We start from the raw sequence: 57,671 nt of genomic DNA, 5'->3' as shown, positions 1-57,671 counted from the left end.
CCAGTACAACAGACAAGAGTGCAAAACAGAGCATAAACATGCAATCAAATTACGTGTCCGATGTGGTGTCGTATGTCGATCCTTTGATAGGAACTAAGGGCCCATTCAATCACAGACAGGCTGGCAATGTTTCTCCAGGCGCTTTGGTCCCATTCGGTATGTTTAACTTTGGTCCTGAGCATGCCTACACCGAAGACTTGCTGGCGGAGTCGGAAGGGATCGCAAAGAAGATTCTGGAAGAAAAGAAGCGTGTACCCGTTTCTCCCGGTGGCTATAACTATCAGGCAAGTCGTGTAAAAGGGTTCTCCTTTACCCGTTTATCTGGTACCGGGTGTCTGGGTGCATCCGGCGATATTCCCGTCATGCCTTTCACCAAAGAGATGACTTTTTCTCCCGCGACTGACCCGATTAACGCATACTATAGTGCCGGCTTTAGTCATGACAATGAAACAGCGACGCCTGGTTACTATCAGGTTGGGCTTGATAATGGGGTGAACGTCGAGCTTTCCGCGACAACCCGCACTGGTATCGCGAATTTTACGTTTGAACAGGCCGACAACGCTAAATTGCTATTCAGAACAGCTTACTCTCAGCTTGGTAGTGGCGACGCTTATGTAAAGGTCAACGCCAGTAAGGGCGAAATTACCGGGTACGTAACTTCCGGAAACTTCTGTGGTTATCTGGGGGAGTATAATCGCAGAGATTATTACACCCTGCATTTTGTTGCCAAGCTGGATAAGCCTATCTCTGGCTCAGGCGCGTGGAAAGACGAGGAGGTTTTTGCTGGGCAGAATTCCTCACAAGGGGGAATGGGGTATGGTGACAATGGCTGGCCAGATATAGGTAAAGGGTCGGGTGTCTGGGTCGATCTCGATATGAACTCGGGAGAAACGGTACAGATGCGTGTCGGCATTTCATACGTGAGCCTGGATAATGCACGAGAAAATCTGCAAAAAGAGCAGTCAGAACAAAGTTTTGCTCAAGTGCGTCAAAATGCGCAAAACGCTTGGGAAGAAGAGCTTTCCAAAGTGAGTGTTGAGTCTGATGATGCCAGTAAGCTGAGCGTCTTCTACACGGCCTTATACCACAGCTTATATCATCCCAATGTTTTTTCAGACGCAAACGGCCAGTACATGGGATTTGATCAGCAGGTTCATTCGGTCCAAGGGAGCCAAACTCAGCAATACGCCAATTTTTCCGGGTGGGACGTCTATCGCTCTCAATTACAGCTGGTGACTTTGTTAGACAAAAAGCGTGGCAGTGATATTGCTCAGTCGTTATTTAATCAGGCAAATCAGTTTAACGGTATATGGGATCGCTGGACCCACAATGCCGGACCAACGGGCGTGATGAGTGGCGATCCATCGACTATTGCGATTGCCAATTTTGTGGCATTTGGAGCGAATGACTTTGATGTCGCCGGAGCATATGACTCTTTATACAAAGCCGCGACCGAGCCGACAGAGTTTGACTTATCTGATGTTGGTTGCCCGGTATTTTGTCGTGGTCAAAAACCCTCTTTAGATCAGTGGCAACAATTAGGCTTTATATCAGATCAATCAAACAGCTGGGAAGGTGCTTCGGAAACGCTTGAACAAGCATCCAGCTACTTTTCTTTGTCTCAACTGGCAGCGCGTCTGGGTAAGCACAAGGATGCATCTCGTTTTGTAAACGAAGCCGGCTTTTGGCGCAATATTTACAACCCGGCCGCAACAGAATCATTGGGCTATATTCAGGGGCGCAATAAAGACGGCAGCTGGAAGGGTGACTTTGATCCTTTCTCGGGTCACTTGTTTGTCGAGGGCAGTCCGGCTCAATACCTGTGGATGATCCCGCACGATGGTGCCGGGCTTGCGAAAGTGTTGGGTGGTGAACAGGCGATGAGCCAGCGGCTTGATAGTCATTTCCGCAAGCCTGACGGTACCTGGGTGCTGTATCGAGATTCTGCTGAGTTTTCCGATGTTTCAAACCAGCCATCTATATTGTCTCCCTGGATGTATCTGCATACTGGTGAGGCATACAAAACACAGCAGACGGTACGTCAAACAATGCAGGATCTCTGGCTGGATACACCTGATGGCATTCCCGGACAGGACGATCTTGGCCAGATGTCATCCTGGTACGTATTCAGCAGCCTTGGGTTATACCCTAAGTATCCGGGCCGTGCAGACTTGGTATTGTCCAGCCCTCAGTTTAAAAAGGCCAGAATAGGCAATTTAACACTGAACGCGCCGCAGGCTTCGGGTGAGCATATTTACATTGAGGCTTTGAAAATAAACGGAAAAGCGACGTTGAATAGCTGGATTGATGAGTCTTATATCAACACGCCTGTGACACTGGACTTTACTTTGAGTGATACGCCAAACGAAGCATTTGGCCAGGCACCAGAAAACAGGCCACCAAGTTATGGGCCATCTATTCGATAAGGAATTCATAAATTGAATGGCAGGGAAGAGCGACACAAGGCTAATACTTTTCAGAATGTTTAATATAGCTTCAAAAAAGCCCCACAGTTAGCTGTGGGGCTTTTTTCTTAAAACCTATATCTTATAACAGTGTTGTTATTCAGAGTGTTAGTTGATTAATTGTTCGGATGAAAAAGCCGCTTCAGGTACATCGACGTTAAAAGACTTCAAGATTGGCCCAGAACCATGCCAGTAAATTAGAACAAAGCTCAAAAAATAATGGTGCTCACCTAATGGACTTAACGTCGGGGTTGGGCAGTATCAACCTCAAATAACAAAATCTGACTTAGCTGTTTACCATGCACGTTAAAATTATCATCGGATACCATCACTAAGCTTCGCTTGCCATTGTTTAGTACAGGGCCAAAGGTCATTCCTTCAAGGTTATCAATGTGTTTGGAGTTTAGCTGATGTTTGATGGTGGCCATATCCAGCAATAAAGTCTTGCTGGCAGGGCGCAAAGCCTGGTTTTTTAATGTTGTCATCCGGCTGGTGTCAGTTGTACCTGTTGTATCTATAAGGTAAATGCTGACATCATTGCCGCCGTCCGCTATGCCTGACGTGTATGAACGTTCCATAGTTAAAAACTGGTGCTCATTAACCTGTAATATCTCAACCAAACCCGTGGTGCGAAATGCATCGGGTTTTGCCTCTGGGCGATTGACCATAGGCTCAAGATAATAAGCAAACTGCTTTTGCATTTTTTTCGAGGCAAAATCAAAATAGGAGATACGGACCATACTGCCGTGCTCGATGGTAGACTCTTCACCGTCTTGTTTCAATGCGCCTTCTGCAGACACCCAAATGCCTTGGCCCGAATGCGCAACAGTTAAGCCTTCAAACACCGCGTTGTGCCTTGGCCCTGAACTTTTGGCTATGTCGAACATATTGGGCAATTCGAAACTCACGCGGCCTTGCGTTGTTTGCATAAAAATCGCGGGTGCATGTTTGTATTTTATACTTCCCTCGCTGGTCCAGATAATATCGCCGCTGCCCGGGGCTACGCGCAGGCTTTCAGGATCAACAACGTCTGAGTGCGTTTTGTTATCCAGCAGAGGTAAAGACTTTTCGAATTGAACCTGCTTAATCTTCTTGCCGCTTATACTGATACTTGCCTGAAAATAGCGTGGGTTTTTAGAGTCATCTGCTATCAGCAAATATTTGCCGTTGGTGTATTCAATGCTGGATAAGCCACCGACCTTGTCGCCATTGAGCTGTAAGTCAGCAGGAACAATAAATTCGTCCAGGTAATTAAGCTGTATATCAGCTGAGTGAGCAAAAGCAGGGGCCAGCATGGCCAGAAATACATAACTGCGCATAACATCATTACTACAAAAAAACAGAACCAAACAATATACGCGGCTAATATGAACTTTGCATCACAAAAGTGGAAAAAGTTGTCTGCTAAAACGGTAAATCAAACCTGGGATTATGTGTGGTCCCAGTGTTTATCGCGCCCAGTCAAACTGAATGCTGTGATTGTGCACCCAGCTCAAGAATGGATGTTTGCGCAGGGCCATTAGCGTAATCATTAGTTTCACTGTATTGTTTCAATGAAACTGGGCTCATATATTCTCTATTTGTAGTCAACTTTTTTAAATGCGTCATATACCGCCAGGTGTAGGGTATCTCCGTGATCCAGGTCTTCAAAATAACGAAAATGCAACTGGCTTTTGCCCTTAAGCTGAGTGGCTATTTTATCGTGTAGCTGTTTCGCAACACGCTCCATTACGTTACCTTCTTTACCTACCGCAATGTAAACAGACTTTGGCAGACTGGTGGGGGTGAATTTACTGGCGAGTAATGACTCGTTGTCCCACCACAAACTGGGACTGACAATGACATAGTGATCAAACAATGGCGTGTGATGAAACAGAATTTCACTGGCAAGTAAGCCTCCCAACGATTGACCGATCAGGGTATCTGATTGGTTGGTACGGTAACGCTTCTCTATCATCGGGCGCAGTTCATCTTGTAGAAATGCGATAAATGATTTTGCGCCACCGTGGGTCGGCAGGTCACGTTTATCCAGTGCATTGTTACTTTGGGTGGTGAAATCCCGTTTTCTGTCCTGATTACTGATACCCACAACAATGCTGGGTGGAAGAAAGTTTAGCCAGGGAAAGTTGGCAAATTGCACCAATCCGGCAATGTGAATAAAGTCTTCATCTTTTGAACCGTCCAGCAGGTAAATAACCGGGTAGGTTTGTTGTGTATTTTTTTGGTATTCTGCTGGTAAATAGACGTTTACTGAGCGATTCTGTTTCAGTATTTGAGAGTTGAATGTCAGAGTGTGGGCAAACTCTAATGGTGCAGAGTGAACCTCACTTTTTGCATAGGCGAGCGAGCAGCTCAGTACGCAAATTAAAAACAAGAGTACGCTGTTCATCAGGCTTCATTCCTTTGGTCGAATAGAAGCTAGATGTTAACGCTAATTTATACTTAATCATAGTAACACGGTAAACCGGTACAGACCGCTTGTGCCTCACAATAATAAGAAAGGGAGTCATGTTGACCATGTTAAAAGCATTGTTGATAACGCCAATTCTTGCTGCGAGTTTTGTAACACTTGCTGCTAATATTCAGGTACAGCCCGTATCGCAACACCTGCACATTCTCACTGAGCAAGACTACGGCACAAATATTGGGTTGTTTAAAACCGCCAAAGGCCTGGTACTGGTCGATCCTATGCCAGGTAAAACTAACTTAGCCCGGTTATTTAAAACTGTAAGTGAAATTCACCACAAACCCGTTACCCATATTTTAAATACGCATAATCATGAAGACCACTCGGGAGGCAATGCTTATTTTATGGCGCGTGGGGCCCAGCTTGTTGAAGGTGATGCTAAGCTGGCCGGGGTCACCCGTGTTATGGTTAAGTCTCACACCTCGACAGACAACGTTTTCTATCACAAGCCGAGTAACACGATTTTTGTCGGAGATGTGTTTGATACCAGCTGGCATCCCACCTTTTATGCGGGTGGGGTGCAGGGCTTTAAAGATGCCATCGAGATCATTTTACAGGTTGGGGATGAGCAGAGTTTGATTGTTCCCGGGCATGGCGCTTTGTCAGATAAAACGTCACTGCGTGAATTCCGAACAAATACGCTCCAGTGGGTGGAAACCGTACGTGTGTTCAGACAAAAAGGCTACAGTGTTGAGAAAATTATGGCAGAGAATGAGAGCAAGAAAATTGTCGCCAGATTTAATGTACAAGGCAAGGTGCCGTTTTTACCAGACACAGCCTACAAACGGTTTGTAGAAAGAACCATCCAGGTGATTGAGAGGGAAAGGAGCGAGGGGACTGAGTAAACTACGCTAGGTGCATCACTTTAGTGGGCCCTCAGGCCCTATCACCCTTGGCTCAGCCAGATTGATATGCGATAGTTCAGAGGTCTGTAATTAAAACAATATCGTAATGGAATTTTCGCGCTACTTTCTGTTTTTCTTCGCCTCACTTGGGGCATTTAATGGCGTTTTACTGGCTACCTGGGTTTATCATAAACGCAGGGAAATAGCCGCTGCCCCCTGGCTGTCTTTGCTGTTGATTATGCTCAGTATTCGGATTGGCAAGTCGGTTGCGTTTTACTTTAGCCCGGGGCTGAGCAGAGACTTTTTGCAGCTGGGGCTGAGTGCCTGCTGTTTAATTGGACCGAGCCTTTTTTCGTTTTGTTTTCGTAGCCTTTATCCAAACAAAGCCCGCTGGCAACTGCGCGGACACTTTGCATTGTGGCTTGTTTTGGTTGCTGTAGTTGGCGTGATGTACCCTTATCATAATTACCCTGAATTGTGGCAAACCTGGGTGTATCGCGGCTCAAGCTATGTCTGGCTTGGTTACCTTTTGGCATCGGCTTGGGTGTACCGGCACAAACTGGCTGAGTTAAAATCCTATCCGGACCGCTTAGTATGGCGAGACTTGCCTTTTATCGCGCTTAGTGGTGGAGCGCTTATCTGGTTTGCCTATTTTACCTCAGCCTATACGTCTTACATTGTTGGGGCTTTGTCATTTTCCATGGTGTTGTATCTCAGCATTGTGGTTTTTTCTGGCCAGAGCAGAGGCAAAGAAAAATACGCGACACAACTTATTTCACCGCAACAGAATGCGGAAATTTCTGCGACGCTGGAGAACTTGATGAATGAGCAGCAGCTATTCACAGATCCCTCTATGTCCTTACCCAGGTTAGCCAAACGTTTAGGTGTTAGTCATACAAAATTGTCTCAGCATTTGAACCAGCAACACGGTTGTAATTTTAATCAATATCTTAATGGCTATCGAGTAAAGTACGCTCAGAAGCTGTTAATACAGAACCAGAACATGACAATTGAGGAAGTTGCTGAACTGTGTGGCTTCAATGCCAGCTCGACATTTTATACGGCGTTTAAAAAACAATGTGGTCAAACTCCCAATCAGTTTCGTGCAAAGTCTGCCAAATTATCATTCTGAACACTTAGATTATAATCCAGGAGCTTGTTTTTAAAGGTTATGTTTTATGGTGAGGTGACATTAAGTTAACCGGAGAAACACCATGAATATTCTTTTGAGACACCTGCTAATCTTGCTATGCCTGCTATTTAGTGGCAGCAGTCTGGCTGATGACGAGGCCGGTGTTTTGCGTGCTCTAAATGATTATATACAGGGGACTGAAACGGGGCAGCCTGGCCAAATCAAAAATGCCTTTCATCCGCAAGCTCAGCTACTGTTGTCTCACGATACTAAACCGTTCTGGACGGTATCGATGGAGCAATACAGTAGCTGGTTTAAGCCGCTGAACAATCGTAACCGTCGGGGCAAAGTACTCTCTGTGAAAATAGACGGAGATATCGCCATGGCTCGGTTGAAAATTACGGTAGCGCCTCCTTACCAGGCATATATAGATCATGTCTTGCTCAAACAGATTGCAGGGAAATGGCAGATAGTGAGTAAGACAGCAACGGACCAAAGTACCCAGTATAAGGGTAAAAAAATTCTCTTCATTGCATCCAGTGCCAGTTTTCATGGTGACAGTGACTTACCAGCAGGGACCAGTTTTTCTGAGCTTGTCTATGCCTACGATACATTTATCAAAGCCGGGTATGAGGTAGACTTTATGAGTACCCGAGGTGGGGCGTTAAGCCTGGCTTATGTTAATACGTCAATTCCAATTCATAAGCAGTATCTTTACGACCCGAATTTATGTATGCCATAGGCAACAGCTTTGCACCTGAGGAAGTGGACGCCTCTGAATATCAAGCGGTGCATTACCTGGGCGGCAGCAATGCCATGTATGAGGTTGCAGAACATCACGGAGTTCAGGCAATTGCGATGGCGGTCTTCGAGCAGAATAATGGCATTGTATCTTCGGTCTGTCATGGTACAGCCGGTATTGTTAATCTGAAATTGAGCAACGGAGAATATCTGGTCGCTAACAGGCGTGTCAGTGGCTACCCCGAATCTTTTGAACGTGCCGGGGCTGAGTACCTGAAAGAGTTTCCATTTATGATTGGCGAGCGCATCAAGGCGCGGGGCGGTGATTTTCGCCATGGAGAGCGTAATAAACCTTTTGTAGAAATAGATGGGCGACTGATCACCGGGCAGAACTATCTATCCTCGGTGGCAGTGGCTGAAGCCATGATACAGGTGTTAGAAAAGCGGTGAGTTGGCGATACAAGAGTAGGATGAATCTGAAAGTTCGAAAAATGCTCGTAAAAAGAGGCAATTAATTGCCTCTCATAGGGAAGAAGAGCGGGTTTAGTTGCCTTGCTCTTGCCACTTCAATAAAAGTGCAAGGGTCAGTGCACCGACCTGACCCGCCTCATTCAGGCCGTAATGGGTCATGGCCGCGTGTCGAAATGCATATGAGACTGCATTCAGGTGTTCTTTTACTCCCTCCTGACATGCCTCGCGATAATCCTCATCTTTTGAGCATTGGCTGTAATATTGCTCAATTCTAGGAATATAGTGTGCAGAAAAGTGATCAGATAAATCGCCAACATAGGCATCTATCAGAGGTTTAGACGTCAACTCTACAGCATCAAGTGTGGCCGTATCATCCCAGCAACGAGACCACACCTGAGGATATGTCGCTTCTTTTTGCTCCAGCACAGAGATGATATCGGTAACACGATGTTGAAGCCTCAGTAGTGAGCGAGCATCGTCAAAAGCCGCACAGTTTTGTGGCGAGTTAACGGCGTCTTCGACACTGGACTCAAGTAGCTGATTAAAACTGATGCGAGCTGGCTCAAAGTCTTGCGCCAGGTTACGCCAAAGTGGAAAAACGATACCCAGCCGGTAGCCATAAAAATCGTGATCCAACGCCACGCCTTTTTCGACCAACCAGTGAACATTGTCCAGTGCTTCCTGGTAGTGCCCGGAATCATAAAGATAGTAAGCTTCGTCCAGCTTAGCCTGAAGCTGAGAGTCTAAATTACTTGCTTGAGAAGAAAAGCAGAAAGTGCCGCAAACCGAAAGGGCGGTGGAAATTAAAAGTTGTTTCATTTTACTCTACTCCTTAGGAAAAAATGAATTGTCTGAGACTGTGTTAAAGGCCACAGGCTCGGTTTAAAACTGCCAGATTGAGCAGCCGTCAATTGCTAGCAGTATGCGTGCCAATGTGGTTCTTTTTTATGTGTCTATTTTATTTTTATCATTGAATAGTTGTAGTTGTAGTTGTAGTTGTAGTTGTAGTTGTAGTTGTAGTTGTAGTTGTAGTTGTAGTTGTAGTTGTAGTTGTGGTTGTGGTTGAGAGTTGGCAAGTGTCAGAACAGCCAAGGACTTTTCCCCTGCTCAACTCGATGAGTTGATAGACATGAAAATAAAAGACCTTGTTTATAAATGTGTAAGCCGTTTAAATACCCCGTATCCGATAGATGTGCGCCCGATTAGGGGCATAGTGAGGCGTTATGCATAACTACCTTTTGCCTGTGTTGCTGTTATACAGTGGGATGTGCCTTGCTACACACCAAGTCAGGGAAGTCTTTGTTGTCGAAGGGCAGGCGCATGGCATAGAGCTGTTTCCCCTCGAGTCACTTTACAACTACGATGACATTCAGGCTAAGCTGGTTGACAGAGGGTGGTGTACAGCGAACTGGCGAGGTTATAAAGGGAGCTGGGAATTAAAGGAAGGTAAGCTTTGGTTAACCTCGCTGGTGCAGGATTCATGTTCTCAGACCCCACCTTTAATTGACCCCGTGCCATTTTTTGGTCAAAGCGCTTATCCAGTCAAAGCAAGCTGGTTTAGTGAAAAGATAGAGGTGCGACTGGGTGAAATAGTGCCGACATATTGCAAGACCAAAGACGATGAACCACTTCAAACGGGGTATACGTACGATGCGATGGTGTATGTTTTCTCTGGCGGAGAGCTTGTTGAACGCTCCAGGCAAACAATTAATCAAGACTGGGAGGAAAGGCAACAGCTATGCGCTGATAACACTCCTTGGGATTTTTTCAACTGGATCGGCATCAGCAAATAAGTGACTAAAAACACAGCGCCGGTGGCTTATTACCCGCTTTTATCGCAGGTTATGCTGCCTGAACTATATAATAGAAACGCCAAAAATGACCATGATTCCTAAGTGCAACTGCTGCAAGTATTTGCTGACAGGAGTTGCACTTAGTCTGGTTACCTTACTTCGCTTTATGGTTCATGCAATGTACCCGGGCTTCGGGTTTGGTAACGGGTTCATCTTCTTCAGGTAGCTTGATAGCGTCATATTGATCTTCTTCAGGGATATCTTCCAGACGTCGTAATGTGTTGACCTGAATATGTGGCCACTGAGTGGTTTCACCACTGGCACCAAACATAAATTCAAAATCCACGATTTGCTCGTACTGCAACTGATCTATCTCTTTTCCATTTTCCAGTTCGATGCGCTCCAGCCACATGCGATGGCGCATGCGGACCACACGACAGTAGCGCTCAATCATAACATTATTGACGGTTGCACCCTGCACCCCAGTGTCATGCTTGCTGTCTAACTCGATCAGATCATAGCTTTTGAAGTTTAATCCTTCATTAAACTCTGAAAGCAACAGATTTGGCTGAACTGTGTAGGGGAACTTGGCACCATACTTATTGTAGTTAAAGATATTCAGGAAATAAGCGCGGGCACTGTTAACCCCCTGATGCGCCTCGGGTTGGTCTGGGTAGTCTATTTGCTGGTCCCGTGGTTTGGTCGTCCAGTCTGGCTTTTTCAGGCTGCCCGGGATCAGGTCGCGTTCGGGATCTATACCCATAGTCGGAGAAATAGACAGGTAGGGTTGCTCCCAAAGCTTTGCAATTTCAGGTCTTTCAGGTGGCTTGGGTTTCTGGTTCTGATCAAAATGGGTAACGTTGCCAGTCAGGTGAATGGTGGTGCCATGGGGGATCACTCCTGAGCGAGAAATAGAGTGAGGTGGAACAAATTGAGGACCTTGTTCGCCTGGGCCAATGACCGGAACGCCGCCGTCTTCATCAACGGTTGCAGCGGTTGAAGGGCGAGAGAACATAGTACGCGGGTTTTGATACTGACCATTTTCTTCCCATGGCATAGTGTTATCGCCCAACCATAAGTACATGCCGTTCTCAAAATGTTGCAGATCATCGTTGTTATCAATGATGGCTGTTTCGTACTTGACCGGGCCATTAAACTGTTCATTGGAGCCTGCACGGTTGCGAACCGGCGCGTTTACTTTAGAAAAGGTTAACTGCTCTCGGTATTGTTGCGATTTGAAATGAAAAACCCCAAATACGGTTTCTGAGGAAGTACCGGGAGAGGGCATTGGCGTAGTGTGCAAGCCTTTAGGGCCGCCTTTCCAGTTAACCCAGGTGCCATGAAGTTTATCGAGTATCCCGAATTGCGGTACCGTGGGTTCGTTGCCTTTGAGTTCCGGGTAGGGGCGAACGGATGATTTTTGGGTCTTGCTAGTCATTGCATAGTCCTTATTTTTACGCCGAACATTAACAACAGGCTCTGATGAGCGTGATATGTCGATGTCAGTTCGACGGGTTAATTCAAAGGTTACGCGCATACTCCCTGCGGTATGAGTACAGAGAGTGCGAGTGATAACGGTATGCAAAAATAATGGACCAAATATTCCCCCTAAACCATTACAGGCTATTACAGGAATTTCCGCTTCACGCCAGATATTTGCCAATAAAATTAATTGGATCAGCGCCTTTTTAGCTGAGCAAATGCTTGTATTGTCTAAGGTGTTGTTTGACGCGCGACAGAGATGATTTCCTGTCTGAACCAGCGGCTAGCCTGATCGTCTTTGTTGCGAATATCCCAGTACATTTTCATCGAAAACGGCGGGACTGATAGAGGTGGTTCAAACACTGCAATATTGAACTTGGCACTCACTGCCTCAATGAATTTGCGTGGTGCTGTGAATATGGCATCACTGGTTTCGACAATGTATGGGGCACTTGAGAAGTTAGCCACTTTATATTGAACTTTACGGGTATGTCCCAGTTTGTCCAGCGCGTCGTCCACGGTTCCCCGAATATCTTTACCAGTGCCCGCCAGAATATGCGGATAGCGGCAGTAACCGGCCAGGTCGAGTACAGAACTCAGACAAGGGTGATCTTGCCTTACTACTGACACATAGTCGTCTTTATACAAGGTCGTAACCATCAGAGCGGGATGGCTAGACTCGATAACGCTGATTGAAAAATCAACCTCACCACTTTCAATTTGGCTTGCAAAACCCCGTTTATCGAGCTTGGCAAATACCACCTGAATATTAGGGGCCACTTTGCTTAGATGTGGGATTAAAACCGGGGCCAGTGATTGCTCTACCAGATCGCTGGTGGCGATAAAAAAAGTACGGCTGGAGTGAGCAGGATCAAACTGCTCCTGAGTAAGAATATGGCGTTCAAAGTCATTTAACCAGCGATTGAGCTGGGATTGCAGGTATTCTGCACGTGGTGTCAGGATCAATTTATTGCCCTGTCGAATAACCAACGAATCATTAAAGCTGTGGCGTAGCTTTTTCAGCGTATGGCTGACTGCTGATTGCGTCAGACCGGCACGCTCGCCGGCTCGTGTCAGGTTTTTAGTCTCAAATATTAACTGTAACAGACGCAGCTGATTGAGCTCGATATCCGAAATATTACTCATGCCTACCTCTCCAAGAGTTATTACTCACATTCATGTCTATATTAAAGCAATTAATTTCATTAATGAAGTTGGGCGGCTTATTCTAGACCCAAGTTAAGAACACACATCATCAAACTTCAGGAGATGAACATGAAATTAAAAACACTCGCAGCACTGACAGCATTGATTGCAAGCCCACTGACCCTGGCCGATGAGATCCTGGTGGTTATGTCGGACACTGCGCAAATGACATTGAAAAATGGTTACGACTACAAAACAGGTGTTTATCTGAACGAATTAATGGAACCGGTTAAGTTGTTTCTGGATGCAGGTCACACACTGACCTTCGCTTCACCTAAAGGTATGGCACCAAGACTCGATCCTGTATCAGATACACCAGATCATTTTCTGGACGTCAGCAAGTCGAATTATCAGGCTCATAAGGCCTTATTCAACCAACTCAAAATTGATGATAAGACCGACAGTCCTGTTGTCAGTTTTGCCCGCATAGAACAAATTGGTATTGATAAATTTGATGCGGTCTTTGTGCCGGGTGGCCACGCACCACTGGGTGACCTGGTTGCTAACCCACAGCTGGGGGAGTTTCTGCGCCACTTTAATGCGCAGAAAAAACCCACAGGTTTGGTCTGTCATGGCCCGGTTGCCTTGCTCTCAGCTTTGCCAAATGCCGCTGAATTCGAAGTAGCAATGAAGTCAGATAAAAATGCCAAACCCGCAGAGGGCTGGGTTTATGAGGGATATCGCATGACTACATTCAGTAACTCTGAGGAAGCCGTTGCAACTCAATATTATCTGGGGGGTGACGAATTGTATTACTGGCCTCAAGACGCGCTGACCAAAGCCGGCGGAGATTATTCACGGAGTGAAAAAGACTGGCAGCCGCATATTGTTATCGACCGTGAGCTGATCACCGGTCAAAACAACAAGTCGTCAGTTGGAGTAGCGCAGGCGTTACTTAAGCAGTTGGACTAATAATAAAGCTACATTCAGGTGTAGCCCAAAATGCGTACAGCTGCCTTGTCTCGAGCTGTACGCCAGACAGACAAAATTTAAAAATTCTGGAGAATACCATGACACAATCAGTTTTAGTGACCGGATCAAACAGCGGGTTTGGCTATCTTATTGCAAATACACTGTCAGACCACGGCTTTACGGTAACAGGCACTATGCGTGACCCACAAGGACGCAATGCATCGGTTGCCAATGAGCTCAGAAGTAAAGGGGTTTATGTAATTGATATTGATGTTACCGACGATGATAGCGTTGCAATGGGCGTGAATGCTGCACTTGAGCAGGCAGGACATATCGATGTTTTGATTAACAATGCAGGCGTTGGTACGCTTGGCTGGCAAGAGAGTTTTAACATTGAAGACTTCAAGCGTGTGTTTGATATCAATGTTTTTGGTGTACAGCGCATGACGCGGGCTTTATTACCGCATATGAAACAGCGTGGGCAGGGCACTTTAATCCAGATTTCCAGTATTTTGGGCCAGTTCGTGCTGCCATTCCTGGGCTCGTACAACGCGACCAAACATGCGGTAGAAGGTCTGGCGGAAAACTATCGGGTTGAGTTGTCTCAGTTTGGTATTCAGTCACTCATCGTACAGCCAGGTGGTTTTGGCACAGACTTTGGTGCGAATTTGCTGAGATCCAGTGATAAAGCTGTAACTGAAAGTTATGGCGAACATGCTGATGCACCAGAACAAATGTGGGCGGGTACAGAACAGGGTCACGATGCTGAAAATGCACCCAGCCCGCAAATGGTTGCTGACGCTGTATTACAGTTATTGCAGACGCAAGTTTCAGCACGCCCGTTCAGAACAACGGTAGACGGCACCGGTCTGAATCCGGTTATTGAAGCTGTCAATGAAGCCAGAGAAAAGGCGATGCAACATATCTACGGCGCTTATGGTATGGACGCAATGTTAGAGGTCAAGCAAGGTTAATACTGCATCTATTGCGTGCCTCTCCCTCGCAAGGACGCCAGTGGAGTACAATACCTGTCGCATGGATGTCGGGGACTGTCGATTTTATCTTAACAGGCTAATCCAGTCCCCGGGGTTGTATCTATCTTGATTCCTTGCCATTACCACTCAAGTGGAGGCACAGCGCGACCCAGGCATTCTCTTACCTTCATAAGGGTTGGTTCATTCGGTCCGCGCACAGGCTGATCGCCTACTTTAAATTGATAGTTCCTGCCTGGCTCAAAAGCCAGCACGATAGAAGAACCGCCATAGCCAAAGTGGCCCATAAACTGGCCTTTTTCAATGTCTGCACCGGTTTCAATGGCGTTGACTATGCTGCCCACACCCCAAAAGCCAATCGCAACCATGGCGACTAACCCCAGATCAGGTGTTTTAATCACCCAGACATAACGCTGATGCTTACCCAGTTTTTGGTACCAACCAACTTTATCGCTGTTTTTTGGTGGTAGCGGATCATAGGGGTGTCGCGGGTTAAAATTGTCAAAGTCATAATTATAAGAGCCCTCATACAAACCCTGCTCTATGACAGTGCCGGATACGGGGGCGTGGAAATGGTGGTAATCGGTAAACCAGAGCAGAATGTCAAGTAGAGGACCACCGACAAAGCACCGCCCATAGCCTGGGATAGCTTCAATCAGATTAAAATGATCACCCGATTTACCTGGTAGCAAGTAGCGGTTGCTTGCCAGGCTTTCGTTGCGCTCATTGCTGCCTCTATCTAAAAAAAACACGCCACCGTCACAGGGAGAGATCACGACACCACTGTCACTTGCACAGTTGCACAAAGGCCGCTGTCCGGGCTTGAGATTACGTAAGAAGAACTGATTAAAGGACTGGAACCCCCCTTGTGGACTATGTGGATCCGGGCGCTCATAATGATCAATATTAAATGGGTGCTCTTCTGTACCGGTGTACTTCATCCAGGCACTTAAAGTATCCGTTGACGATGTGCTGTTTATCCAGTCACCATGAAAGTTCAGAAACTGCCGAAACCAGCCTCTGAAATAGCCGTCATTGGCCAGCTTTAAACCGGATTCGGTATTGACCAGATAGTCCCAGTATTCGATGTATAAACCCGGATTGTCCGGTGTTGGGGTATAAGTTAACCATTGAGAAAAGAAGTTTTGCAGCGTAAATCCGGGCTCTCTGTATAAGTAGGGCTGCCAGAAAGTCGCTATGTCTTTACGTCTGGCAAGGCTTATCTCAGAACATACCTCTGCCAGTGCCTCGAGATACCACAGCAAATTGAGCTGATTTTCTAAAAATACGCCATCCAGCCCCAGTATATGTAGTTCTGCTTCCGAACTTTTTTCGTCCCAATTTATAGGCGCAGGTAAAGGCATGGTCGAAATTTCAGTCATGATATTGGTCCTTTTGGTTCGCAAGTAGTGATCAGGGATTGAGCCGTTGTGATTGTCTGAATCGGTATTATCTGGAACTTTATAGGTCATGCTATGTACCAGGGCAATTACAGCAGATTACAGTCTGCAAAAGTGGTCCATTAGCGGTGCTTGTCAGTACTTTGAACAGGCATAGTTTCGACTATGCGATGATCCTCAGAGGTTTGAGGCTCGTTTAACAGGTAAAATTTGCCATCAGGAAAATATTGTAATGTTTCAGTTCTTAAAACGTGATCCGGCCAAAAAGCTACGTAAGGCCTATGATGCTAAGCTAGAGCAAGCCATGCATGCACAGCGTAATGGTGATATTCGTGGTTATGCGATGCTCACAGCAGAGGCAGAGTCAATTTGGCAGGAGATTGAAAGTTTGCAAGGAAAGTAATGTGGTAATAAGTGAGGCACTCTTCACAGGTGAGGACAAAACATCTGTACCTCACTTGTGGCGAATATGGGCGCATAAGCAATGATTTGAGCCTCGCGCCCGGAACGTTAGCTGGTTACAACCTCATCGTCGCCTGTTCGCACCCGTTCAACCAAAGATGTTTCATTTCTCAACCAGCGGTTCATCACCACACAGGCAGTCAGATCACCACTGACGTTAATAACCGTGCGGCACATATCCAGAATACGGTCGACACCGAGAATAAGCGCAATGCCGGTTGCTGGTATACCAAAACTAGCAAGCACAGAAGCGAGGATCACGATGCCGACCCCGGGTGTACTGGGTGAGCCGATGGATGCGCCCACAGTGGTGAGAATGAGCAATACCACCTGATTCACAGATAAATCCACACCGAAGACCTGGGTGAGGAAAATAGCTGCAACCACCTGGTAAAGTGCCGTACCATCCATGTTGATGGTGGCGCCAAGTGGTATAATAAATTGTACTATTGGTTTTTTTACCCCCAGTTGTTCCTGGGCTGTGCGCATTGATAATGGCATTACGGCTGCGGAACTAGAGGTTGAAAACGCAAGCAATTGTGCGCTTCGGATGGCTTTTAAAAAAGCCATGGGGTGTACTTTGGCAACAAATGAAGCGACCAGAGTATATATGAGTAATAGCCCGGCGAGTCCCAATAATACTGTGGCAACGTAAGCAGATACGCCAATCAGGGCATCTACGCCAATACGGATTGTGATATCACAAAGCAGACCAAACACTGCAAGGGGAGCCAGTAGCATGGCCCAGTTCACAATTTGTAATGAGACAGACTGGATCCCGTCCATAAAATCTATCATCAGTGCCTTACGTTGTGCGGCCAATGTGGTCAACGCCATACCAATAAAACTGGCATAAATGACGATGGCGAACATGTCTTTATCCAATGTGGACTGAGTTGGATTCGCAGGGATAATGGCCGCTACTTTATCTGGCAGCGAGCTCTGCGTTACTTGGGTCGACACGACTTGCGCAGGCTGATCGGCAATTGCGTTGAACAGGGCGCTGTCGACATAGTTACCCGGTTCAATGAGGTAGACCACAGCTAGACCCAGAATGACCGCGACGAAAGTGGTTGTGACAAAGTAGGGTAAGATACGAATCCCCACTTTTTTTAAAAACGCAGTATCTTTATTACCTGCGATACCCAGAATGATTGAGGAAAGCACTAGTGGGATAACCACCATCTGGATCAGGGCGAGAAACACACGCCCGGGTAGTGCAACCCATTGAGCAATGTCCATTGCTGCAGATTGACTGACCAGCGCCATGCCTTGCGGAGACAGCAGTAAACCAATGGTAATGCCGAGTATCAACGCGACCACTATTTGTAACCAGAGCCGCTTTTTTTGCAGCAGATTGGCTGGAGCATCTGGAGTTTGAATGTCTGTCATAACAATATCCCTGACTGGATGAGCACGATTAGAGTGATTATCCTAGCATAGCCATTTGATGTTACATTGACCCGCATCAAACGAGACGAGGTCGCCCTGTTAAGCGCAGCTCATTGAACAACGCGTCAGATTAAAACTTATATCATTGTTAAATAAAGTGTTATCCTGATTAATTACAAGACGTTGGATATGAGGGAGTAGATGGATATTAAGCGTTATCAAAGTAGCTGGGCCAGAGAAATTGCAGACTTATTTCATAGTGCAGTGCATGCAATTGCTAAAGACGACTACACTCAGGCGCAAAAAGCCGTGTGGGCGCCAACACCGCCCGACTATGCATTTTGGTCACAGCGGTTGGCAAACAAGCGTCCCTGGGTTGCCCTGATCAATGAACGTGTTGCAGGTTTTATTGAGCTGGATGATGATGGTCATATCGATTGCGCCTATACGCACCCAGAGTTTCAGGGGCAGGGCATTGCAAGCGCGCTCTACCGTAAGTTAGAAGCGCAGGCCAAAGAGCAGGGGTTGCCTCGGCTGTATGTCGAAGCTTCTAAACCTGCACGTCGCTTTTTTGCAGCGCGTGGTTTTGCAATGGTAAAACGCAATGAAATTGTGAGGCACGGCGTCACTTTGATTAATTATACGATGGAAAAATCCCTCTGAGTGCCCAACTTGCGTGCTAATTATCAACATAAACCACAGTTCACCAAGTAATCACTTTTTGTTCACTGTAATAAAGCAAATTACTGCTACGCTTAAAGTTAACTGAATCAATTAGGGCCAGAGCATGCTGTGTCTGTTGTACCAATACAATAGGGAGCAGTAATGATTAATTATGGATTTTTGCCTTTTTCGGCTTATGTGGTTTCAGACTTTTTAGTCTTTCATCGCAACCGTTCTATTAGCCTGGAAATCTTACTACGACAGATCCGCTTCACCGGAGTTGAGGCCCTTGGGCTCGTTATGTTAATTGCTTTGTTAATTGGGGCTTTAATCATTGTTCAGGGCTACCCTTTGCTGTCTTCTATCGGCCAGGTCAAATGGATCTATGCCATTTTAATATCAACAATTGTAAGAGATCTCGGTCCTTTCATTGTGTGTTTTGTGGTGTTGGCACGTTCGGGCACGGCAATTACCACTGAGTTGGGCAACATGGTAGTGCGCAAGGAAATTGACGCACTGATAGCAATGGGGGTGTCACCAATTTCGTATCTGGTTGCACCCCGGGTTTTGGGTATGGTCGCGTCCTTGATCCTGTTGATGAGTTACTTTGTTGCCTGTGGCATTTTTGGTGGCTATTTGGTGAGTAACGCGTTTGCATCGATTCCTGTGAGCACTTTCTTTGTTAAGTTAATGGCGCAGCTACATTGGCTGGATATGGTGATTATGCTGGCCAAAGTCGCATTTTCCGGGTTGATGATTAGCCTGATAGCCAGCTATCACGGTCTGACCGTCAAAAGTGCGATCACTGAGGTGCCGCAACGAAACATAAAAGCCGTTGGCCGTGGATTGATTGCCCTGTGCATTATCCACGTACTGTTCACTTTGCTGTACTTTGCGCTAATGAGTGACTGGTGATGAAAATAGAACTTAGAAATATCAGTCACAGCCTGGCTGAACAACCCATATTGGCTAATATCAGCATCACTGTTGAAAGCGGGCAGTGCCTGCTGATCACTGGTCGCTCTGGCAGTGGCAAGTCGCTGCTATTCAGTATCATTTGTGATATCACCCGACCTCAGCAAGGGACAGTGCTGATTGATGACATTGAAATGCCAGCAATGACTGCGCTGCAATATGCGCGTTTTCGTCGCGATCTGGGGGTTATTTTTCAGGTCTGCGCATTGATATCTAATCTGACTCTGGAAGAAAACCTGTTGCTGCCACTGAATCGTCACCACAGCCGATTAAGTCACGATGAAAAGTTGCAAAAGGTGCATGGGATTTGTGAAGAGTTTGGTTTGACGCAGTATTTGGATCAACGCACTGATCGACTCTCGTCAGGGTTGGCATCTCTGGCAGGGTTAGCGAGAGCCTTGATCATGGAACCAAAGGCGTTGATCTGGGACGCGCCTATGGCGCAGGTCGACAGACACTGGTGCCGTCATGAGCTGGCACTACTTAAGCACCTTAAAGAAAAAGGCACAACTTTAATTCTCTGCTCTAATCGCCAGGAGTTGATAGTGAGCTTAGCGGACCAGCAGCTTCAGCTTGGGTTACCGGAAGAATTAGCTTTGGGGGGAACGCATGCAGCACAAGCCCAAAAATGCCAATAGGATAGTGATTGCATTTAGCCTTACCGGCGTGCTGTTGCTTGCCACATTTTGTATCATGATCCTGGTGAATAATCACACTTTTGCAGACAAGGTTTACTACAAAACCGTATTAGATAATGCCCGGGGACTGAGCGCTTTGCCGGCGATATACTTTAAAGGTATGGAGATAGGGCGTATAGATGATTACCGGCTAAATTTGCAAAGCAATGAAATTGATGTGGAGTTTTGGGTATTTCAGGAATACAGCACTAAGGTGGTCAAGTATGCGCTGCTGACCGGTGAGCAACACCCTATTTTTGATGAAGTCACGACATTAGATCTGATTTTGCCTGAGCCTGATAAAGTCGGCCCTTTTGTGGCTTTGCCTGCAGGGCATTGGTACCCCATATTAACAGTGCACTGGGAAAACAGTATCTGACAGCGGGTTACGTGTCTCGCTCAAAAGACGATGTGGAATCTATTTTATCCAGTATTCAGGAGTTGTTACAGAATCTGCAAAAAGAGGATAACCCGGAAGCTGGGTCTTTGTTCAGAGCGCTCGACAGGGTCGCAAAGATCAGTGATCATATCATGATCGTCAGTGAAGAGCTGCGAGAAAGTGAGTTGTTGCCCGAGGCTGAAAAAACACTAAAACAAAGCCAGGTATGGCTTGCCCAGATGCCGCAATTACTGGCTCAGTTAAATCAGACGCTGGTAAAGACAGATGGCATGCTAACTCAGGCACAAAGTACGTTAACAACTTATGGTCAGCCCACCGAACTTGTTAAAGAGATCACTGATAGTCAGTTACCCTTGGTGCTTCATAACCTCAATGCCAACCTGACAGTGATGCAGCAAATGCTTAAAGATGTGCACGGTGAGCGTGAACAGTTTACGTTGACTGTCCATAGTGTGCAGCAGGTGCTTGAACAAATGGAAAAAACTCTGGAGGCATTGAACAACCATCCGGTATTCAGAGATGGGATCAGTACCCCGGTTAAGAATGGGGAGATAGAAATGCATGATTAAAATGATTTGGCTATCTCTGATCTGCTTACTTGGGTTGTCGGGGTGTTCTTCGGCACCCGAGCGAGACTATCAGGTCACCCGGTTCAAACGCCAGGCTGCGGCCTGGCTGGAGCAAGGAGACAATCAGCGGAAGCTGGGCAAGTATCAGCTGGCTTTGCGTTACTACGATAATGCCTATCGCTACGCCAGCAGAAGACATGATGTACAACAAATGGGGTTGGCTCGACTCAAACAGGCTGCGGTATACATTAACCAAGGACAAACAACACAAGCCGAGGATAAAATTACAGAGGCAGTCATGTTTGACAAAAATGAGCGCACAGAGCTGAAACCAGCGATTGACTTTATGCGCAGTAAGCTGGCTTATGCCAAAGGAGAGCAAGCTCAGGCGCTGGCATTGGTAGAACAATTACAAATCCAGTTTGCCGAAGACGTTGAAAAACGCATTTATTACCGTTGGGTCGGCTGGCAATATGCACAATCCAGGATTGACTGGTTACAGGCTGAAAAAGACATTCAGACACTTTTCAAGTTCAAAGCCGACAAAGCACTGAACAACATAGAAGTGCTGTCTTTTGTTATTTATCACAATCTGGTTTGGCGTATCGCCACAGGCCAGGACAAAGCGACAACTGCGCTTGATATTGCCATAAAGCATTTTGCCTCGCTTGAGTTAACCAATCGATTGATAGAATGTTTCGAAATTGCCGCAAAATATTATAATGATGCTGGTGATGCAGATAGAGCGCTGTATTATCAGGCGCGATTCACGCAATTGCGCCGCTCTATGAACTAACACCTTTCGCAAAGCTAATCATAAAGGAAATAAAATAATGTCAGGCATTGTTAATTTGACGGCACTTCTGAAAACGATGGAGCCGGTTATAAACCCGGGAGAATATGTCTTTTGTAGCGTATCAGGTAGTCTTGAAGAGTACGCACCACTTCATCCACTGGCAACGTTTCAGGAGCAAGAAGGGTTAACCCTGATAGTCGAAAAAACGGCTGCTCAGTCTTATGGGCTCGAATTTGAAGGGCCCTTTCGTCAGATAACTTTAAGTGTACATTCCAGCCTGGATGCGGTTGGGCTGACTGCTGCTGTGGCGCAGTGCCTGACCGAGCAGGGGATCAGCGCAAATGTGGTTGCCGCTTTTTATCATGATCATCTCTTTGTTAAAACTGAACATGCACAGGCTGCTTTGAATGCGCTGGTTGCGCTTGCAGCGTCAAGCTAACAACCTACAAGCACACAGGTAGTAATCTACCCTCGAATTAACGGCTGTATCTGAAGTAATCACGTTCCTGCGCACTGGTCAGTGGTGTGTTGTGATACTTTACGATACCGCGCAGATTGTTTACGGCTGTGCCACCACTCAACGATGCTGCTTCCTCATCGCTCAGGCAGGTAAGGTCTGATGTATGTTCTGTTGAAGTCAGCATTTCTCCAGTCATATCACTGCTCGGTGCCAGCTCGCCTGGGTAACTATGATTTAGCAAAGGCCCAGTGCTATTTGAAATTTGTGTAAGCAAATAGGTTTGTCCGTTATGCCGTGCCGCTTGATCAAACTGGTATTTTAAACCTAAAAAAAGTGCATCAAAATCATGAGACGAGATGGCGGCAATATTTTGAAAATGGGCGCTACCACTGATTGCTTGTGTTTCAAGTTGAGCATGGTAAAACGCGGCATCCAGATTCAGTCCGTCAAGCTGGTATTGTTGCAAAAATTCAACCACGCTTTGGCAGAATACCTGTCTACCATTGATATCCTGACTCAGATAGCGCAGGCCGCTTTCGTCGGGAGACAGACTCAGTAACAGTTTTGTCGCAGGGTAATTTTTCCGGGTCGTGTCCAGATGTGCCTGAAAGGCTTTTGCCCCTCCAATGGCTGTGAGTTTAGCTCCGTCCAAGCCATCAGGCCTTACCTGGACACCCGTAATATAGATTGCTTTTTCAGAAGCGCCAGCGCATTTTTTATGTTCAAAAGCCATTGTGACAACTTAATCGTTCAACTGTACTAACCGATACAATAAAGAGATTTTCAGCGAGTAACCATTACACCGACATTACATGAGGCTTGCTGTGTGTAGTGATTGATAGTTGCATCATTTGCATTAATAATTGTCGGATTTTATTGGTGTTTTTAAAAAACTCAGAGTAAGCTTGTTGAGCGCAATAACTAATAAGGAGTGACTAAAATGCAAAATGATGTTCTAAGCTTTGACCTAAATAGCGAAAACTATTTATTCCGACTCAGCCCGACAACCACAACTGAAGATTGGGGGCTGCAATATTACGATAGAGCAAGTGGCGAATACACGCCGGTACCGCAAGGGGCGCAACTTAATGTTGTGTTTAATCTGGGCGACATACCGGGCATTTCTGAGAATGCGCGTCGTGCTTTGATCTCGAAGCAGCAGGCTGTGTTCATTGTCGAGATGGAAGATTGTGCAGATAGTGACTGGCGCTTCTGGCAAAGCGGTATTTCTTTATCTTGTGAGCAGGACTCACAGGATTATCAGCTGACGACTGATATTGAGAATCAAGGTAAAACCTTAGTTTTGACTATCAAGAACGTGCTAGGTGGTGTGGCATCTGCAGAAGGCAAATTCGATGAAATCGATTTCAGGTTTGTTGCTGTGAGGCTGAACAATTCAGCAGGGGCACTCAACGAAATTTTCTATTCTCAAGATCCACGTCTTGGCGTACGTCGCGATAAGCCAGCATAAGCATTGGTTATATAAAGACAGAGCGTCAGCTTTAGGGTTGACGCTTCTGGCAAAGCGTTGCTTTGTTGTAGCTTGATACAATCTGCTTAAATTCCTCTCGCTGGCAAAGCGCTTCAAACCATGGCAAGTTAAACCAGACCGCGCCATAGCCAAGTTCCAATGCCGATTTTACGTTTACCATTGCGGAAGTAAGCTCACCCACCTGAGTGTACACAAGGGCTGCTGTAAATGCGTACTCACGATTCTCGGGGGATTGTTTTATGGCCTGATTAAGTACTGTTACAGCCTGTTCGTGATTACTGAGCTGCGCATGAGCCTGGGCAACATCAAGTAGATCATAAAAATCATCAGATGTTTTGTTTTTCTCTATCACCTGCTCATAATAATACGCCGCTTGTTCCATATTACCGTTGAGCTTTTCAATGTCAGCCAGATTAAGCAAAAACAAGGAGTTGTTCTCGATTTGCGTGAGAGGTTTCGCGGCTGATAGTGCCTCTGAGAATTGTCCGTCAAGCATATAAGACAGCACGAGAGCGTTGACATCGAAAGGTTGAGCATCTACAGAGATCACCTTTTTGTAGCGCTCAATTGCTGCTGAAACTCTGCCCTCAGTAAGGTGAATGTCGGCGAGCAACTGATTGGCTAAGTAATCATCTGGATCCAGCCGAGTACTTCATCAAGATAATGCCATGCCTGCTCAAATTGACCATTCTGATAGTAGGTGTTAGCTAGGTTGAACATGATAGAAGTATTTTTTCTGAGTGCCATAGCCTCATGTAGGTGCTCAATTGCGGCTTTCAGATCACCTTGCTGTTTGGCCCGTTTTGACAGGATCACTTCGATATCGTAATCACTGAAATGCCGTGCCCGGGCGTGAGCTAAGTGTGTCTCGAACAAAGTTTCATCATGGCTGGTCAAGGCAAGTAGCATCATTTCTTTGTTGAAAATGGCTTTTTGCTTATAGCGTGTTGGCGCATTATTTAGAACGGTACGCAGTTGCGCGAGCAATTTTTCTCTTTTGGTCTGATCATATACCGTCAAGCTTATGTCGCTGTATAGCCCATAGGCCGCAAACAGGTAGGGAGAATTCGTCAACACCTGCTGTAACTTCTCCAGATTGCTCAGGTTATAGGCACCCAGGTTAGACACATCCTGGTAAATTTGCAGGTAACTCAGGTAATCTTGCTGCCTGACTGTTTCGAGGGGCAAACTGTTAGGCGTTAGATCAGGAAACAGTTTGACAGCTTGCGCCTGGGTGGAATAAAAATTCTCGATTTCACTAGTGAGCGCCATTGGCCAGCTGATCTGCTGCTGAACGGTCCATTTCTCGCCCCCTAGACGTTTTACGACTGTTTCACAGCTATGTTCGCTGCAGGTAAGCTCAGTACTGATTATGTCTGTTGCCCCCGTCGTTGTTGCCAGCTGGCGCAAAGAGTGTTCCGCCTCTGGGCGGTGAGCAATCAATTCGGTATGCTTTCCGTCAACAATGAGCTGACGCAGCGCGTGATCGACGCTTGCAAGGGTACTTTTTGTGCGCTCGTCACTGAGCTGCCTTGTCTGGGTGAGTTGAGGTTTAAGCACCAACACATATCGCTTTTCTTGTGGAGTCTGGCTAAACAGCCACGCACCCAATACGGTCAAAAATAATAGGCTAAAAGCGATTAGAACGACGTACTGATTCCGCCACTTAGGTTGTGTTCGAACCGGCTGAGAAGTATCAGACGCAGACACATCAGACTCAAATGGCACGGTTTCCTGATCCATGATAGCGTTTTGTGTGATTACTATCAGAATTTGTTCCAGTCTTTTGGCCACTTGTCTGGCATTCGCCGGGCGTTCTTCAGGATTAACCGACAACAGCTGATTTAACAGATGAGCCAGCGGTTCGGGTAAAGCCGGTAAGACTTGGCCTGCATCGTCATGTTTACCATTTAGTATACGCTCACGTAATTGGGTTTTACCAAAAGGGTGACGAGCGCTTATCAATTCATAAGCAAGGACACCAAAAGCAAACAGGTCCGACTGAGGTGAGAGTGCTTCACCTTTGAGCTGTTCTGGCGAGGTGGCGGTCATACTGGCATGGCTTTGCATCATGTCAGTGTGAGTTCCCTCCTGAGAAGTGTGCGTGATGCGCGCGATACCGAAGTCGGTAATTTTGATCTGCTGGTTTTTATCCAGCAATATATTAGTCGGTTTTAGGTCGCAATGTATTACGCCGCACTGATGAGCGGCTGCAATGCCATTGGCAACCTGAATCAGCAAGGTTAGTTTTTGCTCAAGGCTTAATATCTGAGTTTTCTGGTGATAAAACAATGTGGTGCCATCGACATACTCCATGACCAGATAAACCTGATCAGGGCCTGTTATTATGTCGTAAAGCTGAACTATGTGTGTGTGATTTAACCTGGCAAGAATTTGGGCTTCAGCAACTGCGAGAGAGATGTCGGTGCCCGCAGCCTGTGTCTTTAGGCGCTTTATTGCCACTTTTCGGTTCAGTCGGATGTCTTCTGCCAACAGAACTTCGCCCATTCCGCCTTCACCTAACACTTTTATAACATGATAGTGTTCGGGCAAACTCGTTTGCTGAGAAGTGGAGGATCCCCCTTTGGGCTGCTCTGAGTTAGTTGATGGCTGCGATTTATCCATTTTATTTTTTATCTTGTACCTTACGGGTGGCAATGCCTGAAGGGCATATGTATCGTCGGGAAAATGACGTGCCAAAAGAACGACATGTACCGAATAACAATAGTAACGGTTAAGCAAATCAAATGCCAGTCTATCAGGTGAGTAGGTCGGATGAGATTATTTCAGATTAGGCAATATTTTGGTGTAATGTGGTGAAATCGGTGTTTTTGTGAAACGGTGTTAAGATTATTAAGGAACAGTTTTCCGGGTCAGGGCGATAGGCGTGTTATTGCGACAACCCGGAGCAGTTATCGAGGAGCGATTATGGCCACGTTACAACATAAACAGCAATCTAAGTATTTATATTTAAAGTCCTTTCACCGATTTGGGCGACTAAAGCATTCAGTGGACAGTTGCTTTGATGAACTGGCCATTTCCCGCATTCATGCCGTGATAGAGTGGCAACAGGGGTACTGGTATTTACGTGATCTGAGCCGTAATGGCACCTGGCTCAATGATGCACGAGTCCCTTATAACCAGGACGTTGCTTTGAATGTGAATGATGAAATTCGCTTTTCAGATTCAAGCTGCCACAGCTTCAGCGTAACGGATCTGGCGCCACCTGAGGATTTATTGGTGCCTTATAGCCACGACGAGCTTGTTGACGGGCAAATGCCGGTTATTCAGCTGGAAAACTACCACCTGTTACCAAGTGAATCAGACCCTGAGCTGATAGTGTATTTTAACAATGCTGAACAAACCTGGTGTTACGAGGAAGTTGGCTCTGAACATCCGGTGAGTATTACTGATGGTGAGCAACTGCGTTTTGCGCAGCAGATCTGGAGCCTGATCCAGACGCGGGCAAGCCAACAGGAGTGCACGGCAGAAGTCACAGATACAGATCCCGGCGATCTGGAGTACCATTTTACATTGAGCCAGGATGAGGAATACGCTGAGTTACAGGTAAAACAGGCTCAGGAAGAAGTCGATTTTGAAACCCGTACACACCATTACCTGACGGCTCTATTGGCCAGGTATAAAATAAAAGATATGCAGCATCAGGTCGATGATGCATCACAAGGCTGGGTCTCGGTGAAGCAATTGTCCCGTGATTTGGGGCTGACCGAGAGTCACATTAATATCCAGATTCATCGTGCCCGAAAACAGTTTGTCGACAGAATGAAAGACAAGTCAATGGCAGAGTCGCTTATTGAACGTAAGCGAGGCCGTGTGCGTTTTGGTGGCAGACATTTCAGCATCGTCAAAGGGCAGCAACTTGAGGCTTCAACCCTGTATCAACAGCACAATGAGTTGGTAGCTGCTAGTTGATGTATTTCTTTTGTTTCTGTATCGTGAACAAGCCCGCTTTTAAAGCGGGTTTTTTTATATCTACTTGCTTAACTTAGTAGCGAACCTTGGCAAGGTAGTAACCTCATAAGCTGGCTATATTTTAGTGCCGATTGTTACAGGTTCCACTTTAAGCAAATATTTAGAACAATTTTGGGTGATTCGTTATATAAGGAAAAGTTGGATATGTTTAATTTGAACCGCGTATTTTGTTGTTTTGCTCTACTACCAGCTGTTGCCATGGCAGGATCTTTTTCACTACAGTCTAGTGATATAAAAAATGGTGACTTTTTAACACAATCTCAGGTATTTCAGGGCTTTGGCTGTAAAGGAGATAATTTGTCCCCGCAGCTGTCTTGGCGTGGTGCACCTGATGGGACTAAAGCCTTTGCGGTGATTGCCTATGACCCTGATGCGCCAACGGGAAGTGGTTGGTGGCACTGGCAGGTGGTAAATATTCCCGCAACGGTAACCAGTTTACAGACCGGTGCAGGCAAGCTGGGTAACGAACTATTACCAGCAGGTGCAAAGCAGTTAAGGAATGATTTCGGGACGAATGACTTTGGCGGAGCGTGTCCGCCAAAAGGCCATGGAGTACATCGTTATCAATTTACCGTTCATGCACTGTCTAAACCCCTGAATATTCCAGAAGGCGCCTCTGCGGCTTTGGCAGGTTACATGATCCATGCAAATTCACTCGCTTCAAGCTCCATAGAATCACTGTACCGAAGAGACTGAATGGTCTGTAAGCTTTTACTGATGGCTGCGCGCCTGAGGAAACAGATCAAAGGTGCGATTGCTCATAAATAATAAACGACTGTGAAGACAGTGGGCGATCTGAGATAACTTAAATTCAAAGAAATATTAGGACTATTATGCAAAGACTTTTTGGATTATTTTTGAGCTTGTGCACGATAAGCACTCCCGCTATGGCCGAGGAATATGCACAGGGCCGTCAAATATCGGCGTTGCCCGATGTGTTGTCATTCAGGGAGCGCGTGCAACCCATCAATGAGATGGTGACAGATCGCTTGGATAACTTACTTCCAGAGCTAATGCGTGAGGCGGACCTGGATATGTGGCTCGTCATTAACCGAGAATATGGTGAAGATAAGCTGTTTTATACCCTGGTTCCGCAACCGACTTTTGCGGCACGCCGCACTACCTTGCTGGTGTTTTCAAAGCAAGCCGATGGCAGTATTGAACGCTTTAGTGTGAGTCGTTATCCCATTGGCGACTTATATCCCACAGTGTGGAAAGGGGGCACAAAAGAACAGCAGTGGCAACGCCTCGCTGAGGTGATTGCCGAGCGTGATCCTAAGCGTATTGGGATTAACGTTAGTGAAGACTGGGCACTGGCCGATGGTCTCAGTGTTGGATTACATAAACAACTGTTGAAGGTATTGCCGGGCAAATACCAGCAGCGCTTGGTGAGCGCCGAAAAACTGGTGATCCGTTGGCTGGAAACGCGCAGCCAAAAAGAGCTTAATGTATACCCGCAGGCGGTGACACTGGCGCGTCGGGTAATTGCAGAAGCATTCTCCAATAAGGTGATCACACCAGGCGTGACCACCACCAAAGACGTTGAATGGTACTTACGCGAACGCTTTGAAGAATTACAGCTCAGACCCTGGTTCCAGCCGTACGTAAATATTCAACGTCAGGGCGACAAAACCAGTAAAGACGATGTGTTTATTGGTGAATACAACCGGACTATTTTGCCGGGAGACATTATCCACACCGATGTGGGTATCTGTTACCTAAATCAGTGCACGGATACACAGGAAATGGGCTACGTGCTCAAGCTTCATGAAACCGATGTACCAGCGGGCCTGAAACAGGCTATGGCGACAGGTAATCGCTGGCAGGATATCTTAACCAGTAACTTTAAATCAGGGTTAACGGGCAATGAGATCCTGGCCAATACCATTAAACAAAGTAAAGCAGCAGGGATTGTCAGCAGTACTTATACCCATCCGCTCGGCTTTGTTGGTCATGCACCTGGCCCAACCATTGGTATGTGGGATAATCAGGGGCCGACACCGGTACAGGGAGACTGGAAACTGTATCCAAACACGGTTTATGCCATTGAAGGAAACATTAAAACGCAATTACCGGAGTGGGACAACCAGTGGATCCAAATCAAGCTGGAGCAAGATGCGGTATTTGATGGCAAGCAGGTCTGGTACTTAGCGGGCAGGCAAACCCAGTGGCATGTAATAAGATAGAACTTTAATGAGTTGAAAAAGCCCGCATTCGCGGGCTTTATTATTCGCTTAGAAGTTAAACGACACCTTACCGTATACAAAGCGGCCGTCTGTGCTGTATGCAGAGAACGCTGAGTAAGGGAAGATCTGGTTAAAGTTGCTGAACCCAATGTTGCTGACGGTATCCTGAGGATACTGATCAAACAGGTTATTCGCGCCAAGGGCAACACGCCATTGCGCGTTTACCATGTAAGCCACTTCCAGATCGGTGATCCATTTGGCTGCCAGTACTTCATCTTTTTCTACTGTGCTGGAAGGATCGGTCACTTCGCCGTAGCGGGTTGCTTTGATCATAACCTGCCATTGTTCACGTTGCCAGTTTGCCACCAGGTTCCATTTGTTATCCGGTGTGCCCGACTCAAAGCGCTCAATTTCACGACGGGCAAAGTACTGGTAGCTATCGCCAAGCGCAGCCAGCTCAGCCGGGTTGGCTTTGACATTTGTTACCTCGGTATCGTTGAGGTTCAGGGCTGCACTGAGGTTAAGGTCGCCATAGTCGGCCAAATCAAAGCGATAGGTTGCAACAATGTCTACACCCTGAGTGCGCGAGTCGATGGCATTGGTAAAGTAACGTACACGCTGTACGTTAAACTCGCCAGCCTGTTGCAGGATCTGCTCAACCGCGTCGCCGCTGAGGTTTTCAGACATCACAATGCGGTCGTCAATATCAATGCGATACGCATCCAGTGTCAGGCTGAAAGCATCTTGCGTATAAATGAAACCGGCTGTCAGGTTAACAGACTCTTCGGCTTCCAGTGGTTTAGCACCCAGTGCCGCAGCCGCAGGAGTATCGACCGGATACAGGCCAACTTCATTTGGTACGCCGTCTTCAAATACGGTGGCAATCGACTTATATGAAGTCTGAGCCAGCGAAGGCGCGCGGAAGCCTGTGCTTAGCGCACCACGCAGCGACAGCTGGTCGTTCACCACATAGCGGGTTGCAAGCTTACCAGTCAGGGTTGAACCAAAGTCGCTGTAATCTTCATAGCGGGCCGCCAGTACCAGGTTCCAGTCGGTGGTCAGGTAAGTATCAAACTCAGCAAATAACGCGACATTATGGCGTGATTCATCCACCGCACTTTCTGGGGAGAATCCAGCCAGAACCTGTGCGCCACCTGCGGCAACCGGCTGGCCGTTTGCATCCAATACCGTCTGATAAGACGCCAGTTCACCCGCCTGAATTTCATAGGTTTCGCGGCGGTATTCACTGCCCAGCGTAACAAACACGCTGTCATACAGTCCCAAGTCCAGCTCTGTTTTGGCCTCTGCATTAACCAGCAGCTGACTGTACACCAGTGCGCCGTTGTCGAACTCAGTTGGGCTGCTTGCGCCCATAGAGGTATTCAGGCTGTTCGATACGCCAAAGCCAAAGTCGTTCAGGCCATAATTGGTGCTGACATCGTACTGCCAGTCACCGGCATCCCCTTTGGCACCCACAGCAAAGCTATAGTCGCGCACTTCGGTGTCTATTTGCGGTAAAAAGCCATCCGGGTAAACTTCGGGGACATTACGGCTATCCTGAGGACGACGGAAGAAACCACCTGAATTACCGTCGCGGCTTGAGAAGCTGCCGAATGAGTACAAGTCTAAGTCCGGCGCCAGTGCGTAGCCTGCGTTATAAAACAGCGCAAAGTCTTCGATGTCGGCTTTACCAAATCTGTGATTATAACGCTCTGCGTTAAACTCACGAGGGTCCAGCTTGCCGTTTTCATCACGGGCATACTGCTCGCGCTCATCGATGCCTGAGCGGTTGGTCGGTTGCTTGTTACGCAGCTCAGCAGCCACGTTGATAAAGCCCTTGCTGCCAAGCTCAAAACCGATATTGCCGCTGACTGTGGTGGTGCCGCCATCGTTCAGTTCGCGATCTGCGCCTTTGTCAAATGCCAGATTACCCTCGGCATCTTCATAGGTGCGTAGCAGTTGTGCAGAGCCGGCCATCTGCGTGTCGTACTCACCATAAGTGACCGACAGGTTGCCGCCTTCATCGGCATCGTTCAGAACAATGTTGATCACACCGGCAATGGCGTCTGAGCCGTATTGTGCCGCCGCACCGTCACGCAATACTTCAATGCGCTTGATAGCAGCGGTCGGAATAGTGTTCAGGTCAACCGCTGTCGAGCCACGACCAACCGTGCCATTCAGGTTCAGCAGGGCACTGGCATGGCGGCGCTTACCATTGATAAGCACTAAAGTATGATCGGGCGCCAGTCCGCGCAATACCGCCGGGCGTGCGTGATCGGTGCCGTCGGCCAGCTGCGAGTTCGGAAAATTGAAGCTCGGTACCAGCGTTGTCAAAACCTGGCTGAGTTCAAGCTGGCCTGAGCTGGTGATTTCATCCAGGCTGATAACATCGACCGGTACCGTGCTTTCAGCTACGCTGCGCAGACTGCGTCGGGTACCTGTGATTTCAATCACTTCTGTGGTGTTACTAGCCTGAGGTGCCTGGCTTTGTTCTGCGCTGGTGTGAAACGAAGCGGCGGCGCCCAGCACCAAGCTGATGCTGGCTGCCAGAGTACTCGGTCTTAACATGGTCATTCCTGATTATATGTTGATTTCTGTACGGGCTTTTTTTGTCTGGCCCACGAAAAGGACGGCAATACTAAAGGTGGATAATTCTATCCGAAATTCGAATTCGTTATAAATTATAACAGCTCAAATTTTTATGTTTATTTAGTAACATTGTATTAAATGACAGTCAAAAGATTACAAAGTATCAATCAGAGTCAGGCTTGCTGGCTAAGTCACCACGCCTTTGTTACTGTGGAACAAAATTTTATTGTTCAATCAATTGCTTTGCTGCTTTGGATAAATAAATTTTGTTAGTCTATTGTTTAAGAGCAAGGTATAAAGCGCTTTTTTAAGGAGCACAAAAATGTCGACTTTAATACAGGTTGGATGGCGCGAATGGCTGTCTTTGCCTGAGCTGGGTATAGACAGGATCAAAGCTAAGGTTGATACCGGCGCCCGAACCTCTTGTTTGCATGCCTTCAAAGTAGAAGAGTTTGAAAAAGAAGGCGCATCCTGGGTCCGTTTTTGGATGCATCCCAAACAAAAAAATACCGACTACGAAGTGGTTTGCGAAGCGCCGGTGCTGGACGTTCGCACGGTAACAGACTCGGGCGGCCATCAGGAATCTCGCTATGTGATTCAATCGACATTGCACATTGGCACCGAGCGCTGGCCCATTGAAATCACGCTGACCAACCGGGATAACATGAAATTTAGAATGTTACTGGGGCGTACAGCAATGGAGGGGCGGATCTGTGTAGACCCCGCAGCCTCTTATTTGACTAAAAAAAGAATTGAAGCAAGGAATTAACATGAAAATCGCCATTCTATCCCGGAATAAAAACCTTTACTCGACCCGTCGTTTGATAGAAGCGGCAAAGGAGCGCGGCCATGAGCCTGTGGTGCTGGATGTGCTGCGCTGCTATATGAACATCAACTCCAATGAGCCAGAAATTCATTTCAAAGGCGAAAAGGTTGTTGATGTAGACGCCGTTGTGCCGCGAATTGGTGCCTCGGTCACGTTTTATGGTTGTGCTGTGTTACGCCAGTTCGAAATGATGGGCATTTATCCGTTAAACGAGTCGGTGGCCATCACCCGCTCGCGCGATAAGCTGCGCTCTTTACAGCTGTTATCCCGCAAAGGCGTTGGTATGCCCATCACCGGGTTTGCTAATAAGCCCGATGATGTCAAAGACTTACTTGAAATGGTCGGTGGCGCCCCAGTGGTGATTAAACTGCTCGAGGGCACTCAGGGCATTGGTGTAGTCCTTGCGGAAACACGTAAAGCAGCTGAAAGTGTGATTGAAGCCTTTATGGGCCTGAAAGCCAACATTATGGTGCAGGAATACATTAAAGAAGCCGGCGGTGCGGATATTCGCTGCTTTGTGATTGGGGATAAGGTGATAGCCGCCATGAAACGTCAGGCGCAGGAAGGCGAGTTTCGCTCTAACCTGCACCGCGGCGGCAGTGCCAGCCTGATCCGCATTACTCCGGAAGAGCGCAAAACCGCTGTTGCAGCGGCTAAAGCAATGGGCCTGAATGTTGCCGGTGTCGACCTGCTGCGCTCAGAGCGAGGGCCACTGGTGATGGAAGTAAACTCGTCGCCTGGCCTTGAAGGCATAGAAAAAGCAACCGGAAAGGACATTGCCGGTATGATCATTGAATTTATGGAAAAGAATGCAGCCAGTAAGAGGACCGCAACGCGTGGCAAAGGCTAAAAAAAACCAGGTATTTACACTACTAAATACACCCATTGAGGTGGCTGAGCGCAAAACCCTGTCGCTGGAAGTGGCCAAGCTCTATACCCATTCTCCGTTAACCATTCCCATTGAAGTGGTCAATGGCGCAGAGGCGGGCCCTGTGGTGATGGTTTGCGCCGCCATTCATGGTGATGAGCTTAACGGCGTAGAGATAGTGCGCCAGCTTTTAGCGAAAGTTGATCCAAAAGCGCTGCGGGGAACCCTGATTGCTGTGCCGGTAGTGAATGTATTTGGTTTTATTCATAAGTCACGCTACTTGCCAGACAGGCGAGATCTGAACCGCTGTTTTCCGGGTTCAGAGCGGGGCTCATTGGCAGCGCGAGTTGCCAATGTGTTCTTTAAACGGGTTGCCAGCAAATGCACTCATATCATTGATTTGCATACAGGTGCTATCCATCGCTCAAACTTGCCTCAGATCCGGGCAAACCTGGAATGTGAAGCAACCGCTGACATTGCCAAAGCCTTTGGTACACCTGTGGTGATTGACGCAACGCTGCGCAACGGTTCTTTACGCAGTGAAGCCAGTAACCTGGGGATCCCCGTTATCACCTACGAAGCGGGTGAGGCGCTGCGCTTTGATCCACTCGCAATTGCGGCGGGCTTAAAGGGTGTTGAAAATGTGCTCAGACGGCTTAAGGTACTTAAAGGTCGGCGCTCGAAAAAGCTGCCAGAACCTGTGATTGCGGATTCCACCAGCTGGGTGCGTGCCCATACAGACGGTATTGTCCGCGCTATGGTGGGCCTGGGAGAGCGAGTTAATAAAGAGCAGGTGCTGGGCTATATCAGTAACCCGCTGGGTGGCAATGAAGTGGCTATCCAGGCACCACGCAGTGGTATTATTATCGGTCAGCAGTCTTTACCTTTGGTCAATGAAGGCGATGCGGTGTTTCATATTGCCTACTTTGCCCATGCCAACACCATAGTGGAGCAACAACTGGGAGAGTTCATCGACGAACTTGATTTAGAAGAGCAGCCGGTCGACACTGAACTCAACAACTGATCCATCGCAGCTGGTCTCGGGTGCTTTCATTGCGCCCGGCCAGCTGTCTGTATTTACCGAATACAAGCAGCCATGTTGGCTGTGTTTTGTTCATCTTTATTATCTCAAAAGTTAACACTTTCAACCTGAGTTTAAAGCCTTATCCCTGAGGCTAAGTGACACCGGAATTTTCATCCTTCCTGACGCGGCCCTATGTGGTTAAATTGGCGTAAAAATTGAGCGAAAACAGGCTTTTTTCGTTAAAAGATTACGTGCAAGGGCAAAGTAGGGTAGAATGGGTCGGTTCTATCTACACGTATTACTGCCTGACGAGGTTTATATGAGTTTGTATAATGAGTACATGGAAGAAATCCAAACCCGTAAAACGGAACTTGGATTGAGTCCAAAACCAATCGATAGCGCTGACTTGCTATCTGAAATTATTGCCCAAATCAAAGACACAGGGCATGAGCACCGTGAAGATTCACTGAACTTCTTCATCTACAACACGCTTCCGGGCACAACCAGCGCTGCTGGTGTGAAAGCACAATTCCTAAAAGAAATTATCCTGGGCGAAGAGACTGTAGCTGAAATCACAGCTGACTTTGCATTCGAACTGCTTTCGCACATGAAAGGCGGTCCTTCTATCGCGGTACTACTTGACCTTGCGCTGGGCAACGACGAAGCCATTGCTAAGCAAGCAGCTGACGTATTGAAAACCCAGGTTTTCCTGTACGATGAAGACACGTCACGTCTGGAAGACGCATTCAAAGCGGGCAATGCCGTTGCAAAAGACATCTTAGAAAGCTACGCGAACGCGGAATTCTTTACTAAGCTGCCTGATATTGACGAAAAAATTGAAGTTGTAACCTATATTGCCGGTGAAGGTGATATTTCAACTGACTTACTTTCTCCGGGTAACCAGGCACACTCACGAGCCGACCGTGAACTACACGGTAAATGCATGATCACCCCTGAAGCACAGCAAGAGATTGTCGAGCTACAGAAGAAGCACCCAAATGCAAAAGTGATGCTGATTGCTGAAAAAGGCACTATGGGTGTAGGTTCATCTCGTATGTCTGGTGTGAACAACGTGGCACTTTGGGCAGGTACGCAGGCAAGCCCTTATGTTCCATTCATCAACATTGCACCGGTTGTAGCGGGTACTAACGGTATCGCGCCTATCTTCCTGACGACTGTTGATGTAACCGGTGGTATTGGTCTTGACCTGAAAAACTGGGTGAAGAAAACCGACGAAAACGGCAAAGTGGTTACCGACGCAAACGGCGACCCGGTACTGGAAGAAGCATACTCTGTTGCGACTGGTACACTGCTGACAATCGACACCAAAGCGAAGAAACTATACAACGGCGACAAAGAGCTGGTTGACGTATCATCTTCATTCACACCACAAAAAGTGGAGTTCATGAAGGCAGGTGGTTCTTACGCGGTCGTATTCGGTAAGAAACTACAGACGTTTGCCGCTGAAACTTTAGGTGTTGAAGCACCAGAAGTATATGCACCTTCTAAAGAAGTATCGCATGAAGGCCAGGGCCTGACTGCGGTTGAAAAAATCTTTAACCGTAACGCAATCGGTGTTGCGTCTGAGACGCCGCTGCACGCGGGTTCAAACGTACGTGTTAAAGTAAACATCGTTGGTTCTCAGGATACGACGGGTCCTATGACTGCGCAGGAACTGGAAGCTATGGCTGCTTCTACTATTTCTCCGCTGGTTGATGGCGCGTATCAGTCTGGCTGTCACACTGCGTCTGTTTGGGATGCAAAAGCACAGGCAAACATTCCTAAGCTGATGGCGTTCATGAACAAGTTCGGCCTGATCACAGCACGTGATCCGAAAGGCATTTACCACTCAATGACCGACGTAATCCACAAAGTACTGAACGACATTACTGTGGATGACCGCGCAATCATCATCGGTGGTGACTCGCACACGCGTATGTCTAAAGGTGTGGCATTCGGTGCCGACTCAGGTACTGTGGCGCTGGCACTGGCGACCGGTGAATCTGCAATGCCAATTCCAGAGTCTGTGAAGGTAACCTTCAAAGGCGCAATGGCGAAGCACATGGACTTCCGTGATGTAGTACACGCTACTCAGGCACAAATGCTGAAGCAATTCGGCGGTGAAAACGTATTCCAGGGCCGTATCATCGAAGTACACATTGGTACGCTGATGGCTGACCAGGCGTTCACTTTCACTGACTGGACTGCAGAGATGAAAGCGAAAGCGTCAATCTGTATCTCTAACGACGAAACGCTGATCAAGTCAATTGAGCTGGCGAAGAGCCGTATCCAGATCATGATCAACAAGGGCATGGACAACAAAGCGAAAACGCTTCAGGGTCTGATTGACCTGGCAGACGAGCGTATCGCGGGTATCAAGTCTGGTGAGCAACCAGCACTGGCACCAGATGACAACGCTAAGTACTACGCTGAAGTTGTGGTGAACCTGGACGAAATCGTTGAGCCAATGATTGCCGACCCGGATGTAAACAACGAAGACGTATCAAGACGTTACACGCATGACGTGATCCGTCCTGTGTCTTTCTACGACGGTAAGCCAGTTGACCTGGGCTTTGTTGGTTCTTGTATGGTTCACAAAGGCGACATGCAGATCATCGCACAGATGCTACGCAACCTTGAGAAGCAAAACGGTTCAATCGAGTTCAAAGCACCACTGGTTGTTGCGCCACCAACATACAACATTGTTGATGAGCTAAAAGCAGAAGGTGACTGGGAAGTACTGGCTAAGTACGCAGGCTTTGAGTTTGACGATGAAAATCCGAAGACGGCTGCACGTACTAAGTACGAAAACATCCTGTACCTAGAGCGCCCTGGATGTAACCTGTGTATGGGTAACCAGGAAAAAGCAGAACCGGGTGACACTGTAATCGCAACGTCTACGCGCCTGTTCCAGGGCCGTGTTGTAGCGGATTCAGCTGAGAAGAAAGGTGAATCACTACTTGGCTCTACGCCACTGGTAGTACTTGCCACTATTCTGGGTCGTTTCCCAACGATGGACGAGTACCAGGCCGCTGTTGAAGGCATCGACCTGACTGCGTTCACCCCACTTGAAGAAGAACTGACAACTAAGTTCGGTTCAGAGCAAGCGGTACCAGTTAAAGTTCTTTAATCTTTAAAGATTAAAAGACTGAAAAAAGCGCGTTTTTACGCGCTTTTTTGTTGGGTGGAGATTGGTGGGTGATAGCCAGTTTAGACGCTTTCTTTGTTTTTAACTGCAAAGGCAATCGCTGAGTTATGTGTGTACAGATACCAAAAAAGGAGACTAGGGCATTCCTACTCTAAATGCTGTTTATCTATACAGATATAAATGAGTCTCGTCAGTTTCCATGTCAAATTTCTCGTTTTGTCCGACCTTAAAGTTTCCTTAATACTAAATCTTGTTTTTAACATAGCTGTTTTGGCTTGAGTAACATGAATAAAGGTGTTAGGTTGTTGTTATTAATATGAATAAATTAATTAATTTGGTGGTGTTGGCGGGATTGCAGTTACGGAGTTTAACCGGTATTCACGCTAATGAGCTACCAAGCCTCAACATCTAAAAACATTCGACACATTTGAAGTAAATTTTATATGGCAGATAAACCTAAATATGGAAGTCAATATTCTGATGCTGATTGGGGATGTGACTACTTTGAGATAGAGACAGACACACCGATTGGAAAAATCAAGGTATGTCATGTAATAGTAAACGACATAAAGATAATATCTGAAGCTCTAGCTAAAAAAGTTCTTGATACTTCTTGGATGACAAATTTAGATGTAGGTAGCAAGAGAGCATATGATAGAACAGTTCAAGAAACTGCTTCTACACTAGTTGAGATATTTGAATCTACCACCACACATTCTGATGTAGGGAGTGAGTTTGGTGAAGTCATGGTTTCAATCGGATCTACCAAAGCACTTGAGAAAATATTTAATCATGTAATTTTGCCCATAGCAGAACTCTGGAAGCCCCAGATAAAACAAAATGAAGGCTTTGATTTCCATACAGTTTGTTCTGACAAGTTTATAAATTTTGGAGAAGCAAAATATTCAGGAAGTGAAAACCCCATGGCAATGCTATAAATCAATCAAAAGGTTTTATAGATGATGAAAAACATCTGAGGGATTATGTTCACTTAAGAGAGCTGGCTTCAGATACAGCTGTTGAAAATCTGAATAATGATAGTTTTGGTATTGTTGCGTCATTCTCAATAAATGCATCTGACCCTCTTGTAGTTTTAAAAAATGCTATTAAATCTGCTCAAGATAAATTGAGTTCAGATAGCATAAAAGCAGTATATTTGGTTGGGGTAAGCAAATGAGCATAACCGATATTGCAGAAGACATAGAGCCAATTAATGGTATTTCTGAACTATTAGACATTCTTCATAAAGAAGGCCCTGTAAGCTCTGAAATATTAGAAAAAATAACATATTATAAAAAGTTCCACAGAGGTGAGTTTCAGGAACATGAAGAGAAAATCATCACTTCTCTCGGACTCTTTTATAAACTACCTGAACCGAACAATTTGTACTCATTTCTTTTGTCAGGCGTTGGAAAGCAACACAAGGAAGAGTTTGGTGAGTATCTCACCCCTGTTCAGGCGAGTGTAAGAAGAGCAGTTAATGAGAATAAAGTTGTTTCTATATCCGCACCAACAAGTGCTGGAAAGTCATATTCCATCAGAGATTTTATTGCTGAAGATGATGGCGATGCTGTTGTAATTGTTCCTTCTAGAGCTTTGATCGCAGAGTATGTCAACACAATGAAGCAAAAGTTCAATGGTGACAAAAATGTGATGATCTCCTCATTTGTGGATGATATATTCAAGTCTAGGAGTCTAAGAAGAATATTTATTCTTACACCTGAACGAGCAAGAGACCTATTTTCCAGCAACCTTAACTTAAATATTAAAGTATTTTTCTTTGATGAAGCTCAGGTCTCTGAGGAAAATGAAAGAGGAGTTATTTTCGATGTTCTCGTGCGAAGGGTTAAGCTGTATTTTGATAAAGCAAAACTAATTTTTGCGCATCCATTTGTAGAAAATCCTGAAGCTCAACTTAAAAAGCATAACTTTTCTGAAGCTGAATGTTATTCAAGATCATATACCCATGGCTCTGTAGGTAAAATCTTTATATATCAACATAAAAATAAAAAATATTATCACTTTTCTCCATTCATTGAACGCGGTCACCAAATCAAAAAATGTGTAGAGCATGAACAAAAGTTTAGTGATTTTGCATTTGATGGAACTCACTCCGTTCTTGTCTATGTATCAAAAGCATCTATATATAACGGTAAATTCATCGAGCCATTCAGAAAATATATTGATAACTATGAGGATATAGACTCAGTTGAAGTTGAAGAGATAATTAACACAATTGAACACCTGTTGGGTGCTGATAACGATGAGCATAACTCTGAACTGGTCGCATTATTACGCAAAGGTATTGTGATTCATCATGGTTCAGTACCACTAGAAGTACGTTTTCTTGTCGAAGACTTAATAAGAAAGGGTTATGCAAAAATTTGCTTTGCGACAAGCACGCTTGCACAGGGTGTTAACATGCCGTTTGATATTGTATGGCTTGACAACATGCGGATTCTTGGTGATAGCGATCAAAGTAGATCTTTATCATTTAAAAACCTAATAGGAAGAGCTGGCCGACTATCCAACAAACCAAAATTTGACTTTGGGTATGTTTTCACAAAAAACCCTCTGCTACTCTCCCAAAGAGTCAATGAGAAATTCCTATTAGATGAGCAATCAATCATCGACAATCCAGAAACCATAGATGATCCTGACACTTCAGAATTGATCAATTCAATAAAGGAAGGCAGCTTTGACGATGATAAGCAAGCACCTTTATCCAAAATTGAACGTCTATCTGAATCAGAGATATTAAAATACTGCGAAGCAATATTAAGTGTTATCTATAGCGAGGACTCGATTAAGGATAATCTGTATGGTGCCAAGAATAAAGAAAAAAGAGAGTCATTGAAACAATACTTTAGATTTATATATGAAGCTTCAATAAATAGAGTCTTGTATGATGGTGAAATTGCTGTATTTAGGCAGGCAATTTCAATTTTCCTCCAAGTAATTCAGGGGAGAACCTTTAGAGAAATTGTCGGCATTCGGTATAGTTATATTTCAAAAAAAGATGAGGGGAGGAAAGGTTATGCTGCGTTTTCACAGCCGGCTACCAAATTGCCAAAGAGTACGTTGACGCAAACATATTCAATCTTTGACAAGGCCACATTAGCAAAAAACGTTAGTTATGATGCGGTAGTTTTTGACACTTATGATTATCTTGATCAAGTTATTTCATTCTCTTTGACAGAGTCTTTTATAACTTCTTTTAAAGTATATAAAGATCAAACATCAGACCAGCGCTCTGATAGAATGATAGAGTTATTAAGGTTCGGTACAAATAACACAGTACATACATTACTAATGCGTTATGGGTTCCCACCTGAAAACATTTCAGAAATATCAAAATATATACTTTTCATTAACGAAGACACCATAACATTCAAGCCTGACATATCAGATGCGCCAAAATATATTCAAGAAATGGTAGATTGGTATTTGCCAGTCTAGAAAAAATACGTAGACAAAACAATTAAAGGAGACATATATGGACGCTCCAGCGATGTCAAGCCGAGTAGGCCTGCGGGGTAGCGAGTTTTCGTTATCCCGTTCGTTATGTTACCCGTGTTGCCATGCCTGATGTTTGGTCCAGTCCGCTATAAATGTGTTGCTCTGACATATATCCGGGCTTGACTGGTTATCCAGCGCCCCTAATGTTAATAACACGGACACCCAATCAAACAATCAAAAAAGAGAATAGCACGGACACCCAATCAAAAACCGTCCCACATTTGGGGTCTGATTTTGGGAGAGGATGTCTGCTCGCTTTTTACCAAGCTCGCCGTGCAAGGAACGAATAGCACGGACACCCAATCAAAAACTGTCCTACAGTTGGATCTGTTGGGTTTGAGTAACTCCCCTATAAATTTGATGGCAGTTTTTCTGAGCGTATCGTGTAGGATGAAGCTATTATGTATGGTGTTGTTATCTAGTTAGTATTTGGCTAAATAAAATAGAAAAAACACTACAGTACGTGTCTATCGCATTGACTTTAAATATCACCGAAAATACGTAGACACCCAGCGTTACCCCAGCGTTACATATTCCTTTTATGGGACCTTGAAGAATGACCAACGCCGTGCGTGGACACCCAATCAAAAACTGTCCTACATTTGGGTCTGTTGGGTGGGGTAGAAAGTACGCAAAAGTACGCAGGCACCCAGTGACAGACAAGTTTTGGAGTGGGTGCCTGTCAACTCGCTATCTAGATGGTGCAGGTGCGACAAACAAGTTTTAGATTGGGTGTCTGTCAACTCGCTATGTCAACTCGCTAGCGTTTGACGTTCCACGTTCGAGTTATTGCGACTATGTAGTGGTTCTAAAATCCAAGTTGATGTAAATTCGAATAAATGTGACGAATCGGGGAATCGTATCTCGGTTAGCCGAGTAAGGTCATTGTGAACAATCTAACAATGACAATTAAATTGGATTCGGGATATTGTTGCGATCTTTGCAATTTAATTCGTTAGCAAAAATCTCGCAGATGCTACTCATCGCTTAATTCAGCGTCATAATTAAAGGTAGAAAAATGAAGAAGACAACATTAATAGTTATATTTTTAACTCTGTATTCATCACTATCACTAGCGGGTGATATTCCATGCCACGGGAATATTGTCTTTCTAATGGCAGATCACTCCGGTTGTACCGATGCAAATGGCAAGCGACAACTGGCTTTCAAAACCAACTCAGGTTCAAACCCTTGGATGTGTGCACGCACTGACCTAGGCTCATCTATGCTTTTGGCTGCGAAAGCAGCGAATAGGAAAATTCAAGTCTACGTCTCAGATCAAAACAAAAACTATACCTGCAATACAATTCCAAATTATTCAACTATTTCTTACATCATAATGCACGAATAAATACAATAAATGTAGCAACCTGAAGCAGCAAGAAATGGCCGCGAAAAACAGGCGGTTAAAGTACTTGTTGTTCGGGTTCTGCGAGCGTTAACTGTCATATGGATATATCGCTAGGCACTGCTAATTCAAAGTTGTACGAAAAGAACGGGCTTACTCATTACAAAATCAGCCCCATCTTTGGAAAACAAGTGCGTGGACACCTAATAAAAAACAAGTGCGTGGACACCCAATAAAAGCACAGACACCCAACGTTACACATTCCTTTTGTGGGTCCTTGAAGGATGACTGCGACTGTGATGTTGAGAAAGAAAGAAGCGATAAACCACAGAGTCGGAACTCATTGATGAGCAATTTCAGTTGAAACAACAGCTATTTGATATTTCTGGGCACGCTCAAGCACAGCCCTGGTACGACAGTCATCACGTGAGCTCAGGATAAAGGCAATACTAGCCCAATAAGCGCTCACAATTAGCCAGATTAGGTCGTCGCTTTTTTTGCAGGTGCTCACAAAATTCAGTCAACGCATGGCGCTTGCCGACTGCACCGTGGAATACTTTGGTAAATCGCGTGGTGAGTTTGAGCCAGTTTTCAGGCTCTATTTGCAATCTGGCGAGAATAGGCTGAGCATCGCAGATATGACCTCGTTTGTCAGCTCGAATACATCGGCCTGTGAGTTCAACCAGTTCAATGTAGTATTTAAGCTCAAAGGGCAAACCTTTGGGCATGTTTTGTCTGGGGTTACCAGCAAAGCGCAGAAGGCTCTTTGGTTGTTTACCTTGCTGTGCGTGTTCAATGCGTTTTTTGATACTGGTGAATTCAGAGGTTTCTGGTGTGGCGTCCATTTTGGCCCTGATGAAAAGCACAGACACCCAGCGTTGTTCGTTCCTTTTGTGGGCCCTTGAAGAATGACTGCGATGTTGAGAAAGAAAGAAGCGATAAACCACAGAGTCGGAACTCATTGATGAGCAATCTCAGTTGAAACAACAGCTATTTGATATTTCTGGGCACGCTCAAGCACAGCCCTGGTACGGCAGTCATCACGTGAGCTCAGGATAAAGGCAATACTAGCCCAATAAGCGCTCACAATTAGCCAGATTGGGGCGTCGCTTTTTTTGCAGGTGTTCACAAAATTCAGTCAACGCATGGCGCTTGCCGACTGCACCGTGGAATACTTTGGTAAATCGCGTGGTGAGTTTGAGCCAGTTTTCAGGTTCTATTTGCAATCTGGCGAGAATAGGCTGGGCATCGCAGATATGACCTCGTTTGTCAGCTCGAATACATCGGCCTGTGAGTTCAACCAGTTCAATGTAGTATTTAAGCTCAAAGGGCAAACCTTTGGGCATGTTTTGTCTGGGGTTACCAGCAAAGCGCAGAAGGCTCTTTGGTTGTTTACCTTGCTGTGCGTGTTCAATGCGTTTTTTGATACTGGTGAATTTAGAGGTTTCTGGTGTGGCGGCCATTTTGGCCCTGATAGGGTTGAGGTCTACATAGGCCATACAGGCGGCAAGGGCGGCTTCATCGAGCAATGCCTGGGATTTAAACCTGCCTTCCCAGAACCGGCCTTTGCAGCCATCTTCTTTATTCGCACGGCGGGCAATGTCTTCGTTCAGTACGCGCATAAACCAGCTGATACTGGCCAGTCTTTCGCGATATTTGTCGATAATATCGTCGAGCATAATGCGTTCGGACAGAGTGAGTTCGTTACCTTCCATGAATTTGTGTGTCAGCCAGTTTCCCTTAAACAACTTGTGCCAGCGTATGACGATGGCTTTGTCATGCAATCGATTTGCCTTTTTATCGTCTACATACAAAACGATGTGAGTATGGTTGCTCATTACAGCGTAAGCGCAAATATCAATGCAGAAAATGCTTGCTAGCAGAAGTAATTTTTCTTCAACCCATTCACGGCGATGTTCATAAGATTGGCCTGTTAATGGGTCCTGACCGCATAAAAAGGCACGCCTTACGCAGCGAGAGATGCAATGGTAGTATTTTGTGTCAACTAAGCTGACCTGGCTTTTCCGTGCCTTTGGCATTGGGTTCGTCCTTATCCTTGGAGCAGGTTAAAAGCATAGATGGTAGAAGTAAGAGCGACAAGTTTTGGAATGGGTGTCCGTCATATCCTGTCCGTCATATCCACAGCCAGCCAAATCAAGGCGATAAAGGCCAGTAAAAGTAACGATACAGTCGAAAACAAAAACCACTGTGGCTTTTAAGGGCAAGTTATATGGAACTGAATATAGCCTTTAACAACCACTAAAGAAAACGAAAAAGGGTTGAGATATGTATTCACAAGTAGAGAAGCCAAAAGAAAATAGAAGTAGGGCGATTGCTAACAGTGTTAGTCAGAAGAAAATTGTTCTAAAAAAAGGTTTTGGGCTTGTGGATAATAGACCTGAGGCTGTTGCACAAAGAAAACTGAAAGACGATCTGTTATCCTCTTTTTCTAATCAGCCGAGAAATATTCCGGCTCAGTTGGTTAAAGGAAATTATGGAAACTCAGCCAAGTTAGCGAAAGCGAGATATTCCTTAAGCCACAAGAAGCAAGCATTTAAAGATTGGAAACGAGGTCGTGAAGCACAGCATCTTATCCCTGCTGCGATATGTGATAGCTATGGCATTCCCGAAGCATGGGCTAATGGAGTTCATAATGGGATGATGATGCCATCAGGACGACCGAAAACACACCATCTTCGAATAAAAGCTTTGGATAAAGGTAAACGTGCTCATATAAAAAAAGGATGGGCGCATCCTATTTATAACAAATATGTAGAAAATCAAGTGAAGACAAGGGGTTGGAAGAAAGGGAAAGTGACTAAAATACAGTTTCTTGCTTTGGCTGGATTCCTGAGAAAGAAAAACAGACCAAAGAAAACTGGGACTACTAAAGGACATGTGGATGACATCAAATAATTTATAATTCCCATAACACAACCTATAAAGAAACTGAAAGCGTCTTTTAGCCGAATAGAAAAATACGGACACCCAGCGTTATCAGTTCTCGTTACGAGTTGCTATGTAAGTATCCAATGTTGCATGTGCCTTGTATGGGTTCTGTTGGGTCAATGCGAGAGGAAAAATTTGTGAATTTAGTAATGGATGTCTACCAATTTACCGCCCCTAATCTGAACCCTTCTATGCGCTCTGATTCGGATTTTTTCGCCGACAACAAAATACTTGGCACACCTTGCGCTACGGCATTTTGTAGTAGCTCCAGACCACTGCCATCAGGCAGCACAATATCCAGAATGGCCAAGTCAAAATTCTCTTCGTATAAAGCTTTTTGCGCACTTTTATGAGTGGTTAAGTGAGATACACAATAACCTGCGTGCGCTAGATAGGCGCTGACTATATCAGCGGTCTCTTGCTCATCTTCAACATAAATAATACGAGTATTGTATTTCATTGACCCGGAAACTTCCCTCTGTAAGAGGCCTGCCACCCATAGTGACGAACACCTGAAATTTTCAACATCCATTCTAAACCAGCCAAAAAGAATACCATATGAATTTTTGTTGTTTCAAGGGGGGCAACCATGGTGTAAAAGCTTGCGATATTACCTCTGCATTCGAACCCACCTAAATGTTTGCGTACACGCCAACCTGCAAAACAACTTTTGCCAAATCAATACCGTTCACTGTATTATTGTTCACAACTGTCTGACTCCAATCATAAAAGCTGACCAGTAATGCATAGCAGGAAGAAGGGAGTCGAATTATCTGTTAGCCAAAAAAGGAGAATTTTTAACAATGCACATTATCTTAGGTTTGCTCGGAGCAATCATTACAATTTTAATTTTGGCTAATCGACTCAACGATTCTGGAATTGATTTGGGCTGGCTTAATCCTTTTTCATGGCACCGCCGCAGGACTTTTCGCAAAAACCACGATCTTAACCCTGTTTTCAAACTGGACTCTCCGTTGGATGTTGCGGGTTTGCTGGTAACAGGGGTGGCAAAAGTGGATGGAGATATCACCGCTACTCAAAAGTCGGCAATCCTTGAGGTGTTTGAGCAAGAGTTTCACCTTAGCCCTGGGGAAGCAAAAGATATGCTCACCTCCAGTGTGTATCTTATAGGTAATGGTCAGGAGTTTTTCTCAAACCCAGCAAGAAGTTTGGAGAGGGCTTATGACCAATTCAAACCAAATCAGGTAGATTCTATAAAAGATCTTTTACAGAGGGTTGCTGATATTGACGGTTCGCCATCTGGTAAGCAAGCTGAGTACATGAAAAAAGTTCTGAAGGGATTACCTACTGTGCGTCCATCAAAATGGTAGGGCTGCGAGATAGCGGCTTTTCGCTATCTCGTGTGCTCTTTTCCTCATTTTAGCATTCCGAATGCTTGGTTCGTCCGTTTTGAATGTGTTGCTCTGACATTAATGAGCAACTCCACTCAACCCAATACTGCTCATTCGTAGATTAGCAAAGCCAGTGCGTTAATCAGGTTATCGTTGTTTTAGTGATCCAGTATTCAAGCTTTTCGGCAACTTTGGCAGATTCTATGGGCTTGGTTATGTAATCATCCATACCTGCATCCAGGCATTTTTGTTTGTCGCCTTGCATGGCATTGGCGGTCATGGCGATGATGGGAATATCTGCCTGGTGACTACCAGCCTGTGCCGAACGTATACAGCGGGTTGCCTCATAGCCATCCATTTTCGGCATCTGGCAGTCCATCAGTACAATAGTGTATGGAGTTGAGTCATCAGCATCGCGCAATTTATCTAATGCTTCATACCCGTTTTCGGCAATGTCAGTTGATATCCCTAAATGCTCTAAGATACGTACAGCTACAATTTGATTAACTTTGTTATCTTCAACGAGTAAAACGCGGGTGTGTTTTGCCCAGCAAGGGGCTGAGATATCGCTATCAGTAAGGGTATTTTGAATGGCTGAAGTGTCAGGATCAGCCTCAGTATTGGCCTTTACGGTAGACAACGCCTTGATGAGGTCGCTTTGTGTTGCTGGTTTGGTGAAGTATCCGTCCAGCTGTTCTGAGCTGGACTCAATGGCTTCGAACTGTTCATCCAGCAGTGTCATCATGATCAATTTTAACCGACTATGTTCAGCGTTTCTCCGTATCTCACAGGCCATCAGCTCGCTACTCATGGTTGGAAGTGAGCGGTTAAAAAAGACAATATCTATGGTGTTGTCAGCCAGTATTTGCAGTGCTATTTCTGCGTTCGTTGCCACACTCACCTTAACCTGCCAAAGTTCAAGTTGCTTTTTGATGGCTTGATTACTGGATGTGTCCGGGTCAACTAATAGCGCACGAATATTCGTAGAATCAAATGTCGGTAAATTTTGCTGATGCTGATCGCTTTTGGATACCAGACAAGTAAATTCAAAGCAGCTACCAATACCCACTTTACTAGAAACGTAAACATCTCCCCCTAACAGCTGGCACAGTCTTCTCGTTATGCTCAGCCCAAGCCCGGTACCGCCGTATTTTCTAGTGGTTGATGCATCAACCTGGGTGAAGGAGTCAAACAGACTCGAGAGCATGTCTTCTGGAATCCCGATTCCGGTGTCCTGGATCTGACAGCTGAGAGTGTACTGGCCATCACTGGCTGAAGGGTTTAGCGAGGCGGAAATGATAATTTCGCCTTCTTCTGTAAATTTAATAGCGTTACTGAGGATATTGGCTGCAATTTGCCTGATCCTGCCTGGGTCGGAATTAATAATGTGTGCGTCTATGCCGGTCAGATCCAAAACAAGGCCGATCCCCTTTGTTTGTGCTGCAAGAGCCATGGATTCTGCAAGCTGTTCAAACAGCTGCCTGACATCAAAGTCAATGAATTCCAGCTCGAGTTTATCGGCCTCAATTTTTGAAAAATCAAGAATGTCGTTAATGAGGCTGAGTAAGGAGTGCGCACTGTTGCTGGCAATCCCCACCGAGTGTTCTTGTTCGGGTGTTAACTCGCTGTGTTTGAGTAGCTCCAACATGCCCAAAACGCCATTCATGGGTGTCCTGATCTCGTGACTCATATTGGCCAAAAACTCAGATTTAAGCCGGGTGGCTTCTTCCGCTTTTTTCAGTGCTGCCTCAAGCGCAGTGGCTTGTGATTTTAATGAGGCGGTTTTCTCAGAGACCTGCTCCTCAAGCTGTATTACAAACTGCTTCTGGCGGTCTATCTCCGCTTTTTGTAGTCGGGTACGCAAGTAGATCACGCTAAAAATAACCAGAGCACACGCCAATGCATACAAAGTGTATGCCCACCAAGTTTTCCACGGAGGCGGGGACACGTGCAGGTTAACAGACAGAATGCTTGAGCCCCATTCGCCACGGCTGTTGGTTGCTTTTACCTGAAAGGTATAATGCCCGCCATCTAAGTTAGTGAAAGAGGCGCTATTGCGGTTGCCTATTTCTATCCAGTTGTCATCGTAACCTTCAAGCTTATAGGCATACAGATTCTTATTGGGCGAGACAAAGTCCAGTACTGAAAATTCCAGAGAGAATATGTAATCGAGATATGTAAGGTAAATATCAGTCACATAGGAGTAGGGTCTGTCCAATTTAACGGGCTGCCCCATTTTGTTAAAGCCGGTAAGGACCAGAGCAGGATCTTTTTGGTTTGCCTGCAAAGGGCGTGTACTAAAGTACTCGATGCCGCGTTGACTGCTGGTAAATAAGAGATCGTGCTTACCTTTAACCAGGCTATCCGGATAATAATTTAGTCCGAGCAGCCCATTGTGGCTGTCAAAATTAGTGACTTTACCATCTGCTGGTGAGAACTTGGTGATGCCTCTGTTGGTGGTGAGCCATAGATTCCCTCGCATGTCATCCGAAATCGAACGGATCAGATTGCTGGGTAAGCCATTTTGCATGCTAAAGTGCGCGAAGTTATTGGTCTGAGGCTGGTAGAGGTTAAGCCCTTGCTGAGTGGCAATCCAGATTTGCCCGTCCTGAGTTTGATGAATATCCTGAACAATACTACCAAGCAGGCTGTCCTCTCGATAAATATTATTTGTAAACGGCTGAAATATTTGTTCTTTTTCCAGCCAAAGATTAACGCCATTGCCGGTGCCAACCCACATATTCTGTGAATTATCTTGGTATATTGTCAGAACTTCTGGGTGAGATAAGCCATAGGAGGGGTCAAGATGCCTGAAGGTGCCTTTATCTGGGCTGTAAATATAAACGCCATTTTTATATGTGCCTATCCACAGATCGCCTTGCTTATCGAGGGCGAGTGCTCTGATTTCCCTAAATTCTCGGTGGTTAGGGTCATCCTTGGGATAACGAATGAGCTCTGCCTCGAGCGAGTCTAAATGAAACTTCGCCAGTCCTTCATCTTGTGCAACCCATAAGTTACCCCGTGTGTCGAGATGCAAGACAGGGCGCTCTAATAGTCTGTTTTCATTAAATCCATTTGACTCGTTAAAAATTGGGCCAGACAGGGTGCGCAAGGTTTGCGAAGACACGTCCCATTTTAACAGGTGTGACCTTGAGTTTACTATGAGCAGATCACCGTTACTGTCTGAGGTAATGCCATTAGGTGCCTGTAGTTTTGAGCTGTTAATTGACTTAAATTTGCGATGAGGTACCAGTTTGAAAATGCCATGCACTTCGTTGGTTATCCAGAGCGTTCTGGCACTATCTTCAAAGATAATTCTCATGCCATGACTATGCTCAAGGTCTAGTTGCACTAACTCATCAGTTGAAGGGGTTTTTCTGAATACCCCTTTACTGGTAACAAACCAGATGTAACCCTCCTGATCTTCAATCATGGAGTTTACCTGGCCAAGATGACTGCCATCTTGTGGTCCTATTTCGGTAAAATCAGCACTTTCTGGGTCAAATGTGAATGGACCTTGTTGTGTGCCTACATAAAGCTGGTTGTCAGACGCCTTTAAAATATGGCGGATTTCATTTGTGCCGGTTGGGGTGATATTGGCTGAGTCGGGAAAAAAGTAATGGAAACTTTTGGTGGTTTTATCGTATAAATTTAACCCATAGCTGGTAGCAATCCAGATACGGTCCTTGCCGTCATTTTCTATGTCCCAGATCCGATTATGGGAAAGGCCAGTGGCCGACTCAGAAGTTTTCTTGATGTGTTCAAACTGACCTTGCCCTAAGTATCGGTTGAGACCACTATCATAAGATCCCAGCCAGATAGAGCCATCCAGATCGTGATACAAAGACTGTATCCTGTTGGCGGAAATTGAATCGGCTTGTTTGGGGTCATGGAGAAAATTTTCAAATTTTCCTGTTCTTGGATCATAGCGATTCGCGCCGCCACCCCAGGTCCCGATCCAAATGTTTCCATTCCTGTCCAGCATCAGGTTCCCTGCGTCATTATGGGACAGGCCCCCTGCATTTTTGCCATCAAACTCAAACAGGGTGACTTTGCGACCATCGTAGCGCATGACCCCATTTTCTGCTGTTCCAAACCAGAGTAGCCCTTGTTGGTCTTGAATAATGGAGTAAATTTCTGACGAGACAAACCCATCTTCAGCGGTCAGCTTTTTCAGAGAGTATTGATTGGCAAGCAAGGGAATGTTGCCAAAGCAAAGCGAAGGTATGACGGCCATCAAGACCAAAAGTGTTTGTATTGCGATTAACCGTCTACCCAAATGCATGATTGGCAACCATGAAAAATACTTTAAAAGTGGAGCTCGTGTTAATAGGCTAGTTGAATTTGTGAACGATTTCTATGTATTTAGCTGTTTATGCTGTTAAAATTTTATTGTGTGAGTAAGTCTTTTTTATTCAAAAACCCTTTTACTTTAACCAATAAGGTGCCTGAAAATGGCTGAGCTTCAGTTATCAGGCGTGTATTGCTCGTTGGTGAAGGGCGACGTGTCGCCCTTACTTATGCAAGTTCACTGAGAGATTTTTCCATCGCTTCGCGCATTTTAAATTTTTGTAGTTTTCCGGTGACTGTCATAGGGTAAGTGTCGACAATACGTATGTGTTTAGGAACTTTAAAATAGGAGAGTTTGTCTTTTAGGTAATCCCGCACAGCTTCTTCATCGACATAATGTTCCGGCTTGAGCTGTAGCCAGGCACACACTTCCTCACCGTACTTTTCATCATGGATCCCAAATACAGCGGCATCTTGAATGTCGGGATGATGATACAATACTTCTTCTATCTCTCGTGGGTAGATGTTTTCGCCGCCGCGGATGATCATGTCTTTGATGCGCCCGACAATGGCGACATAACCTTCGTCATCCATCACACCCAGATCGCCCGAGTGTAACCAGCCGTCAGCGTCTATGGTTGCCTGAGTTTTCGTGTCATCTTGCCAATAGCCCAACATAACACTGTATCCGCGAGCACAGACTTCACCTGGTACTCCTTTGGGGGTAAGCTCGCCACTTTCATCAATGATTTTCACCTCTGTATGGGCAATGGCTCGACCGACTGTTGTGACCCGTTTTATCAAAGGGGCTGACACGTCAGTAATATGGTTAATAGGGCTGCATTCAGTCTGGCCATAGCCAATTAAGACGTCGGTCATATGCATTTTGCTCTGAACATCACGCATCACCTTTTCCGGGCAGGTGGCACCCGCCATAACGCCTGTTCTGAGAGAGCTCAGGTCGAACTGATTGAATTGCTCATGCTCCAGCTGCGCGATAAACATGGTCGGTACGCCATGTAATGCAGTACATTGCTCTGCCTCGACAGTTTGTAGTGTCAAAAGCGGATCAAAAGCGTCATTTGGGAAGACCGCACAGGCCCCCTGACTAAGACATACTAAATTGCCCAGCACCATGCCAAAGCAGTGATATAGGGGCACCGGGATGCAAAGTTTATCTTGTTCTGTCAGCTGCATAGTCTGCGCGACCAGGTTAGCATTGTTGAGAATATTTCGGTGAGTTAACGTTGCGCCTTTGGGGTTGCCGGTTGTTCCTGAGGTAAACTGGATATTGATGGCGTCGGTAGGGTTTAGTCTGGGTCCGATAGTGCGCAGGGCGTCATAATCTTGTTCTGAGGCGAGTGTAAGCAACTGGTTGAAATCAAACAGTCCTGCCGGGACCACTTCTCCAGTTTGTGGAATAACCACAACATGGGTCAGATCTGGTAGTCTGGGAGCGTACAGATCTCCAAAAGAGCAATCTTCCAGGCCCGGGGCAAGTTCTTTGAGCATATCGACATAGTTACTATGTTTGAATTGGGAGGCCATAATGAGCATTTTGCAGCCGGCATTATTGAGCGCAAATTCCAGTTCGGCAGGGCGGTAAGCCGGGTTCAGACACACCATAATGGCACCGATCCGTGCGGTGGCAAATTGCACCAGCGACCATTCAAGATTATTGGGTGACCAAAGCCCAACTCTGTCGCCTGGCTGGATCCCGCAGTGCAATAGCGCAGCAGCCAGCTCGTCAATACGAGTCAGGTATTCACGGTAGTTAAGGCGATGTTGCTGATGGCAGACAACAATCGCTTCACGCTCCCCAAACTGCTCGACAATGCGCTCCAGATAGCCGCCGATGGTTTGCTCAAGTAAAGGCCTGTCAGAGACGCCACGATGATAGCTGAGGGTTGGCTTGATTGCTGATGTTGTCATGATCTTTTCCTTGTTGTTGTCATTGCCTGCGGCACACCCATGAAATCACTAAAGGTGCTTAAAACGTAATAAGCTATAACTCAAAGAAATAGTAAAGTTTGTCCCATTGCAAGCCAGAGCCGACGAAATGACATGAAATTAGACTAAAGGCTAACAGAACATTATGCGTCACCGAAAAAGGTGCAATTACAACTTGAATTGCTTCTTCAATGACCCTATATGCAAATTTGGCGTCTCGACGAGCCAGCCTCTTCAGACTGTGCTCAGAAACGCCAACAAATACAACAAATCACTTTCATCTCAATAGCTTTGTATTAGGAGGCCAAATGCTTACGGTGCGTGATTTATCCCGTCGCTACGGGAATTTTATTGCTGTCAACAATGTCAGCTTTGACATTGAACCTGGTCAGATAGTGGGCTTGCTTGGCCACAATGGCGCAGGTAAAACCACCATAATGAAAATGCTCTCAGGTTATCTGGAGCCGGATGACGGGGAGGTCGCGCTAGATGGCATCAATCTGGCCAAAAACTCTAGGGCGTTTCAGGCAAAACTGGGCTACCTGCCCGAAAGTTTGCCAGTCTATCCGGATATGATAGTGGCTGATTATCTGGATTTTGCAGCCAGTCTAAAAGGGTTGCAGGGCAGGAACAAGAACCAACAGATAAAGCAAGCCGTCGGCGCAACCGCACTTGAAACCCGTTTATTTTCCTCAATCTCATCTTTGTCACGTGGTTACAAACAAAGGGTCGGGGTGGCGCAGGCCCTGCTTGGTGAGCCACGCCTGCTGATCCTGGATGAACCAACCAATGGTCTGGATCCGCAACAAACACAGCAGATGAGGCACCTGATTAAGGAAGTAGCTAAACGGGCGACTGTCATATTATCGACCCATATCATGCAGGAAGTCGAGGCCTTGTGTGACCGTGTGATATTGCTGAGCAAAGGAGAAATTCAGCTCGATAAACCACTGAGCGAGATAAAAAATAGTACTCAGGTGGCGCTATGTTGCGATGCAGCTCCAGCACAGCTTGGGTTTGTTTCTCGTCTAAGTGGCGTGCGGCGTTTCAATCTGGTCTCACACACTGGCGATTATCATACGTATCATCTCGATCTTATGCCTGAGGCGGAGCACTCAAACGTGTGTGCTGAACTGATTCAAAAGTTGGTACATTGTGGACTCCGAGTTTTCGAAGTCGGGCAGGTAAACCGGGATCTGGAAACCCTATTTAGCGAATATGGTCAGAAGGAGGCAAGCCATGCAGCATAATGTAACGCCATTGAGGCTGTGCTGGACAATTGCCGCTAAAGAACTGTGGCTGGTATTTTCGTCACCACTGGCATATCTGTTCTTATTGGTTTTTGGTGGTGTGGCCCTGTTTACTTTCTTCTGGGCTGAGGCTTTTTTTGCCCGCAATATTGCGGATATCAGACCTTTGTTTGAGTGGTTACCGGTACTGATGATCTTTTTGTCATCGGCCTTTACCATGCGCCTATGGAGTGATGAGCGTCGCTCCGGTACGCTGGAGTTTGTTTACACCCAGCCACTTGGGTTGTGGCAATTTGTATTGGGCAAATTTATTGCCTGTGTGCTGTTGCTGCTACTGGCTTTAGCCATCACTTTGGTGGTGCCATTGAGTGTCTCATTTTTGGCTGAACTGGACTGGGGCCCGGTCTGGTCGGGCTATCTGGCAACCTTATTACTGGGCAGTGTGTATCTCAGTATAGGCTTATTTGTCTCCGCCAGAACGGATAACCCGATCATCAGTTTTATGCTTGCCACATGTATCTGTGTACTCTTATATGTGATTGGTAGTGAGGGGCTAACCGGGTTTTTTGGCCACCAGATTGCGGAAGTTATGCGCTTGTTCGGAACGGGTAGTCGCTTTGAATCTATTGCCCGGGGTGTAGTGGATTTAAGAGATCTGTATTATTATTTGTCGCTGATCCTAGTCTTTTTGCTACTCAATGTGTTCGCTTTGGAGCGCGCCCGCTGGGTGGATAAACCCGTCAAAGCTCATCATAAACACTGGCATTTGGGAGTCACTTTTGCTGTCGCCAACTTGCTATTTGCAAACCTGTGGTTATACAAGCTGCCTTATTTGCGCGTTGACACCACACAGGGGCAGCAATACTCCATTTCGACCCAGACAAAACGCTATTTACAGCAGTTAGAAGAGCCCTTGTTGATCCGTGGTTATTTCTCTGCAAAAACCCATCCTTTGCTGGCGCCGCTGGTACCACAAATGCGAGATCTGATCGCTGAATATGAAGTGGCAGGTGCAGGCAAAGTGCGGGCAGAGTTTATAGACCCACAGCAAAATCCGCAGCTGGAAGAACAAGCCAACCGTGAATATGGGATCCGGGCAATGCCGTTCCAGGTTGAAGACCGTTATCAGTCTGCAATAGTCAGTTCCTATTTTGATATATTGGTCAAATATGGGGATCAGTACCAGGTACTTGGTTTTAGAGACTTAATTGAGGTTAATGCCCGTGGTGAGAGCGACCTGGATGTGGTGCTCAGAAACCCGGAGTATGACCTGACCCGCACCATTAAATCCGTGCTTGAAGATTACCGCGCTGAAGGCCAGATATTCGATATGGTGGATAAACCGCTGACCTTCAATGCCTATGTATCTGCCACGCAAGTGCTACCCGAGCAGCTCAATTCTCTGCTTGAGGATATCAGGCAGGTAATGACGACGTATGAGGCTGACGCGAATGGCAAGCTCAGCGTTAACTATCAGGATCCGGCTGAAGACAGCGCGCTTGCACAGCATCTGGCTGAAGAGCTGGGGATGATGCCAATGCGAGCTGGTTTGTTATCCGGCGAAGAGTTTTATTTTATCTGACACTCGAAAATGACGAGCAGGTAGTGCAACTGGCGTTGGAAGACTTCAGTATTGAGGCGTTTGAGCGCAGCTTTGACGCTGCGGTGGAGAAGTTTGCACAGGGTCTTAATAAACACATTGCGCTGGTAATGCCGGATGCCATGTCATCACCGGGTCGATACGGGCAAAGTGCCTTTAGTCAGGTTGAGCGTTTGCTGGCCCAGCAGGCCAATGTGAAACGGGAAGACTTGTCGGATGGCCATGTTGATGACAGTGCCGATCTGTTATTGTTGCTGGCGCCTGAGTCTCTGGATGAGCAAGCATTGTTTGCGGTAGACCAGTTTATGATGCGTGGCGGAACGGTCGTTGCTGCAACGTCGCCTTATCAGATTAATCTCAGTGGCCGCAGCCTGAACCTTACTGAGCACAACAGCGGCCTGCAAGCTTGGCTGGCGCATCATGGCGTGAATATACCAAAGCAGGTGATCCTGGACGAGCAACATGGCGCATTTCCGATACCTGTGACGCGCAGCGTTGGCGGCTTGCAGTTTCAGGAAATTCAGATGCTGGAATATCCTTACTTTGTGGATGTCCGCGCAGAGGGGCTGAACAAACAAAGCCTGATCACCCGTGGGCTTGCCCAGGTTACAGTGCCCTGGTCTTCGGGTATTGACTATCAGGGCGAAAACAACTTTGAACCTCTGTTACGTAGTTCTGAACAGGCCTGGCAGACAACACAACTGGATGTGATGCCGAGTTTCAATACTCAGGGAGAGGTGAGTTATCCGCAAAGCTCTCAGCGCACACAATTCGATATAGCTGCCGTCATAGAGGGTCGTTTTACTTCCTACTTTGCCGATAAGCCCTCAACAAACCGTGCTGATGAGGGCGAAGAGCAAACCGAAAGCAGTGAAGCAGAACAAACTGAGTTGCAGATTGATCAAATGGTTCGGCACTCGCCAGAAAAAACCCGATTAATCGTGTTCAGTAGTAATGCGATGTTTAGCGATCAGGTACTCGGATTGA

Annotated in this window: 48 protein-coding genes and 1 pseudogene (2 of these 49 only partly in view); 32 read left to right on the top strand and 17 right to left on the bottom strand. The window is 46.1% G+C overall.

Annotation, left to right across the window (positions count from 1 at the left end; all coding sequences use genetic code 11):
* A protein-coding gene (locus ELR70_RS15765) for a GH92 family glycosyl hydrolase (RefSeq protein ID WP_054017577.1) crosses the window boundary here: on the top strand, positions 1-2,426 show its 3' portion. 79 nt of this gene lie to the left of the window's left edge; the window shows 2,426 of its 2,505 coding nt (coding positions 80-2,505); its start codon lies off the left edge, out of view; it ends in the stop codon at positions 2,424-2,426.
* 278 nt (positions 2,427-2,704) lie between these two features.
* Here ELR70_RS15765 and ELR70_RS15760 read toward each other — a convergent pair whose 3' ends face one another.
* Together ELR70_RS15760 and ELR70_RS15755 are read right to left on the bottom strand one after the other, a co-directional pair.
* On the bottom strand, positions 2,705-3,784 hold the full coding sequence (locus tag ELR70_RS15760; RefSeq protein WP_054017578.1) for an esterase-like activity of phytase family protein: 1,080 nt from the start codon (positions 3,782-3,784) through the stop codon (positions 2,705-2,707).
* Positions 3,785-4,041: 257 nt separating this feature from the next.
* The gene (locus ELR70_RS15755; RefSeq protein WP_054017579.1) at positions 4,042-4,854 is read right to left on the bottom strand and encodes an alpha/beta hydrolase-fold protein; all 813 of its coding nucleotides are present in this window, start codon (positions 4,852-4,854) and stop codon (positions 4,042-4,044) included.
* Between the two features lie 119 nt (positions 4,855-4,973).
* On the opposite strand from ELR70_RS15755, the gene ELR70_RS15750 reads away from it, so the two are divergent.
* The 4 genes from ELR70_RS15750 (at position 4,974) to ELR70_RS25445 (ending at position 8,100) form a co-directional block, all read left to right on the top strand.
* A complete protein-coding gene (locus ELR70_RS15750) occupies positions 4,974-5,777 on the top strand; it encodes an MBL fold metallo-hydrolase (RefSeq protein WP_235577156.1) in 804 nt (267 codons plus the stop codon).
* 106 nt (positions 5,778-5,883) lie between these two features.
* A complete protein-coding gene (locus ELR70_RS15745; RefSeq protein ID WP_054017580.1) occupies positions 5,884-6,909 on the top strand; it encodes a helix-turn-helix domain-containing protein in 1,026 nt (341 codons plus the stop codon).
* 82 nt (positions 6,910-6,991) lie between these two features.
* Positions 6,992-7,651 (top strand): nuclear transport factor 2 family protein, encoded by a 660-nt coding sequence (locus ELR70_RS25450; RefSeq protein ID WP_241566313.1) that lies wholly within the window; start codon positions 6,992-6,994, stop codon positions 7,649-7,651.
* Entirely contained in the window at positions 7,639-8,100 is a 462-nt protein-coding gene (locus tag ELR70_RS25445) for a type 1 glutamine amidotransferase domain-containing protein (protein WP_241566312.1), read from the top strand. Before ELR70_RS25450 ends, ELR70_RS25445 begins: the two co-directional genes overlap by 13 nt.
* A gap of 93 nt (positions 8,101-8,193) precedes the next feature.
* Here ELR70_RS25445 and ELR70_RS15735 read toward each other — a convergent pair whose 3' ends face one another.
* Both ELR70_RS15735 and ELR70_RS24910 read right to left on the bottom strand, forming a co-directional pair.
* Positions 8,194-8,940 carry a hypothetical protein gene (locus ELR70_RS15735; RefSeq protein ID WP_054017582.1) on the bottom strand — a complete coding sequence of 249 codons (747 nt, stop codon included), beginning with the start codon at positions 8,938-8,940 and terminating at the stop codon, positions 8,194-8,196.
* Between the two features lie 126 nt (positions 8,941-9,066).
* Positions 9,067-9,213 carry a hypothetical protein gene (locus ELR70_RS24910; RefSeq protein WP_164881455.1) on the bottom strand — a complete coding sequence of 49 codons (147 nt, stop codon included), beginning with the start codon at positions 9,211-9,213 and terminating at the stop codon, positions 9,067-9,069.
* A 131-nt stretch (positions 9,214-9,344) separates the two neighbouring features.
* Between ELR70_RS24910 and ELR70_RS15730 the strand changes: the two genes are divergently transcribed.
* Positions 9,345-9,914 (top strand): hypothetical protein, encoded by a 570-nt coding sequence (locus ELR70_RS15730; RefSeq protein ID WP_054017583.1) that lies wholly within the window; start codon positions 9,345-9,347, stop codon positions 9,912-9,914.
* Positions 9,915-10,068: 154 nt separating this feature from the next.
* Here the strand turns inward: ELR70_RS15730 and ELR70_RS15725 are convergent, their stop codons facing one another.
* Together ELR70_RS15725 and ELR70_RS15720 are read right to left on the bottom strand one after the other, a co-directional pair.
* On the bottom strand, positions 10,069-11,352 hold the full coding sequence (locus tag ELR70_RS15725; RefSeq protein ID WP_128064630.1) for a peroxidase, FMP-type: 1,284 nt from the start codon (positions 11,350-11,352) through the stop codon (positions 10,069-10,071).
* A 275-nt stretch (positions 11,353-11,627) separates the two neighbouring features.
* Positions 11,628-12,542: a LysR family transcriptional regulator gene (locus ELR70_RS15720; RefSeq protein ID WP_054017585.1), complete on the bottom strand. Its 915-nt coding sequence runs from the start codon at positions 12,540-12,542 to the stop codon at positions 11,628-11,630.
* A 129-nt stretch (positions 12,543-12,671) separates the two neighbouring features.
* On the opposite strand from ELR70_RS15720, the gene ELR70_RS15715 reads away from it, so the two are divergent.
* Positions 12,672-13,514 carry a type 1 glutamine amidotransferase domain-containing protein gene (locus tag ELR70_RS15715; RefSeq protein WP_054017586.1) on the top strand — a complete coding sequence of 281 codons (843 nt, stop codon included), beginning with the start codon at positions 12,672-12,674 and terminating at the stop codon, positions 13,512-13,514.
* Positions 13,515-13,612: 98 nt separating this feature from the next.
* A complete protein-coding gene (locus tag ELR70_RS15710) occupies positions 13,613-14,488 on the top strand; it encodes an SDR family oxidoreductase (protein ID WP_054017587.1) in 876 nt (291 codons plus the stop codon).
* A 140-nt stretch (positions 14,489-14,628) separates the two neighbouring features.
* Here the strand turns inward: ELR70_RS15710 and ELR70_RS15705 are convergent, their stop codons facing one another.
* Positions 14,629-15,888: a phosphatidylserine decarboxylase gene (locus ELR70_RS15705; protein WP_160317430.1), complete on the bottom strand. Its 1,260-nt coding sequence runs from the start codon at positions 15,886-15,888 to the stop codon at positions 14,629-14,631.
* 250 nt (positions 15,889-16,138) lie between these two features.
* Between ELR70_RS15705 and ELR70_RS15700 the strand changes: the two genes are divergently transcribed.
* A complete protein-coding gene (locus ELR70_RS15700) occupies positions 16,139-16,309 on the top strand; it encodes a DUF6435 family protein (protein ID WP_128064629.1) in 171 nt (56 codons plus the stop codon).
* A gap of 107 nt (positions 16,310-16,416) precedes the next feature.
* Here the strand turns inward: ELR70_RS15700 and ELR70_RS15695 are convergent, their stop codons facing one another.
* Positions 16,417-17,760, bottom strand: coding sequence for a dicarboxylate/amino acid:cation symporter (locus ELR70_RS15695; RefSeq protein ID WP_054017589.1), 1,344 nt, complete (start codon positions 17,758-17,760; stop codon positions 16,417-16,419).
* 201 nt (positions 17,761-17,961) lie between these two features.
* Between ELR70_RS15695 and ELR70_RS15690 the strand changes: the two genes are divergently transcribed.
* From ELR70_RS15690 to ELR70_RS15660, 7 genes are all read left to right on the top strand, one after another.
* Positions 17,962-18,423 (top strand): GNAT family N-acetyltransferase, encoded by a 462-nt coding sequence (locus tag ELR70_RS15690; protein WP_054017590.1) that lies wholly within the window; start codon positions 17,962-17,964, stop codon positions 18,421-18,423.
* A gap of 162 nt (positions 18,424-18,585) precedes the next feature.
* Positions 18,586-19,338, top strand: a complete 753-nt coding sequence (locus tag ELR70_RS15685; protein ID WP_054017591.1) for an ABC transporter permease — start codon at positions 18,586-18,588, stop codon at positions 19,336-19,338.
* On the top strand, positions 19,338-20,036 hold the full coding sequence (locus ELR70_RS15680; protein WP_054017592.1) for an ATP-binding cassette domain-containing protein: 699 nt from the start codon (positions 19,338-19,340) through the stop codon (positions 20,034-20,036). Before ELR70_RS15685 ends, ELR70_RS15680 begins: the two co-directional genes overlap by 1 nt.
* Positions 20,008-20,454 (top strand): MlaD family protein, encoded by a 447-nt coding sequence (locus ELR70_RS15675; protein ID WP_128064628.1) that lies wholly within the window; start codon positions 20,008-20,010, stop codon positions 20,452-20,454. Before ELR70_RS15680 ends, ELR70_RS15675 begins: the two co-directional genes overlap by 29 nt.
* A gap of 11 nt (positions 20,455-20,465) precedes the next feature.
* Positions 20,466-21,044 (top strand): hypothetical protein, encoded by a 579-nt coding sequence (locus ELR70_RS15670; protein ID WP_128064627.1) that lies wholly within the window; start codon positions 20,466-20,468, stop codon positions 21,042-21,044.
* Complete coding sequence (locus tag ELR70_RS15665; protein ID WP_054017594.1) at positions 21,037-21,840, top strand: hypothetical protein; 804 nt, start codon at positions 21,037-21,039, stop codon at positions 21,838-21,840. Before ELR70_RS15670 ends, ELR70_RS15665 begins: the two co-directional genes overlap by 8 nt.
* A 37-nt stretch (positions 21,841-21,877) precedes the next feature.
* Complete coding sequence (locus tag ELR70_RS15660) at positions 21,878-22,279, top strand: ACT domain-containing protein (protein WP_054017595.1); 402 nt, start codon at positions 21,878-21,880, stop codon at positions 22,277-22,279.
* A 37-nt stretch (positions 22,280-22,316) separates the two neighbouring features.
* On the opposite strand, the gene ELR70_RS15655 is transcribed toward ELR70_RS15660, so the two are convergent.
* Positions 22,317-23,033 (bottom strand): glycosyl hydrolase family 18 protein, encoded by a 717-nt coding sequence (locus tag ELR70_RS15655; protein WP_054017596.1) that lies wholly within the window; start codon positions 23,031-23,033, stop codon positions 22,317-22,319.
* Positions 23,034-23,240: 207 nt separating this feature from the next.
* On the opposite strand from ELR70_RS15655, the gene ELR70_RS15650 reads away from it, so the two are divergent.
* Entirely contained in the window at positions 23,241-23,771 is a 531-nt protein-coding gene (locus ELR70_RS15650; protein WP_054017597.1) for a hypothetical protein, read from the top strand.
* A gap of 31 nt (positions 23,772-23,802) precedes the next feature.
* Here ELR70_RS15650 and ELR70_RS15645 read toward each other — a convergent pair whose 3' ends face one another.
* Positions 23,803-24,288: a tetratricopeptide repeat protein gene (locus ELR70_RS15645; RefSeq protein ID WP_128064626.1), complete on the bottom strand. Its 486-nt coding sequence runs from the start codon at positions 24,286-24,288 to the stop codon at positions 23,803-23,805.
* 125 nt (positions 24,289-24,413) lie between these two features.
* The gene (locus tag ELR70_RS15635; protein ID WP_128064625.1) at positions 24,414-26,417 is read right to left on the bottom strand and encodes a serine/threonine-protein kinase; all 2,004 of its coding nucleotides are present in this window, start codon (positions 26,415-26,417) and stop codon (positions 24,414-24,416) included.
* A 303-nt stretch (positions 26,418-26,720) separates the two neighbouring features.
* Here ELR70_RS15635 and ELR70_RS15630 point away from each other — a divergent pair, with 303 nt between their 5' ends.
* The 3 genes from ELR70_RS15630 to ELR70_RS15620 all read left to right on the top strand — a co-directional run bounded on the left by ELR70_RS15630 (position 26,721) and on the right by ELR70_RS15620 (position 29,971).
* Entirely contained in the window at positions 26,721-27,725 is a 1,005-nt protein-coding gene (locus ELR70_RS15630; RefSeq protein ID WP_054017599.1) for an FHA domain-containing protein, read from the top strand.
* A gap of 204 nt (positions 27,726-27,929) precedes the next feature.
* Positions 27,930-28,481 carry a YbhB/YbcL family Raf kinase inhibitor-like protein gene (locus tag ELR70_RS15625; RefSeq protein WP_054017600.1) on the top strand — a complete coding sequence of 184 codons (552 nt, stop codon included), beginning with the start codon at positions 27,930-27,932 and terminating at the stop codon, positions 28,479-28,481.
* A gap of 137 nt (positions 28,482-28,618) precedes the next feature.
* Positions 28,619-29,971: a M24 family metallopeptidase gene (locus ELR70_RS15620; protein WP_128064624.1), complete on the top strand. Its 1,353-nt coding sequence runs from the start codon at positions 28,619-28,621 to the stop codon at positions 29,969-29,971.
* Between the two features lie 48 nt (positions 29,972-30,019).
* Here ELR70_RS15620 and ELR70_RS15615 read toward each other — a convergent pair whose 3' ends face one another.
* On the bottom strand, positions 30,020-32,545 hold the full coding sequence (locus tag ELR70_RS15615) for a TonB-dependent receptor (RefSeq protein WP_054017602.1): 2,526 nt from the start codon (positions 32,543-32,545) through the stop codon (positions 30,020-30,022).
* A 337-nt stretch (positions 32,546-32,882) separates the two neighbouring features.
* Between ELR70_RS15615 and ELR70_RS15610 the strand changes: the two genes are divergently transcribed.
* From ELR70_RS15610 to ELR70_RS15580, 7 genes are all read left to right on the top strand, one after another.
* A complete protein-coding gene (locus ELR70_RS15610) occupies positions 32,883-33,329 on the top strand; it encodes an ATP-dependent zinc protease (protein ID WP_054017603.1) in 447 nt (148 codons plus the stop codon).
* Position 33,330: 1 nt separating this feature from the next.
* Complete coding sequence (rimK, locus tag ELR70_RS15605; protein ID WP_054017604.1) at positions 33,331-34,236, top strand: 30S ribosomal protein S6--L-glutamate ligase; 906 nt, start codon at positions 33,331-33,333, stop codon at positions 34,234-34,236.
* Positions 34,223-35,278 carry a succinylglutamate desuccinylase/aspartoacylase family protein gene (locus ELR70_RS15600; protein WP_054017605.1) on the top strand — a complete coding sequence of 352 codons (1,056 nt, stop codon included), beginning with the start codon at positions 34,223-34,225 and terminating at the stop codon, positions 35,276-35,278. The genes rimK and ELR70_RS15600 overlap by 14 nt, the downstream gene beginning before the upstream one ends.
* Positions 35,279-35,597: 319 nt before the next feature.
* Positions 35,598-38,408, top strand: coding sequence for a bifunctional aconitate hydratase 2/2-methylisocitrate dehydratase (locus ELR70_RS15595; protein WP_082353393.1), 2,811 nt, complete (start codon positions 35,598-35,600; stop codon positions 38,406-38,408).
* Between the two features lie 461 nt (positions 38,409-38,869).
* Positions 38,870-39,364 (top strand): hypothetical protein, encoded by a 495-nt coding sequence (locus tag ELR70_RS15590; RefSeq protein ID WP_206613306.1) that lies wholly within the window; start codon positions 38,870-38,872, stop codon positions 39,362-39,364.
* A 235-nt stretch (positions 39,365-39,599) separates the two neighbouring features.
* Positions 39,600-41,885 carry a DEAD/DEAH box helicase gene (locus ELR70_RS15585; protein ID WP_054017607.1) on the top strand — a complete coding sequence of 762 codons (2,286 nt, stop codon included), beginning with the start codon at positions 39,600-39,602 and terminating at the stop codon, positions 41,883-41,885.
* A gap of 1,078 nt (positions 41,886-42,963) precedes the next feature.
* Complete coding sequence (locus ELR70_RS15580) at positions 42,964-43,296, top strand: hypothetical protein (RefSeq protein WP_054017608.1); 333 nt, start codon at positions 42,964-42,966, stop codon at positions 43,294-43,296.
* A gap of 446 nt (positions 43,297-43,742) precedes the next feature.
* Here the strand turns inward: ELR70_RS15580 and ELR70_RS15575 are convergent.
* Together ELR70_RS15575 and ELR70_RS15570 are read right to left on the bottom strand one after the other, a co-directional pair.
* Positions 43,743-44,150 (bottom strand): annotated as a pseudogene (locus ELR70_RS15575) (transposase); the annotation flags it as partial.
* Positions 44,151-44,360: 210 nt separating this feature from the next.
* On the bottom strand, positions 44,361-45,332 hold the full coding sequence (locus ELR70_RS15570; RefSeq protein ID WP_054017672.1) for a hypothetical protein: 972 nt from the start codon (positions 45,330-45,332) through the stop codon (positions 44,361-44,363).
* 247 nt (positions 45,333-45,579) lie between these two features.
* On the opposite strand from ELR70_RS15570, the gene ELR70_RS15565 reads away from it, so the two are divergent.
* The gene (locus ELR70_RS15565) at positions 45,580-46,209 is read left to right on the top strand and encodes a hypothetical protein (RefSeq protein ID WP_054017671.1); all 630 of its coding nucleotides are present in this window, start codon (positions 45,580-45,582) and stop codon (positions 46,207-46,209) included.
* 190 nt (positions 46,210-46,399) lie between these two features.
* On the opposite strand, the gene ELR70_RS15560 is transcribed toward ELR70_RS15565, so the two are convergent.
* Positions 46,400-46,702: a response regulator gene (locus tag ELR70_RS15560; protein ID WP_054017670.1), complete on the bottom strand. Its 303-nt coding sequence runs from the start codon at positions 46,700-46,702 to the stop codon at positions 46,400-46,402.
* A gap of 343 nt (positions 46,703-47,045) precedes the next feature.
* On the opposite strand from ELR70_RS15560, the gene ELR70_RS15555 reads away from it, so the two are divergent.
* Positions 47,046-47,573, top strand: coding sequence for a TerB family tellurite resistance protein (locus tag ELR70_RS15555; RefSeq protein ID WP_054017669.1), 528 nt, complete (start codon positions 47,046-47,048; stop codon positions 47,571-47,573).
* A 163-nt stretch (positions 47,574-47,736) separates the two neighbouring features.
* Here the strand turns inward: ELR70_RS15555 and ELR70_RS15550 are convergent, their stop codons facing one another.
* A complete protein-coding gene (locus ELR70_RS15550; protein ID WP_082353405.1) occupies positions 47,737-51,879 on the bottom strand; it encodes a hybrid sensor histidine kinase/response regulator in 4,143 nt (1,380 codons plus the stop codon).
* Between the two features lie 233 nt (positions 51,880-52,112).
* Positions 52,113-53,816, bottom strand: coding sequence for an AMP-binding protein (locus ELR70_RS15545; RefSeq protein ID WP_054017668.1), 1,704 nt, complete (start codon positions 53,814-53,816; stop codon positions 52,113-52,115).
* A gap of 326 nt (positions 53,817-54,142) precedes the next feature.
* Between ELR70_RS15545 and ELR70_RS15540 the strand changes: the two genes are divergently transcribed.
* The 3 genes in view from ELR70_RS15540 to ELR70_RS25085 are tightly spaced (at most 23 nt apart) and all read left to right on the top strand, a layout consistent with a single transcriptional unit that may run on beyond the window.
* Positions 54,143-55,084 carry an ATP-binding cassette domain-containing protein gene (locus ELR70_RS15540; protein ID WP_054017667.1) on the top strand — a complete coding sequence of 314 codons (942 nt, stop codon included), beginning with the start codon at positions 54,143-54,145 and terminating at the stop codon, positions 55,082-55,084.
* Positions 55,074-56,666 carry a Gldg family protein gene (locus tag ELR70_RS25090; RefSeq protein WP_206613305.1) on the top strand — a complete coding sequence of 531 codons (1,593 nt, stop codon included), beginning with the start codon at positions 55,074-55,076 and terminating at the stop codon, positions 56,664-56,666. Before ELR70_RS15540 ends, ELR70_RS25090 begins: the two co-directional genes overlap by 11 nt.
* Positions 56,667-56,689: 23 nt before the next feature.
* On the top strand, positions 56,690-57,671 hold the 5' portion of the coding sequence (locus tag ELR70_RS25085; protein ID WP_206613304.1) for a Gldg family protein. 281 nt of this gene lie beyond the right edge of the window; only the first 982 of its 1,263 coding nucleotides appear in the window; its start codon is at positions 56,690-56,692; its stop codon lies beyond the right edge, outside the window.

Origin of the sequence: Pseudoalteromonas sp. R3 (assembly GCF_004014715.1) — a bacterium.
GTDB lineage: Bacteria > Pseudomonadota > Gammaproteobacteria > Enterobacterales > Alteromonadaceae > Pseudoalteromonas.
This window is presented reverse-complemented; position numbering and strand designations above follow the sequence as displayed.

Excerpts from the sequence above, each read along its gene's own strand:
- ELR70_RS15760 (WP_054017578.1), bottom strand. The coding sequence starts at position 3,784 with ATGCGCAGTTATGTATTTCTGGCCATGCTGGCCCCTGCTTTTGCTCAC.
- ELR70_RS15755 (WP_054017579.1), bottom strand. The coding sequence starts at position 4,854 with ATGAACAGCGTACTCTTGTTTTTAATTTGCGTACTGAGCTGCTCGCTC.
- ELR70_RS15750 (WP_235577156.1), top strand. The coding sequence starts at position 4,974 with ATGTTGACCATGTTAAAAGCATTGTTGATAACGCCAATTCTTGCTGCG.
- ELR70_RS15745 (WP_054017580.1), top strand. The coding sequence starts at position 5,884 with ATGGAATTTTCGCGCTACTTTCTGTTTTTCTTCGCCTCACTTGGGGCA.
- ELR70_RS25450 (WP_241566313.1), top strand. The coding sequence starts at position 6,992 with ATGAATATTCTTTTGAGACACCTGCTAATCTTGCTATGCCTGCTATTT.
- ELR70_RS25445 (WP_241566312.1), top strand. The coding sequence starts at position 7,639 with ATGTATGCCATAGGCAACAGCTTTGCACCTGAGGAAGTGGACGCCTCT.
- ELR70_RS15735 (WP_054017582.1), bottom strand. The coding sequence starts at position 8,940 with ATGAAACAACTTTTAATTTCCACCGCCCTTTCGGTTTGCGGCACTTTC.
- ELR70_RS15730 (WP_054017583.1), top strand. The coding sequence starts at position 9,345 with ATGCATAACTACCTTTTGCCTGTGTTGCTGTTATACAGTGGGATGTGC.
- ELR70_RS15725 (WP_128064630.1), bottom strand. The coding sequence starts at position 11,352 with ATGACTAGCAAGACCCAAAAATCATCCGTTCGCCCCTACCCGGAACTC.
- ELR70_RS15720 (WP_054017585.1), bottom strand. The coding sequence starts at position 12,542 with ATGAGTAATATTTCGGATATCGAGCTCAATCAGCTGCGTCTGTTACAG.
- ELR70_RS15715 (WP_054017586.1), top strand. The coding sequence starts at position 12,672 with ATGAAATTAAAAACACTCGCAGCACTGACAGCATTGATTGCAAGCCCA.
- ELR70_RS15710 (WP_054017587.1), top strand. The coding sequence starts at position 13,613 with ATGACACAATCAGTTTTAGTGACCGGATCAAACAGCGGGTTTGGCTAT.
- ELR70_RS15705 (WP_160317430.1), bottom strand. The coding sequence starts at position 15,888 with ATGACTGAAATTTCGACCATGCCTTTACCTGCGCCTATAAATTGGGAC.
- ELR70_RS15700 (WP_128064629.1), top strand. The coding sequence starts at position 16,139 with ATGTTTCAGTTCTTAAAACGTGATCCGGCCAAAAAGCTACGTAAGGCC.
- ELR70_RS15695 (WP_054017589.1), bottom strand. The coding sequence starts at position 17,760 with ATGACAGACATTCAAACTCCAGATGCTCCAGCCAATCTGCTGCAAAAA.
- ELR70_RS15690 (WP_054017590.1), top strand. The coding sequence starts at position 17,962 with ATGGATATTAAGCGTTATCAAAGTAGCTGGGCCAGAGAAATTGCAGAC.
- ELR70_RS15685 (WP_054017591.1), top strand. The coding sequence starts at position 18,586 with ATGATTAATTATGGATTTTTGCCTTTTTCGGCTTATGTGGTTTCAGAC.
- ELR70_RS15680 (WP_054017592.1), top strand. The coding sequence starts at position 19,338 with ATGAAAATAGAACTTAGAAATATCAGTCACAGCCTGGCTGAACAACCC.
- ELR70_RS15675 (WP_128064628.1), top strand. The coding sequence starts at position 20,008 with ATGCAGCACAAGCCCAAAAATGCCAATAGGATAGTGATTGCATTTAGC.
- ELR70_RS15665 (WP_054017594.1), top strand. The coding sequence starts at position 21,037 with ATGATTAAAATGATTTGGCTATCTCTGATCTGCTTACTTGGGTTGTCG.
- ELR70_RS15660 (WP_054017595.1), top strand. The coding sequence starts at position 21,878 with ATGTCAGGCATTGTTAATTTGACGGCACTTCTGAAAACGATGGAGCCG.
- ELR70_RS15655 (WP_054017596.1), bottom strand. The coding sequence starts at position 23,033 with ATGGCTTTTGAACATAAAAAATGCGCTGGCGCTTCTGAAAAAGCAATC.
- ELR70_RS15650 (WP_054017597.1), top strand. The coding sequence starts at position 23,241 with ATGCAAAATGATGTTCTAAGCTTTGACCTAAATAGCGAAAACTATTTA.
- ELR70_RS15645 (WP_128064626.1), bottom strand. The coding sequence starts at position 24,288 with ATGCTTGACGGACAATTCTCAGAGGCACTATCAGCCGCGAAACCTCTC.
- ELR70_RS15635 (WP_128064625.1), bottom strand. The coding sequence starts at position 26,417 with ATGGATAAATCGCAGCCATCAACTAACTCAGAGCAGCCCAAAGGGGGA.
- ELR70_RS15630 (WP_054017599.1), top strand. The coding sequence starts at position 26,721 with ATGGCCACGTTACAACATAAACAGCAATCTAAGTATTTATATTTAAAG.
- ELR70_RS15625 (WP_054017600.1), top strand. The coding sequence starts at position 27,930 with ATGTTTAATTTGAACCGCGTATTTTGTTGTTTTGCTCTACTACCAGCT.
- ELR70_RS15620 (WP_128064624.1), top strand. The coding sequence starts at position 28,619 with ATGCAAAGACTTTTTGGATTATTTTTGAGCTTGTGCACGATAAGCACT.
- ELR70_RS15615 (WP_054017602.1), bottom strand. The coding sequence starts at position 32,545 with ATGACCATGTTAAGACCGAGTACTCTGGCAGCCAGCATCAGCTTGGTG.
- ELR70_RS15610 (WP_054017603.1), top strand. The coding sequence starts at position 32,883 with ATGTCGACTTTAATACAGGTTGGATGGCGCGAATGGCTGTCTTTGCCT.
- rimK (WP_054017604.1), top strand. The coding sequence starts at position 33,331 with ATGAAAATCGCCATTCTATCCCGGAATAAAAACCTTTACTCGACCCGT.
- ELR70_RS15595 (WP_082353393.1), top strand. The coding sequence starts at position 35,598 with ATGAGTTTGTATAATGAGTACATGGAAGAAATCCAAACCCGTAAAACG.
- ELR70_RS15590 (WP_206613306.1), top strand. The coding sequence starts at position 38,870 with ATGGCAGATAAACCTAAATATGGAAGTCAATATTCTGATGCTGATTGG.
- ELR70_RS15585 (WP_054017607.1), top strand. The coding sequence starts at position 39,600 with ATGAGCATAACCGATATTGCAGAAGACATAGAGCCAATTAATGGTATT.
- ELR70_RS15580 (WP_054017608.1), top strand. The coding sequence starts at position 42,964 with ATGAAGAAGACAACATTAATAGTTATATTTTTAACTCTGTATTCATCA.
- ELR70_RS15570 (WP_054017672.1), bottom strand. The coding sequence starts at position 45,332 with ATGCCAAAGGCACGGAAAAGCCAGGTCAGCTTAGTTGACACAAAATAC.
- ELR70_RS15565 (WP_054017671.1), top strand. The coding sequence starts at position 45,580 with ATGTATTCACAAGTAGAGAAGCCAAAAGAAAATAGAAGTAGGGCGATT.
- ELR70_RS15560 (WP_054017670.1), bottom strand. The coding sequence starts at position 46,702 with ATGAAATACAATACTCGTATTATTTATGTTGAAGATGAGCAAGAGACC.
- ELR70_RS15555 (WP_054017669.1), top strand. The coding sequence starts at position 47,046 with ATGCACATTATCTTAGGTTTGCTCGGAGCAATCATTACAATTTTAATT.
- ELR70_RS15550 (WP_082353405.1), bottom strand. The coding sequence starts at position 51,879 with ATGCATTTGGGTAGACGGTTAATCGCAATACAAACACTTTTGGTCTTG.
- ELR70_RS15545 (WP_054017668.1), bottom strand. The coding sequence starts at position 53,816 with ATGACAACATCAGCAATCAAGCCAACCCTCAGCTATCATCGTGGCGTC.
- ELR70_RS15540 (WP_054017667.1), top strand. The coding sequence starts at position 54,143 with ATGCTTACGGTGCGTGATTTATCCCGTCGCTACGGGAATTTTATTGCT.
- ELR70_RS25090 (WP_206613305.1), top strand. The coding sequence starts at position 55,074 with ATGCAGCATAATGTAACGCCATTGAGGCTGTGCTGGACAATTGCCGCT.